The sequence below is a fragment of the Actinoplanes awajinensis subsp. mycoplanecinus genome, assembly GCF_001509495.1.
GTDB lineage: Bacteria > Actinomycetota > Actinomycetes > Mycobacteriales > Micromonosporaceae > Actinoplanes > Actinoplanes palleronii.
This window is the reverse complement of record NZ_LLZH01000332.1, coordinates 1-43288: the sequence shown is the minus strand read 5'-3', so window position 1 is coordinate 43288 and position 43288 is coordinate 1. Positions and strand designations below refer to the sequence as shown.

Annotated in this window: 40 protein-coding genes; 25 read left to right on the top strand and 15 right to left on the bottom strand. The window is 71.8% G+C overall.

Going from position 1 to position 43288, the window contains the following annotated elements:
- Positions 1-802 precede the first annotated feature (802 nt).
- A complete protein-coding gene (locus ADL15_RS46650; RefSeq protein WP_232344993.1) occupies positions 803-1624 on the top strand; it encodes a class I SAM-dependent methyltransferase in 822 nt (273 codons plus the stop codon).
- Here ADL15_RS46650 and ADL15_RS46645 read toward each other — a convergent pair.
- Entirely contained in the window at positions 1615-1842 is a 228-nt protein-coding gene (locus tag ADL15_RS46645) for a hypothetical protein (RefSeq protein WP_067706517.1), read from the bottom strand. The two genes, ADL15_RS46650 and ADL15_RS46645, sit on opposite strands and share 10 nt — an antisense overlap.
- Before the next feature lie 130 nt (positions 1843-1972).
- On the opposite strand from ADL15_RS46645, the gene ADL15_RS46640 reads away from it, so the two are divergent.
- Both ADL15_RS46640 and ADL15_RS46635 read left to right on the top strand, forming a co-directional pair.
- The gene (locus tag ADL15_RS46640; RefSeq protein ID WP_232344991.1) at positions 1973-2482 is read left to right on the top strand and encodes a hypothetical protein; all 510 of its coding nucleotides are present in this window, start codon (positions 1973-1975) and stop codon (positions 2480-2482) included.
- A 113-nt stretch (positions 2483-2595) separates the two neighbouring features.
- A complete protein-coding gene (locus ADL15_RS46635; protein WP_067706511.1) occupies positions 2596-3030 on the top strand; it encodes an SRPBCC family protein in 435 nt (144 codons plus the stop codon).
- Here ADL15_RS46635 and ADL15_RS46630 read toward each other — a convergent pair.
- Entirely contained in the window at positions 3003-3548 is a 546-nt protein-coding gene (locus tag ADL15_RS46630; protein WP_157442033.1) for a GNAT family N-acetyltransferase, read from the bottom strand. The genes ADL15_RS46635 and ADL15_RS46630 overlap by 28 nt on opposite strands.
- 25 nt (positions 3549-3573) lie before the next feature.
- A complete protein-coding gene (locus ADL15_RS46625) occupies positions 3574-4485 on the bottom strand; it encodes a hypothetical protein (RefSeq protein WP_067706508.1) in 912 nt (303 codons plus the stop codon).
- A 254-nt stretch (positions 4486-4739) separates the two neighbouring features.
- On the opposite strand from ADL15_RS46625, the gene ADL15_RS46615 reads away from it, so the two are divergent.
- The 8 genes from ADL15_RS46615 (at position 4740) to ADL15_RS46580 (ending at position 11707) form a co-directional block, all read left to right on the top strand.
- Positions 4740-5855 carry an ABC transporter substrate-binding protein gene (locus ADL15_RS46615; RefSeq protein WP_067706502.1) on the top strand — a complete coding sequence of 372 codons (1116 nt, stop codon included), beginning with the start codon at positions 4740-4742 and terminating at the stop codon, positions 5853-5855.
- Between the two features lie 25 nt (positions 5856-5880).
- Entirely contained in the window at positions 5881-6747 is an 867-nt protein-coding gene (locus ADL15_RS46610; protein ID WP_067706499.1) for an ABC transporter permease, read from the top strand.
- Positions 6735-7526: an ABC transporter permease gene (locus tag ADL15_RS46605; protein WP_067706496.1), complete on the top strand. Its 792-nt coding sequence runs from the start codon at positions 6735-6737 to the stop codon at positions 7524-7526. Before ADL15_RS46610 ends, ADL15_RS46605 begins: the two co-directional genes overlap by 13 nt.
- Positions 7523-8542: an ABC transporter ATP-binding protein gene (locus ADL15_RS46600; protein WP_067706493.1), complete on the top strand. Its 1020-nt coding sequence runs from the start codon at positions 7523-7525 to the stop codon at positions 8540-8542. Before ADL15_RS46605 ends, ADL15_RS46600 begins: the two co-directional genes overlap by 4 nt.
- Before the next feature lie 47 nt (positions 8543-8589).
- Entirely contained in the window at positions 8590-9036 is a 447-nt protein-coding gene (locus ADL15_RS46595; protein ID WP_067706491.1) for a hypothetical protein, read from the top strand.
- 97 nt (positions 9037-9133) lie between these two features.
- On the top strand, positions 9134-10615 hold the full coding sequence (locus ADL15_RS46590) for a cellulase family glycosylhydrolase (RefSeq protein WP_067706488.1): 1482 nt from the start codon (positions 9134-9136) through the stop codon (positions 10613-10615).
- Positions 10616-10718: 103 nt separating this feature from the next.
- The gene (locus ADL15_RS46585; RefSeq protein WP_067706485.1) at positions 10719-11075 is read left to right on the top strand and encodes an ArsR/SmtB family transcription factor; all 357 of its coding nucleotides are present in this window, start codon (positions 10719-10721) and stop codon (positions 11073-11075) included.
- Complete coding sequence (locus ADL15_RS46580; protein WP_067706481.1) at positions 11075-11707, top strand: SRPBCC family protein; 633 nt, start codon at positions 11075-11077, stop codon at positions 11705-11707. The genes ADL15_RS46585 and ADL15_RS46580 overlap by 1 nt, the downstream gene beginning before the upstream one ends.
- A 314-nt stretch (positions 11708-12021) precedes the next feature.
- Here the strand turns inward: ADL15_RS46580 and ADL15_RS46575 are convergent, their stop codons facing one another.
- A complete protein-coding gene (locus tag ADL15_RS46575; RefSeq protein ID WP_067706536.1) occupies positions 12022-12918 on the bottom strand; it encodes an aminoglycoside phosphotransferase family protein in 897 nt (298 codons plus the stop codon).
- 165 nt (positions 12919-13083) lie between these two features.
- Positions 13084-14094 (bottom strand): sulfotransferase, encoded by a 1011-nt coding sequence (locus tag ADL15_RS46570; protein ID WP_067706478.1) that lies wholly within the window; start codon positions 14092-14094, stop codon positions 13084-13086.
- A gap of 93 nt (positions 14095-14187) precedes the next feature.
- Between ADL15_RS46570 and ADL15_RS46565 the strand changes: the two genes are divergently transcribed.
- From ADL15_RS46565 to ADL15_RS46555, 3 genes are all read left to right on the top strand, one after another.
- Positions 14188-14535 carry an MmcQ/YjbR family DNA-binding protein gene (locus tag ADL15_RS46565; protein WP_067706475.1) on the top strand — a complete coding sequence of 116 codons (348 nt, stop codon included), beginning with the start codon at positions 14188-14190 and terminating at the stop codon, positions 14533-14535.
- Between the two features lie 125 nt (positions 14536-14660).
- Positions 14661-15554 carry an alpha/beta hydrolase gene (locus ADL15_RS54780; RefSeq protein WP_198171306.1) on the top strand — a complete coding sequence of 298 codons (894 nt, stop codon included), beginning with the start codon at positions 14661-14663 and terminating at the stop codon, positions 15552-15554.
- A gap of 1556 nt (positions 15555-17110) precedes the next feature.
- On the top strand, positions 17111-18130 hold the full coding sequence (locus ADL15_RS46555; RefSeq protein ID WP_083972580.1) for an MBL fold metallo-hydrolase: 1020 nt from the start codon (positions 17111-17113) through the stop codon (positions 18128-18130).
- Positions 18131-18226: 96 nt separating this feature from the next.
- Here the strand turns inward: ADL15_RS46555 and ADL15_RS46550 are convergent, their stop codons facing one another.
- Positions 18227-19264, bottom strand: a complete 1038-nt coding sequence (locus ADL15_RS46550; RefSeq protein ID WP_067706469.1) for an ABC transporter substrate-binding protein — start codon at positions 19262-19264, stop codon at positions 18227-18229.
- Positions 19265-19476: 212 nt separating this feature from the next.
- On the opposite strand from ADL15_RS46550, the gene ADL15_RS46545 reads away from it, so the two are divergent.
- Genes ADL15_RS46545 through ADL15_RS46535 form a run of 3 tightly spaced genes read left to right on the top strand, consistent with a single transcriptional unit; the run spans position 19477 to position 22239 of the window.
- Complete coding sequence (locus tag ADL15_RS46545; protein ID WP_269748440.1) at positions 19477-20409, top strand: FecCD family ABC transporter permease; 933 nt, start codon at positions 19477-19479, stop codon at positions 20407-20409.
- Positions 20406-21401: a FecCD family ABC transporter permease gene (locus ADL15_RS46540; protein WP_067706463.1), complete on the top strand. Its 996-nt coding sequence runs from the start codon at positions 20406-20408 to the stop codon at positions 21399-21401. The genes ADL15_RS46545 and ADL15_RS46540 overlap by 4 nt, the downstream gene beginning before the upstream one ends.
- A 28-nt stretch (positions 21402-21429) precedes the next feature.
- Positions 21430-22239: an ABC transporter ATP-binding protein gene (locus tag ADL15_RS46535; RefSeq protein ID WP_067706459.1), complete on the top strand. Its 810-nt coding sequence runs from the start codon at positions 21430-21432 to the stop codon at positions 22237-22239.
- A 154-nt stretch (positions 22240-22393) separates the two neighbouring features.
- Here ADL15_RS46535 and lhgO read toward each other — a convergent pair whose 3' ends face one another.
- The 3 genes from lhgO to ADL15_RS46520 form a co-directional block, all read right to left on the bottom strand.
- Entirely contained in the window at positions 22394-23590 is a 1197-nt protein-coding gene (lhgO, locus tag ADL15_RS46530) for an L-2-hydroxyglutarate oxidase (RefSeq protein ID WP_232344989.1), read from the bottom strand.
- Between the two features lie 65 nt (positions 23591-23655).
- Positions 23656-25293, bottom strand: coding sequence for a GGDEF domain-containing protein (locus ADL15_RS56735; RefSeq protein ID WP_067706456.1), 1638 nt, complete (start codon positions 25291-25293; stop codon positions 23656-23658).
- Positions 25294-25471: 178 nt separating this feature from the next.
- Positions 25472-26545 carry a PrpF domain-containing protein gene (locus ADL15_RS46520; protein ID WP_067706453.1) on the bottom strand — a complete coding sequence of 358 codons (1074 nt, stop codon included), beginning with the start codon at positions 26543-26545 and terminating at the stop codon, positions 25472-25474.
- 311 nt (positions 26546-26856) lie between these two features.
- Here ADL15_RS46520 and ADL15_RS46515 point away from each other — a divergent pair, with 311 nt between their 5' ends.
- Positions 26857-27546, top strand: coding sequence for a GntR family transcriptional regulator (locus ADL15_RS46515; RefSeq protein ID WP_083972579.1), 690 nt, complete (start codon positions 26857-26859; stop codon positions 27544-27546).
- A 1364-nt stretch (positions 27547-28910) separates the two neighbouring features.
- On the opposite strand, the gene ADL15_RS46510 is transcribed toward ADL15_RS46515, so the two are convergent.
- From ADL15_RS46510 to ADL15_RS46495, 4 genes are read right to left on the bottom strand one after another with little or no spacing between them, the layout of a single operon-like run.
- Complete coding sequence (locus tag ADL15_RS46510; protein ID WP_083972578.1) at positions 28911-30338, bottom strand: sensor histidine kinase; 1428 nt, start codon at positions 30336-30338, stop codon at positions 28911-28913.
- Between the two features lie 34 nt (positions 30339-30372).
- The gene (locus ADL15_RS46505) at positions 30373-31083 is read right to left on the bottom strand and encodes a response regulator transcription factor (protein ID WP_067706450.1); all 711 of its coding nucleotides are present in this window, start codon (positions 31081-31083) and stop codon (positions 30373-30375) included.
- A gap of 29 nt (positions 31084-31112) precedes the next feature.
- Positions 31113-31589 carry an FMN-binding protein gene (locus ADL15_RS46500; RefSeq protein ID WP_067706447.1) on the bottom strand — a complete coding sequence of 159 codons (477 nt, stop codon included), beginning with the start codon at positions 31587-31589 and terminating at the stop codon, positions 31113-31115.
- Between the two features lie 20 nt (positions 31590-31609).
- The gene (locus ADL15_RS46495; protein ID WP_067706444.1) at positions 31610-33001 is read right to left on the bottom strand and encodes a ferredoxin reductase family protein; all 1392 of its coding nucleotides are present in this window, start codon (positions 32999-33001) and stop codon (positions 31610-31612) included.
- 162 nt (positions 33002-33163) lie between these two features.
- Here ADL15_RS46495 and ADL15_RS46490 point away from each other — a divergent pair, with 162 nt between their 5' ends.
- The 4 genes from ADL15_RS46490 (at position 33164) to ADL15_RS46475 (ending at position 37450) form a co-directional block, all read left to right on the top strand.
- The gene (locus ADL15_RS46490) at positions 33164-33733 is read left to right on the top strand and encodes a DUF4956 domain-containing protein (protein ID WP_067706441.1); all 570 of its coding nucleotides are present in this window, start codon (positions 33164-33166) and stop codon (positions 33731-33733) included.
- A complete protein-coding gene (locus tag ADL15_RS46485; RefSeq protein WP_067706438.1) occupies positions 33730-34482 on the top strand; it encodes a polyphosphate polymerase domain-containing protein in 753 nt (250 codons plus the stop codon). Before ADL15_RS46490 ends, ADL15_RS46485 begins: the two co-directional genes overlap by 4 nt.
- A complete protein-coding gene (locus ADL15_RS46480) occupies positions 34479-36284 on the top strand; it encodes a carbohydrate-binding domain-containing protein (RefSeq protein WP_067706435.1) in 1806 nt (601 codons plus the stop codon). The genes ADL15_RS46485 and ADL15_RS46480 overlap by 4 nt, the downstream gene beginning before the upstream one ends.
- A 128-nt stretch (positions 36285-36412) precedes the next feature.
- On the top strand, positions 36413-37450 hold the full coding sequence (locus ADL15_RS46475; protein ID WP_067706432.1) for an LCP family protein: 1038 nt from the start codon (positions 36413-36415) through the stop codon (positions 37448-37450).
- Between the two features lie 167 nt (positions 37451-37617).
- Here ADL15_RS46475 and ADL15_RS46470 read toward each other — a convergent pair whose 3' ends face one another.
- Positions 37618-38220: an MBL fold metallo-hydrolase gene (locus ADL15_RS46470; RefSeq protein ID WP_198171307.1), complete on the bottom strand. Its 603-nt coding sequence runs from the start codon at positions 38218-38220 to the stop codon at positions 37618-37620.
- 166 nt (positions 38221-38386) lie between these two features.
- Between ADL15_RS46470 and ADL15_RS46465 the strand changes: the two genes are divergently transcribed.
- Genes ADL15_RS46465 through ADL15_RS46455 form a run of 3 tightly spaced genes read left to right on the top strand, consistent with a single transcriptional unit; the run spans position 38387 to position 41942 of the window.
- Positions 38387-39334 (top strand): phosphodiester glycosidase family protein, encoded by a 948-nt coding sequence (locus tag ADL15_RS46465; protein ID WP_067706429.1) that lies wholly within the window; start codon positions 38387-38389, stop codon positions 39332-39334.
- 9 nt (positions 39335-39343) lie between these two features.
- Positions 39344-40399 (top strand): GtrA family protein, encoded by a 1056-nt coding sequence (locus ADL15_RS46460; RefSeq protein ID WP_232344980.1) that lies wholly within the window; start codon positions 39344-39346, stop codon positions 40397-40399.
- Positions 40400-40451: 52 nt separating this feature from the next.
- Positions 40452-41942 carry a GGDEF domain-containing protein gene (locus tag ADL15_RS46455; RefSeq protein WP_083972577.1) on the top strand — a complete coding sequence of 497 codons (1491 nt, stop codon included), beginning with the start codon at positions 40452-40454 and terminating at the stop codon, positions 41940-41942.
- A gap of 17 nt (positions 41943-41959) precedes the next feature.
- Here ADL15_RS46455 and ADL15_RS46450 read toward each other — a convergent pair whose 3' ends face one another.
- On the bottom strand, positions 41960-43057 hold the full coding sequence (locus ADL15_RS46450) for a 5-methyltetrahydropteroyltriglutamate--homocysteine S-methyltransferase (protein WP_157442031.1): 1098 nt from the start codon (positions 43055-43057) through the stop codon (positions 41960-41962).
- Positions 43058-43288: the final 231 nt, after the last annotated feature.

Genomic DNA, 43288 nt, shown 5'->3' with positions numbered 1-43288 from the left:
GCAACCACCAGCCAACGCCGCAACCACTCCCGACCCCAGCTGGCTCTCAGGGGTCCCTCCCCGCACCCGACACACCCCTCAGCACCAGCCAAAACCATGACCCCCGAACCCCACCGCCCACCCGAGCCCCAGCTGGCTCTGACGGTCCCCTCCCAACCCCGGAAACAACCGTCACCACCAGCCGACCGACCCGAGCTGGCACTGACGGCTGCCTCCCAACCCCGGAAACAGCCACCACCACCAGCCCACCGACCCGAGCTGGCACTGACGGCTGCCTCCCAACCCCCGAAACAGCCACCACCACCAGCCGTGCCCTGCAGCCGGGACAGCACGCACGCTCCTGTTTGCCGGGCTGGTCGCCAGGGGTGTCTCCGGGTAGGTCAGGCACCCACCACGACCAGCCGGGACACGCGAGCTGGTCGTCAGGGGTGTGTCCAGGGCCGCGAGACACCCCCCACGACCAGCCGGGACACGCGAGCTGGTTGTCAGGGGTGCGTCCGGGAGCGCGAGACACACCCCACGACCAGCTGGGGCGCGCGGGCTGGTTGTCAGGGGTGTCCGGGGGTGTGCGACCGACCGGGGTGTGCGGGGTGGTTGTCAGGGGTGGGGTGGGGTGGCCGGGACCGAAAGCGGACGTCGCCCTGGAGGGGTTTGCGGTTTGGGCGCGCCAGCGACCAGCAAAGACCGGAAGGGTCCCGGCGGGAGCGGCGGTCTGTACACCAGCGGACGCACGACATCATGATCTTGATCTTCGGGGTGAAAATCGGTCGCCGGGTGGGGCGGGGCGCACGAGGATTCCGGTATGGACCAGGTGACCGGTGAGATCGTGACCTTCTATGAGCAGCGCTACGACGAGGCGGCCCGGCTGGATCGGCGGCCGCAGTGCCGGCTCGAGCGGATCCGGACCCTCGAACTGCTCCGCGAGCTGCTGCCCGCGGCGCCGGCGCGGGTGCTCGACGTCGGCGGCGGGCCCGGGGCCTATGCCCGCGAGCTGCTCACGGACGGTTATCAGGTGCGGCTTGTCGATCTGGTGCCGTTGCACGTGAAGCAGGCCCGGGAGGGCCAGCCGCCGATCGACGCGGTGGTCGGGGACGCGCGGGAACTGCCCGAGGCGGACGGTTCGCAGGATGCCACGTTGCTGCTCGGGCCCCTCTATCACCTGCAGGAACGCGGTGATCGGGTGCGGGCGCTCCGGGAGGCGATCCGGGTCACCCGGCCTGGTGGGCCGATCGCGGCCGCGGTGATCAGCAGGTTCGCGGGGCCGATCGACTTCGTGGCCAGCGCGCGGTTCGACGAGCGGATGGTCGCGGAGTCACGGCGGCTCCTCACTGACGGTGTCAACGACGGCTCGACCGGGTTCACGCAGGCCTATTTCCATCGGGTCGCCGAGCTGACCGCGGAGTGCCGGGAGGCCGGGCTGGTGGACGTCGTGATCCACGGTGTCGAGGGCCGGGGTGGCCGGCGGCCGAGGCGGCGCAGCACGGGCCGCACGCCGAGAAGATCTTCGAGGCGGCGTTGCAGGTGGCGCGGGTCTACAGTGCCGAGCCCGATCTCGTCGCGGCCAGCGGGCATCTGCTGGCGGTCGGCACCGCGCCGCTCCGGTGAGGGGGAGCCTCAGCGGTAGGGGGTGATCGCCTCGTCGACCGCCGCGCTCCACGCCGTCATGTCCTCGTCGCGCCACTCGTGATCGGACGGGCAGCGCCAGTTCGGCTGGCCGGGTGCCACCCGGCAGCCGCCGAGTGACAGCCGGCCGTCCTCACTCGCGGCCAGCGCCGCCGGCGACGGCTTCCCGCGCGTCAGCGGCACACCCGGGAGTCCGCACTGCGGACACTGCTTCACCATGCCCGCCAATCTAGGCCACCCGGCGGATGTCGATCACCATTGGTCGCTGTCCTCCGGGCGGTATCGGTGTGAGGATGACCTTATGCAGGTCGTGTTCGTTCACGGACCCACCGGATCGACAGTCGTCACCGTGCATCGCGCCGACGGCGTGTCGTTGGTGCTGCCCGGGTACGACCGCAAGCACCGCGTCCCCCACGACCTGGCGCACTTCGCCACCGAGCGGGCCCTGGAGATGTCCGGTGGCGTGTTCGGCGCGATCGCGGCCGGCGGGGTGTTCGGCAATATGCGGGTGGTCGGCGGCAAGCCCCGGCACGACGCCGCGGCGCGCAGCAAGCTCCTGCTCGACGCCCACCGCGAGACCCTGACCAGGGCCGAGGTGCTGGCCGGTGTCGTGCATCGCGCGGTCGAGGAGGACGCCGCCGAGCAGGCCCACCTCCTGGTCCGCACCGCCTGGCGCGATCTGGCCACCGAGCCGTTCCCGTGGAGCGACGATCACGTGCACGAGGCGGTCCGGACGCTCGACGAGCTGAGCGTCGAGTGGGAGGCCACCGGCACGGTACGGGTGATCTGGCCGGACCACCTGGTCGCCACCCTGCCGGAGGCCCGTGGGGTCCGGCGCGGCCGCCGCGGCCGCACCTGATCACGTATCTCTTCGCGGAGGCGTCCGGGATCGCGCCGGGCGGGTTCTGCGCGCCGGTGATGCCGTAGTGATCGGCCCCGAAGCGCCGCCTCGTCAAGTGGCACCATGGCGGGATGGCTATCGACTCACGACACGTGACCGAGCACATCGACCGCCCCGCCCGGGTGGTGTACGAGTACGCCGCCGACCCCGCCAACCTCGCGCACTGGGCCGCCGGTCTGGGCGCCTCGATCCGCCGTGCGGAGGGTCGCTGGCTCGTCGACGTCCCGGACGGCGGTGGCACCGCCGAGGTGGTCTTCGTCGCGCGCAACGACCTCGGGGTGCTCGACCACGAGGTGCACCTGCCGACCGGCCAGATCGTCTACATGCCGGTCCGGGTGATCGCCGACGGCGACCGCGCGGAGATCGTGTTCACGGTGCGCCGGGCACCGGGCATGACCGACGACGAGTACGACCGGGACGCCGCCGCGGTCGCCAGGGACCTGTCCGTACTCAAGAAGATCCTGGAGGGTGGAGAGCCTCAGCCGAGCTGTTGCTCCAACACCTGACCCGGCCACGAGTCGCCGCCGGCCTGCGGCACGGTGAACTCCTGGGTGGCCGTGAAGCCCTGGCTCTCGTAGTACCGGACCAGCGCCCGGTCGTCCCCGGCGTAACAGTCGACCCGCATGACACCCGCCCCGGACGCGACCGCGAGCCGCCGGGCGTAGGCCAGCAGCCGCCGCCCGAGCCCCTGACCGGCGGCCTCCCGATCCGTCACGAGCAGCACGATGTACAGCTCGGGCTCGGCTGCCGGCGCCACGTACGCCGGCGGCTGACCGACCCCGAGCGCACCGACCACCCGTTCGCCGCGCACCGCGAGGTGCAGCCCGCCGTCGGCGGCGATCCCGGCGATGAGCGTGGTCAGCCGGCCGCTCGCGGAGAGCGGCTCGGTGCCCCACTGGCCGGGCCGCCCGTTGGCGTCGAGCCACCGGACCGCACCGTCGAGCAGCGCCATCACGGACGGGACGTCACCGGAGTCGCCCCGCCGGACGTCCGTCCACTCTGTACTGTCACTCACCTTTACCATTCTGCCGCAGCGCGGACGAAAACGGTCAGGTGCAGTTGTCACGGATGTCCAGCGGGTGTTCCGGCTTCGCCAGCGACTCCTGGTCCTCGGCGTTCGGCAGCCCCGCGCCCGCATCCTTCGGTGTCGGCGCCAGCAGGCCCTTCTTCGCCGCGGCACAGTCGATCCAGGCGTGGTACGACGTGTTCGCCCCGACCCACATCCCCCGGTCACCCGGCCGCACCTTGTCCTCGTCGGGGAACTCCCAGTCGACCTGCTCGTGCTCGACGGCGAGCGGCCGGAACGCGAACTCGCCCCGGAACGCGTAGACCCAGACGAAGTTGGTGGTCACCCGGATCGTGCGGATGCCGTCGTCGACCACCGACTTGTACGTCACCCGGCCGCTCACCCGGGGCCGGTTCGCCGGGTCCAGCGTGACGGCGGGATCGATCCAGGTCACCACGTTGCCGAACGAGGCGCTGTCGAACCACTTGGCGACGGCGGTCCGGTCGTTCGGGGCGAGCAGGCCGAGGAACTCGTCCTTGCGGTGCCGGACCAGGGTGTCCTCGTCGAGCCGCCCGGCCACCAGCGCGGCCCGCACGGTGTTGAGCGCCGTGCGCACCTCGGTGGCGCTGAACCCGGTGACCGCCTTGACCTCGGGGAGCACGATCCCGGCCTCGCCGATCGGATAGTTCGCGGCCGCGGTGCCGATGAAAGGACTAGTGTCCGAAGACGCGGCCGCGGCCGGGGTGTCATCGGCGGAGGCGGAGACGGCGGGCCACAGCGCCCGCACCACCGGGACCGTCGCGGCGATCATCACGCCGGCCACACCGGCCATCACGACGTACCGAAGGCTCTTGCCCGCACCGCGGACCTGGCGCTCACGGCGGACCTTGCGTTCGGTCTTCTTTCCCCAGTCGCGCAACTCGGCAAAGGGGTCGACCTCGTCGTGCTCGTTCATCTCTATGTTTCCCCGTGTCATCCGCGGCGAAGGCGATCGATCCCGGGAATCGTAATCAAAAGACCGCTTTCGATCACCCCATCAACGTGCGAGGGTGCAGAGACCACCATCGAGAGTGTGAGGTCCGTCAAGGAGACCCTCGGAGCAGCGAAGATGTCGCCGCCGGTCCTCCTGTCGTACGCCTGGCCTCCACCCAGCACTTCCATGATCCACCAGCGCGCGCCGGTCACGGCGCCGCAGAAGGAGGAACTACAGTGCGCACGCTCAACCGTTCGGTCGCCGTCACGCTGGCGGCCGTCACGATAACCGCGGTCACGGCCTGCTCTCCCCCCGAGAAGGCTGACGAGACCAAGGCCGGCGCGGGCACCGCGACCAGCGCGGCCGACCTGGGCGGCATGGATGCCCTGGTCACCGCGGCCAAGAAGGAAGGCGCGCTGAACGTGATCGCGCTGCCGCCGAACTGGGCGAACTACGGCGAGATCATCAAGGCGTTCGGCACCAAGTACGGCATCAAGGTCAACTCGGCGCAGCCGGACGGCAACAGCCAGGACGAGATCAACGCGGCCGACCAGCTCAAGGGCCAGGACACCGCACCCGACGTGTTCGACCTCGGCGGCGCGGTGGCCGGCGCGAACACCGGCAAGTTCGCCCCGTACAAGGTGAGCACGTTCGCCGACGTCGCGGACTCGCAGAAGGAGGCGAACGGCCTCTGGGTGAACGACTACGGCGGGTACATGTCGATCGGTTACGACAGCGCCAAGGTCCCCGCGCCGACCAGCGTCGCCGACCTGCTCAAGGCCGAGTACAAGGGCAAGGTCGCGCTGAACGGCGACCCGACCCAGGCCGGCGCCGCGTTCGGTGGCGTGCAGATGGTCTCGATCGCGCAGGGCGGCACCGCCGAGGACATCAAGCCCGGCGTGGACTTCTTCGGCCAGCTCAAGAAGGCCGGCAACTTCCTGCCGGTCGACCCGACCTCGGCGACGATCGAATCCGGTCAGACCCCCGTGGTCTTCGACTGGGACTACCTGAACGCCGCGGAGACCCCGAAGCTGGCCACCTGGAAGGTGTTCGTCCCGGACAACGCGGTGCTCGGCTCGTACTACGTGCAGGCGATCAGCAAGGACGCCCCGCACCCGGCCGCCGCGCGGCTGTGGGAGGAGTTCCTCTACTCCGACGAGGGCCAGAACCTGTGGCTCAAGGGCGGCGCCCGCCCGGTGCGCGCCGATGCCATGGTGAAGGCCGGCACCGTCGACAAGACCGCGTACGCCGCGCTGCCGCAGGTCACCGGCACCCCGGTCTTCCCGACCGAGACGCAGACCGCCAAGGCGAAGGAATACCTCTCCGCGAACTGGGCCAAGGCCATTGGCTGAGGTAGCCGGAGCCGTTCCGCAGCGCGTGGCCGTCCGGCCACGCCTGCGGGGCGCCGCCCTGCTGGGCGCCGCCCCGTTCCTCGTCTACGTGGCGATCTTCCTGATCATCCCCACCCTGGTGGTGACGATCGGGGCGTTCACCGGCGACGGGGGCCACGGATTCACCCTGGACAACGTCCGCGCGCTCGGTGACGAGTACATTCTCGCGGCCTTCGGCCGCAGCGCGCTGCTGTCCGCGCTCAGCGCACTGTTCGGCGCGGTGTTCGGCGCCCTTCTCGCGTACGCCCTGAGCACGGCGAAGCCCGGTGGCCTGCTGCGCCGGACGGTGACCGCGGCGTCCGGGGTGCTCGCCCAGTTCGGCGGCGTGACCCTGGCGTTCGCGTTCCTGGCGACGATCGGCATCTCCGGTTTCGTCACCGTGTGGCTGCAGGAGCACGCCGGCGTGGACATCTACGCGAACGGGGTGTGGCTGTTCGAGCTCCCCGGCCTGACCCTGGTCTACACGTACTTCCAGATCCCGCTCATGGTGATCGTGTTCCTGCCCGCGCTGGACGGCATCCGCCCGCAGTGGCGCGAGGCGACCGAGAACCTCGGCGGCACCACCTGGCAGTACTGGACCCGGGTGGCCGGCCCGCTGCTCGCACCGGCCTTCCTCGGTTCGGCGCTGCTGCTGTTCGCGAACGCCTTCTCCGCGTACGCGACCGCCGCCGCCCTGGTCAGCCAGGGCAACCCGATCATCCCGTTGCAGATTCGCGGCGCGCTGACCAGCGAAGTGGTGCTGGGCCAGGCGAACCTCGGCAAGGCCATGGCGCTCGGCATGGTGGTCGTGGTGGCCGTGGTGATGACGCTCTACTCCCTGCTGCAGAGAAGGACGGCCCGATGGCTGGGGTGATCGCCCGCCGCACCCGCAAGCAGCGGGCCTTCCGCTGGACCGTGCTGATCCTGCTCGGCGTGTTCTTCCTCCTGCCGATGGCCGCGATGCTGGAGTTCAGCACCCGCAGGGCGGGCACCTGGTCGCTGCTGGTGGACTGGCCGAAGCTGAACGAGACGTACCCCGACCTGGCGGCCGGCATCGTCGCGTCGCTGGAGCAGGCCGGGCTGACCGCGCTGCTGATGCTGGTGCTGCTGGTGCCGACCGCGATCTGGGTCCGGCTGCGGCTGCCCCGGCTGCGCCCGCTCGTCGAGTTCCTCTGCCTGCTGCCGCTGACCATCCCGGCCATCGTGCTGGTCGTCGGGCTGGCCCCGGTCTACGCGTGGGTCACCTACTTCCTCGGTGGCTCGTCGCTGACCCTGGTCTTCGCGTACACCGTGCTGGTGCTGCCGTACGCGTACCGCGCGATCGACGCCGGCCTGTCCGCGATCGACGTGAAGACCCTGGCCGAGGCCGCGCGCGGGCTGGGCGCGGGCTGGTTCACCGTGATGTGGCGGGTGGTGCTGCCGAACATCCGCTCGGCGGTGCTCTCCGCGGCGTTCCTGACCGTGGCGCTGGTGCTCGGCGAGTTCACCATCGCCTCGCTGCTGCACCGCACCAACCTGCAGGTGGCGATCGAGTTCCTGGGCAAGAGCAGCGCCACCATGTCGGTCGCGGTCTCGCTGACCGCGCTGCTGCTGGCGTTCGTGCTGCTCCTGCTGCTCTCCCTGTTCGGCGATTCCCGGAAGAGGACCAAATGAGCGGCGTAGCCGTACATCTCAAGGGGCTGCGGCGCACGTTCGGCGCGATCCACGCCCTCGACGACCTGGACCTGGAGATCGCGCCGGGCGAGTTCATCGCCCTGCTCGGCCCGTCCGGGTGCGGCAAGACCACCGCGCTGCGGGTGCTGGCCGGCCTCGAGGACGCCGACGCCGGTCAGGTCCTGGTCGACGGCAAGGACGTCACCCGGCTGCCGGCCAGCCGGCGCGACATGGGCATGGTGTTCCAGGCGTACAGCCTGTTCCCGCACCTGGACGCGCTGCAGAACGTCGAGTTCGGGCTGCGCCTGCGCGGCCGGAAGAAGGCCGCCGGGCGGGCCGCCGAGATGCTCGACCTGGTCGGTCTCGGCTCGTTCGCGACCCGGTTCCCGAACCAGCTCTCCGGCGGCCAGCAGCAGCGGGTCGCGCTGGCCCGGGCCCTGGCCATCGAGCCGACGGTGCTGCTGCTCGACGAGCCGCTCTCCGCGCTGGACGCCAAGGTGCGGGTGCAGCTGCGCGACGAGATCCGCCGGATCCAGACCGAGGTCGGCACCACCACGCTGTTCGTCACCCACGACCAGGAGGAGGCCCTCGCGGTCGCCGACCGGGTCGGCGTGATGAAGGCCGGCCGGTTGGAGCAGTTGGCGCCACCCGCCGAGGTCTATCTGCGCCCGGCCACGGCGTTCGTGGCCGATTTCGTCGGGCTCAGCAACCGGCTGCCCGGTGTGGTCGAGGGTGACGTGATCGAGGTGCTCGGCGACCGGCTCCCGCTCGTCGCGCCGCGGGCCGCCGGGGCCGCGACGGCGCTGGTCCGGCCCGAGTCGATCGGTGTCACCCCAGATCCGGACGGGTCCGGGCGGGTGCTGACGACCAGCTTCCTCGGCCCGACCAGCCGGGCCACGGTCACCGTCGGTGATCTGCTGGTGGTGGCCCAGGTGTCCGGCGCGGAATTGCCCGCGCTGGCGCCCGGCACCGCGGTACGTCTCACCCTGAGACCGGTTCCGGTTGCCACCGAATGAATCTACATAGGGCTTGACCCGGGCGTATCCACGTCTACCGTTTGGCTATGGGCGACGAGGAGTTCATTCACACGGCCCTCGTCGTGGCGTACACGGCGGACGCGGGTCACCCCCGCGGCCTCCAGCACGCCATTGACGAGATCTACCGGCTGCTGTTCGGGGCCCCGGCGGGCCATCCCGACCTCGTCATCGGGTGGGGAGTGCTGTTCGACCTGCTCCAGGAGCGGGCCGAGGGCTCCGGAGACCTGGATGACTGGGACGCACTGGTGGACGCGGCCGGCTGCATGGTGCTCGTCGCCGAGCCCGGCACCGAGTTGGCCGTACGCGCCTGGCGGCGGCAGTGGCAGGCGTTGCTGCTGCGCCATCAGGCGAGCCGGGACCCGGCGGATCTGAAGGACGCCACGGTGGCCGCGGCGGCGCTCGCCGACGCGGCCGCGGCCGTGCCCGCGGCACCGCGTCAGCCACGGCCGCGCAGGCCATGGCGTTGTGATTGATCCTGACCCGGTGTTTACACGGACCTAGGGGCGGGTTACAGTCGTCACCCCCATGGGAGCGCTCCCAAACTCCCCTCCCCCCGAAGGTGACACCGCGTTGAAACGCAAACTCAAGCTCGTCCTGGCCTCGGCTCTCGCCGTGGCCACCGTGTCGACGGTGGCGTTCTTCGCGCTGCCGGCCAGCGCGGAGGCCGCCTCGTTCACGGTGACGAACTCGTGGAACTCGGGGTACCAGGGTGAGATCTCGGTCAGCAACCCGGCGTCGGCGAAGATCTCCACCTGGAAGGTCGAGCTCACGCTCCCGGCCGGGTCGACGGTCGGCCAGTCCTGGAACGCGACTCTAGCCGCTGCCGGCCAGAAGTTCACGTTCACTCCGGCCGGCTGGAACGCCACGATCGCCGGCGGCGCCTCCACCAGCTTCGGCTTCATCGTCAACGGCACCGGCCGCCCGACCTCCTGCACGGTCAACGGCCAGGCCTGCACCGGCCTGACCGGCACCCCGACGGCGACCACCAGCACGCCCACCGCAGCCCCGACCACCACCTCAGCCTCGCCCAAGCCGACGGCCACCACCGTGGCCCCCACCACGACGTCGGCGTCCCCCAAGCCGACGACCGCGTCGCCGACGCCGACGAAGACCGCAACCGGCAGCACCCCGCTCGCTCTCAACGGCCAGGTCAAGGTCTGCGGCACGAACCTCTGCAACGAGTCCGGCAAGAAGATCCAGCTGCGCGGCGTGAGCAGCCACGGCATCCACTGGTTCCCGAGCTGCTACACCGGCTCGGCCCTGGACGCGCTGGCCACCGACTGGAACGCCGACCTGTTCCGGATCGCCATGTACGTCCAGGAGGGCGGCTACGAGTCCGACCCGACCGGCCTCACCACCAAGGTGAACAGCCTGGTCGACCAGGCCGAGGCCCGCGGCATGTACGCCCTGATCGACTTCCACATCCTCAACCCCGGCGACCCGAGCTTCAACCTCACCCGGGCCAAGGAGTTCTTCGCCAAGGTCGCCGCCCGCAACGCCGGCAAGAAGAACGTGATCTACGAGATCGCCAACGAGCCGAACGGCGTCAGCTGGGCCACCATCAAGAACTACGCCGAGCAGGTCATCCCGGTGATCCGGGCGAACGACCCGGACGGCGTCGTGGTGGTCGGCACCCGCGGCTGGTCCTCGCTGGGCGTCTCGGACGGCGCCTCGTCCGCCGAGATCGTCAGCAACCCGGTGAACGCCTCGAACATCATGTACGCGTTCCACTTCTACGCCGCCTCCCACCAGGACAACTACCGCGCCGAGGTGACCAAGGCGGCCGCGTCGCTGCCGCTGTTCGTCACCGAGTTCGGCACGGTCAGCGCGAGCGGTGACGGCGCCGTCGACACGGCCGGCACCAACACCTGGATCGACCTGCTGGACAAACTGAAGATCAGCTACGCCAACTGGAACTTCGCCGACAAGAGCGAGGGCAGCTCGATCCTCAAGCCGGGCGCCTGCTCGGCCGGGACGTTCTCCGGCACCAGCGTGCTGACCGAGTCGGGCCAGCTGATCCGGTCGAGGATCCGCACCGCCGACGACTTCTGACCCGCGCTCCCCTGCGTGTGGGTCATCTGAAGCGGGCCGGGGCCCTACCCCCGGCCCGCTTTAACCTTTCCCTTATATAAGCCGCTCCTGATAAGGTGGCCTCGTGCACGCGTTCGATGTCCTCGGTGATCCGGTCCGGCGCCGGATCCTGGAGCTGCTCGCCGACGGTGAGCAGTCCTCCGGCGCCATCACCACGGTGATCCACGCCGAGTTCGGCATCTCCCAGCCGGCCGTCTCGCAACACCTGAAGGTGCTGCGCGACAACGGCTTCGCCACCGTCCGGCCCTCCGGGTCCCGCCGGCTCTACGCCGTCGACGACACCGCGCTGCGCGAGGCCGACGAGTGGTTGAGCCGGTTCCGCCGCTTCTGGGCGCCGCACCTGGCCGCGATGGCCACCGAGGTGGCCCGCGGCAAGCGAGAGCGGCGCCTGGCCGCATCCGACGATTTCAGGAGCACTTGATGATCAACGTGACCGAGCAGATCAGCAGCGTCCGGCGCACCCTCGGCGACCGGTCCCTCGAGGCCGGCGACGCCCGCGTGCTGACCATCAGCCAGGCCTACGACACCGACGTCGACGACCTGTGGGACGTGGTCACCCGGGCCGACCGGATCGCGCGCTGGTTCCTGCCGATCTCCGGCGAGCTGCACGAGGGCGGCAAGTTCCAGTTCGAGGGCAACGCCGGTGGCACCATCACCCGCTGCGAGCAGCCGCACTCGTTCGCCGCGACCTGGGAGTTCGGCGGCCAGGTCAGCTGGATCGAGGTCCGGCTGACCGCGGAGGGCGACGGCCGCAGCCGCTTCGAGCTCGAGCACACCGCACACGTCGACGACCACTGGGACCAGTTCGGCCCGGGCGCGGTCGGCGTCGGCTGGGACTCCGGCCTGCTCGGCCTGGCCCTGCACCTCGCCGCCCCGGACGCGCCGCGCGACACCGAGGCGATCATGGCCTGGATGGCCTCCGACGACGGCAAGCGGTTCATGAAGGAGAGCAGCGACGCGTGGGCGGCCGCCGACGTCGCCGCCGGCACCGATCCCGTCACGGCCGAAAAGCGGGCCGCTGCCACGTTCGCCGCCTACACGGGTGCCGCTTAACCCTTTTCCGGTACGAATACTCCAGCGCCCGTCCGTAGGCTACGAGCCGAGTCCCGCCCGTGAGGCGACCGCGACACCGCAGCACCCGGGGCTTCCGCCGCGCGCGCGGATCCGCGCGGCTCACCGCGCACGACCGCAGCCACCCCGGACCGCAGCGCGCCCCCGACCTCGGCTGGCTCTCAGGGGTGCCTCGAACCCCCGGAGACACCCCTGACAACCAGCCAGGACCGCAAGCGACCAACGGCCGCCGGCTGGCTCTCGGGGGTGCCTCCTAGCCCTGGAGACACCCCTGGGAGCCAGCCGCGAGCGGACCTCTAGCGGCTCTCGGCGTGGAGCTGGGTGAGGACCTGGCGGGCCGCCGGCGCGTCCGGGCCGCCGTCGGCACACAGGATTGCTGCTTTCCACAGGGCCCAGCCGCGGCCCCGGGACCACGTGGCGTCGTCGACGGCCAGGCGGGCGCGGAACGCCCGGCGGGCGGGCGGGGTGAGCAGCGTCCACGCCACGGCGAGGTCGCACGCCGGGTCGCCGACGCCGCACGTACCGAAATCGATCACCGCCGCGAGTGCTCCGCCGCGTACCAGAAGGTTTCCGGAGGCGACATCGCCGTGGAACCAGACCGGCTTGCCGGACCACGCCGCAGCCCGGGCTTCGGCCCAGATCGCCAGGAGCGCGTCGCGGTCCGGCAGCTCGGCGGCGGCCGCGCGCATCTGGCCGTCGTAGGTCGACAGTGGACCGCCGCGGTACCAGTTGTGCAGGCCCGGCGGCGGGCCACCGGCCGGGTCGACGGCGGCCAGCGCCAGCAGGAAGTCGGCGAGCGCGACGGCGAACGCGACCGGATCCGCGATCGGCGCGGTGGTGGCCGGCTCACCGTCGAGCCAGCGGTAGACCGACCACGGGTGCGCGAAGATCTCACCCGGCGTGCCCTCGGCGAGGGGGACCGGGATCGGCAGCGGCAGATGTCCGGCGAGCACCGGCAGCCAGCGCTGCTCCTTGGCGACCGCGCCGGCGTATTCGGCGGCGCTCGGCAGCCGCACCAGCATGTCGTCGCCGAGCCGGAACGTCCGGTTGTCCCAGCCCGGCGTCGCGATCGGGCGGACCGGCAGCGCGGCCCAGCGCGGGAACTGCTCGGCGATCAGCCGTTCCACCAGCTCGGCCGGGATCAGCGGGCGGATCGGCAACGATGATCGGGACACTTCCGGCGCGTCGGTCACCCGGTGACCCTCCACGACCCGGCCCCGCCCGGCAACCGGATTTCGGCGGGCACCTCGGCGATCAGGATCGGACGCGGGCGCGCCCGGCGGTGGGTGAGCCGGGCGGCCGGCGGTCAGGATCGGTCGTAGGCGCGTTCGGTGGCGGGTGAGCCGGACGGCCGGCGGTCAGGATCGGTCGTAGGCGCGTTCGGTGGTGGTGAGGCGGGCGGCCAGGGCCGGGCCGCGGCTGCCGGACCGCAGCGCGCCCCAGCAGTCCTCGGCGACCATACGGGCCGGGGTCAGCCGGTGCCGCAGCCCGAGCCAGGCCCGGGTGGCGCGGACCGCCGGGGTGGATCGCGGGACCGCACTCGCCTGGTAACCGAACCGGGCCAGCCGATCGCCGAAGACCGCCTCGCAGCGGCGCACCTCGGCCTCGTCGAGCCGGGTCTGCCAGCTGCTCACCCGGGCCGCGGTGACCTGCTCGCGGGTCAGGCTGTGCCAGGTCTTGTACTCCGGGACCACCTCGCGGGCCTGCTCGCACGGGTGGGTCATGGCCGGGTCGTACTCCTCGCCGAGGAACCGGCAGATCGCGCGCAGGTGGTGCTCCGGGTCGGCGACCAGGTCCTCGTACCGGATCTGGTGGTGCACGTCGGCCGGGTACCGGCGGGCGGCGGTCAGCGCGGCGTCGGCCGACCGGGCCCAGTGGTCGATCATCGTGGCCAGGTCGTGCGGCGGCCACGGGGTGTCCTTCAGCGAGGCCACACAGTCCCGGCCGTCGCGCATGATCGTGATGATCTGGGCGTCCGGGAAGAGCCGCCGGATCACCGGCAGGTGCCGCAGGTAGGCGGGACGTTTGTCGCCCCAGCGCGGTTTGCCGAACCGCTCCGCGTACCGCTGAAAAACCGTGCCCACCGCGGACCCGAGCGTCGGCGGCGCCGCGGTGATCGCCGCGATCGTCTCCGCCCGGTCCAGGCCGAGGTCCTCGAACTGCGGCGAGTTCACGATCGACCGCGCCAGGGCGGCGTGCCGGCCCGGATCGCGCAGGTCGCCGAACTCGTGCCGCCGCCGGTACGCGGTGAGCAGGAACCGGCTCTCCGGCGGCAACGCGATCCGCGGGTGCGCGTGCAGCATGAGCTGCAGCATTGTGGTGCCGGAGCGCGGGCAACCGACGACGAAGATCGGGCGGTCACTGCTCATGAAACCAACGGTAAAGTATTTCTTGTTAGGTTTTCGACCTTTTGCGAGGTTGGTCGGGTTGCCTCGGCCGCCCGGATGGCGTAAGCCGGAACCATGGACGGGGATGAACTGCTGAAGCACTGTCTCGCCAAGCCCGGCGCCTGGCCGGACCAGCCGTGGGAGAACGACACCGTGGTCAAGGTCGGCCCGAAGATCTTCGCGTTCCTCGGCAGCACCGGCACGACCGTCGGGGTGAAGTGCGGCAAGGGGCGCGACCAGGCCGACGAGTGGCTGACCCGGTTCCCGGAGGACGCCACGGCGAGCGCCTACATCGGCCGGCACGGGTGGAACACGCTGCGGCTGACCGGCGCCATCCCGGACGACGAGCTCCTGGAAGCCGTCGACGCCTCCTACGACACGATCGTCGCCGCGCTCCCGAGGAAGGACCGCCCGGTGGTGTGATAACTTCGGCGCGCTGTGCACCACTGCGGAACGAGGAGGTGAGACCGATCAACGTTGTGACTGCTCGGGCCTCCCTCTCCCGCACGGCCTAGGGAGCGCCCGCAAGGCACCCGAAAGGCTCAGCCATGCGTTTCACTTCCCCGATGTCCGCCGACGGGGCATCGTTCACTCTCGACGACATCCCCGGTGTGCTGTGGACTCCGGAGCACGTACCCGGGCCCTGGCCGCTGATCGTCCTCGGACACGGCGGTGGCCAGCACAAGCTGGCTCCGGGCGTGACCGGTCCCGCGCGGCGGTTCGTGGCCGCCGGGTTCGCGGTGGTCGCGGTCGACGCCCCGCATCACGGCGACCGTCCGAAGAGCGCCGGCTTCGTCCGGGTCACCGCGGAGAACCGGGCCGCGATGCAGGCGGGTGAGGACGTCGCGGCGCGCTTCACGGCCCTGCACGCCGAGCTGGCACGGCAGGCGGTGCCGGAATGGCAGGCGGTGGTCACCGAGCTTTTCCGGTACGTCGGGGAGGGCCCGGTCGGGTACCGCGGGGTGTCGATGGGCTGTGGTCTGGGCCTGCCGTTCGTGGCCGCCGACGGTCGGGTGCGGGCAGCGGTCCTCGGCCTGGCCGGGGTCCCGATCCCAGGCGGCGCAGCCGGCGCGCCTGGCGTGCCCGGAACGGCCGGCCTGCCTGGAGCGGCAGGCGTGCCCGGAGCGGGTGGCGTGCCCGGTGTGCCGGGCGCGGGTGGCGTTCCTGGGGTGGCTGGTTTGGGTGGGCTGGCCGAGGTGGCGGGGCGGGTCGCTGTGCCGGTGCAGTTCCTGGTGCAGTGGGATGACCGGTTGGTGCCTCGGGAGGAGGCGCTGGCGTTGTTCGACGCGCTGGGCTCGGCGGAGAAGACCCTGCACGCGAACCCGGGTGATCACGGGGAGGTTCCGCGCGCGGAGACCGAGGACGCCACCCACTTCTTCACCCGCCACCTGACCCAGCCCGGCCTGGCCGGGCTCGAGATGGCCCGGTCCGGCGCGGCATAGCGCGGCGCGACAGCGGCACGGCACGACCGGGGTCCGCAGCTCGCGCGGCGCGCCGCCCGGGCGGCGCGCGGCTCGGGCGGCGCGCGGCTCGGGCGGCGCGCGGTTCAGGCGGCGCGCGGTTCAGGCGGCGCGCGGTTCAGGCGGCGCGCGGTTCAGGCGGCGCGCGGTTCAGGCGGCGCGCGGTTCAGGCGGCGCGCGGTTCGGGCGGCTGGTTTCCAGGGGTGCCTCCGCGGCCCGGTCACACCCCTGGGAGCCAGCCGGTGGGGTTGCGCCGGTCGGGTTCCGGTGTTCGGTGGTCGGGGCTGGCTTGCCAGGCGGCACTCGCGTCGGGTCACGGTTCGTCTCGCCAGCCGGGGCCGGCGGTGGGCGCGATTGTCCCGGGAATTGGCCGAGACTGTCCCAGGAGGTGGCCGACAGCCCCAATACCTGACCACCGCTACCAGCCAATCGGCCATCTGGACCAGCCCGGCATGACCCAAATGCCACTTAACTTAAGTTGATCTTGATTGGCCGGGTGGCGGCCGGAACCGCCCGGCCCGCGAGGTCATCCCGGTCTGGGCGGTGGCACGGGTGACCGGCTGCCGGCGAGTACGCGGCCGTGCGCTCGCGGCCGGGGTGTAACCGGCCCCGGCCGGGGGTGAACACGGTGACTGTCCGGGGAGCGTCGTGCACGATGATCGTCGGCTGGTCGCCCCTCGATCACCCTGTGGGCGGCGGGGGTGCACGTGCCCGCTCGGATGTACCTGCCACTGCTGGGCAGGGCGGTGAGAGTCCGCAATGCCAGATCGCGTGCGGCTACCGCCCACCTGGGGGCGGTAACCGCACGCACAACCCGACCGCGGACCGCCACCGCCCCGAACCCGACCCACCGCGGACCCCTGCCGCCCCTCCAACGCCAAGCGCGGACCCCCGCCGCCCCACCGGTACCGAGCGCGGACTCCAGCCGCCCCACCAACGCCAAGCGCGAACCCGGCCGCCCCACCAACGCCGAACGCGGACCCCTGCCGCCCCACCGACGCCGAACGCGGACTGCCACCGCCCCACCGGCATCGATCACCCACGCCGACCGTTACAACAACACCGAGCGACTGGACAACCCGGCCCGCGACAACACCCCTACCACCTGCACCCGAACACATCGGGGACCACCCCAAAACCGCAGAGCCCCACCGAGATCAAATAGAGCTGAGCGGCATTGCGGCATGCCCAGCTGGCTACTGCGGCCGTTATCAATCCGCCATAACGGCTGCCAGAACCAGCCCGGCACACCCAGCTGGTTACCACGGCCCAAATGAGCCCCCCATAACGGCTGCCAGGACCAGCTCGGCACGGCGGGCTGGTTCTGGCGGCCGTTATGGGTTCGGGCAGCAACCGCGGCGGGTAGGCGGAGGCTCGGGCAGCGCGCCACGGCCCGGTCGGGCCACGGCTACGCGGCTCCACGGCTCCACGGCTCCACGGGAGATCACCATGGGCGTGGGGTGCGGGTGGGTGCTCGGGGCGGGGTGTCAGGATGGGGCTGGTTCCTGGACGGGGATCGTCTGGGAAATGGGGTTCGGATGGCCGCCGACGAGATTGTCGTGACCGGGATCGGTCAGCAGGCGGCCTGGGCCGCCGGTGTGCTGCCGCCGACCGAGCGGCTGGCCGGGGGGATCTGGTCGGTGCCGGTGCCGATTCCGCGGAGTCCGCTGCGTTACACCCTGTCCTACCTGATCCCCGGCGACGACGGCCTGGTCGTGGTCGACCCGGGCTGGGACAGTGACGAAGGCTGGGCCGCGCTGCAAGCAGGCCTGGTCGCCGCGGGTGCAAAGCAGGAAGACGTGCTCGGCGTCGTGGTCACTCACGTCCACTCCGACCACCATGGACTCTCGGCGAGGCTGCAGAGCGCCGGCACCTGGGTGGCCATGCACCCGGCCGAGCGGGACGCGCTGCAACCGCACGGTCCCGCCGACGGCTGGCTGCGGGCGCACCACGTGCCGGAGGACGAGATCGCCGGGTTGGCCGGCACGATCGGGCAGCATCGACTGTCCGATCCGGCCCAGCCGGACGTGTTGCTCGAGGACGGTGATCCGGTGCCGGTGAAGGGGCGAGATCTGCGCACGGTGTGGACGCCCGGGCACACGCCGGGCCACATCTGCCTCCTCGACGCGGACGCCGGGGTGCTGCTCACCGGCGATCATCTGCTCCCGCGGATCAGCCCGAACATCGGTCTGCAACGGCCCGGTTCGTCGCCGCTCGCCGCGTTCCTGGAATCCCTGGCGAAGGTGGCCGCGTACGACGAGCTGGAGGCGCTGCCCGCGCACGAGTACCGGTTCCGGGGCATCGCGGCCCGGTCCCGCCGGTTGCGCGCGCATCACGAGTTGCGCTGCGAGGAGATCGTGGCGGCCGTGGAGAGGCTGGGCAGCCCGACGATCTGGCAGCTGGCCGCGAACCTGACCTGGTCACGGCCGTGGGCGGAGATCGGGCCGATGCGGGTCGGCGCGATCGCCGAAACCATGGCGCACGTCCGCTACCTGGCCGACCGGGGGGCGGTGCGCTGGTCCGGAGACGTGGTGGAACGAGCAACCGCCGCCGGCTGACAGCACCGGCGGCGGTCGATCAAAAGCGGTCGATCAAAAGCGGTCGATCAAAAGGTCGATCAAAAAAGCGGTCGATCAAAAGGCCACAACGGAAGGTCAGACGACCTTCTTGGACTTCGTGATCGCGGCGGTGATCGCCTCGAGCAGCGGGGCAGCGCCGTTCCAGGAGAAGATCGGGACGGCCTGCCACGGGAAGATCTGGTTGGCCTTGACCGCGGGCAGCGCGTTCCAGGACGGCTTCGAGGTCAGGTCCTTCGGCTGCAGGGTGCCGGTGCGGGCGTCCAGGAAGATCACGTCGGCCTGGTACTTGTCGGCGTTCTCCCAGCTCAGCGACTCGTAGTAGTCGGCACCCTTGACCTCGGGCATGATCAGGTCGACGCCGAGCTCCTTGAAGTACATCAGGTCGGTGCTGACCGCGGCGCTGGACACGTAGAAGATGTCCGCGGCGCCGGAGCCGAACAGCACCTTGAGGCCACCGGACGCCTTGGCGGCGGCGGACAGGTCGGTGGCGGCCTTCTCGAAGCGGGCCTTGGCCGCGGTGTTCGTCGCCGAGTTCAGGTCGGCGCCCAGCGACTCGGCCAGCTCGGCGTAGCGCTCGATCGGCTTGTTCAGCGGCACCCGGCCGACGGTGATCAGGGCCGACGGGGCGACCGCGAGGATCTTGTCCTTCGACTCGTCCGGGACGTACCAGTACGCGCCCGGGTCGAACTGGTGGGTGACCAGCAGGTCCGGGGTGAGCGCGGCGTACTTCTCGACGGAGAACTCGCCCCACGCGTTGCCGACGATCTCGACCTTGCTGATGTCCAGCGAGCCGGCCTGCGCCTCGGCGGTGCCGTCGGCCTTCTTGGTCTCGCCGAAGACGCCGACGATCTTGTCCTGGAGGCCCAGGTCGACCAGCGCGGCGGCGGTGCCGGTGAACGCGACGATCTTCGACGGGGACTTGTCCGCCTTCAGCTCCTTGGGCTGGTCGTCGGTGAAGGTCCACGGGCCGGCGGCGGTGGCCGAGGCGGCCGGCGTGGACGTGTCGTCGTCCTTACCGCCACACGCGCTCAGGACTGCGCCGGCGGCGACGGCGCCACCGGCCGCGAGCAGGCCACGACGGGACAGGGGCAGGGAGGAAAATGACATGCTCACATCTTTCGCAGGACAGCAGACCGGTCACTCGACCGCGTGGATGGTTAGGCTAACCTAACGAGCCGAACGCGCGTCAACAGGATCCGCCGAATTCTGCCGGGAGCCCACCACTGTCCACCATCGACACCCTTACTGAGCAGCGGGTCAGCCCCGCGCCGCCGGCGGCGTCCCGGCGCTCGGCCCGGCTGGCCGGGCTGCTGATCGCCCTCGTGGTGCTCGCCGCCGTCCTGGTGCTCGGCATCGGGTTCGGCGCGCGTTTCCTGTCCCCCGGCGAGGTGTGGGCCGGGCTCGTCGACTCCGGCTCGCCGTACTACCGGATCGTGCACGAGATGCGGCTGCCGCGGACGCTGCAGGGCCTGATCGTCGGGGTCGCCCTCGGCCTGGCCGGCGCGATCATGCAGGCGCTGACCCGTAACCCGCTCGCCGACCCCGGCCTGCTCGGCATCAACGCGGGCGCCTCGGCCGCGGTGGCCAGCGCCGCGGTGTTCCTGGGCATCGGCACGTTCTCCGGGTACGTCTGGTTCGCCCTGCTCGGCGCCGCGATCGTCACGGCGCTGGTCTACGCGGTCGGTGGCGGCCGGGCGGCCACCCCGGCACGGCTGGCGCTGGCCGGGGCGGCGCTGAACGCGACGCTGTACTCGTACGTGAGCGCGATCATGCTGGCGGACACCGCCTCGATCGAGAAGATGCGGTTCTGGACGGTCGGCTCACTGGCCAGCGCGGACTTCGGCACGATCCGGCGGGTGCTGCCGTTCATCGCGGCCGGCGTGCTGGTCGCGCTGGCCTGCGCCCGCCCGCTCAACGCGCTGTCGCTCGGTGACGACGCGGCCAGCGCGCTCGGCGCCCGGCCCGGCCTGATCCGGGTCATGGTGATCGTGGCGGTCACCCTGCTCTGCGGCGCGGCCACTGCGGCGTGCGGCCCGATCGTCTTCGTCGGCCTGCTGATCCCGCACCTGGTCCGCCCGTTCACCGGGCCGGACCTGCGCTGGATGCTGCCCTACACGGCGGTGCTCTCGCCGGTGCTGCTGGTCGGCGCGGACGTGCTCGGCCGGGTGCTGGGCAGCCCCGGTGAGCTGCAGGTCGGCGTGGTCACCGCGGTGCTCGGCGGCCCCCTGTTCCTCTACCTGGTGCGAGTGGCCAAATGAACGCCGTCACGCGCCCCCGCGCCGCGGTCGTCGGTGTCGTCGCCCTGGTCGGGATGGCCGCGGTGGCCGTGCTCACGCTGGGCACCGGCGACTATCCGATCGCCGCCGGTGACGTGGTGCGGACCCTGTTCGGCCGGGGCACCGTCGCCCAGGCGTTCATCGTCAACGAGCTGCGCCTGCCCCGGGTAATCACCGCGATCCTGGTCGGGATGGCCCTGGCGGCCGGCGGCGCGGTCTTCCAGTCGCTGGTGCGCAACCCGCTGGGCAGCCCGGACGTGCTCGGTATCACCAGCGGCGCGGGCACCGCCGCGCTGGCCGTGGTGATCCTCGGCGGCACCAGCACCCAGCTCTCCCTGGCCGCGGTGGCCGGTGGCATCGGCGTGGCGCTGCTGATCCAGCTGATCGGCGGCCGGCGCGGGTTGCACGGGTACCGGTTCATCCTGATCGGCGTCGGGATGACCGCGATCCTCAACGGGATCAGCGGGTATCTGCTGACCAAGGGCGTGCAGATGGAGAACGCCCGGGCCATGCTCTGGCTCACCGGCAGCTTCGACGGCCGGGGCTGGGAGGAGGCGCTCCCGCTGCTCGGGGTGCTGCTCATCGCCGTACCCCTGCTGGTTGTGATCTGTGGTCCTGGCCTGCGGATGCTGGAGATGGGCGACGACATCGCGGCCGGGCTGGGCGTGCCGGTGAAGCGGCTGCGCACCGTCGCGCTGCTGGTCGCCGCGATCGTGGTGGCGTGTGCCGCGGCGGCCGCCGGTCCGGTGCAGTTCGTCGCGCTGATCGCACCGAACATCGCCAGGCGGGTCACCCGCGCGCCCGGCCCGAACCTGCTGCCGTCGATGGCGATCGGCGGGTTGCTCACCGTCGGCGCGGACTGGCTGGCCATGCACTCCGGCTATCCGATCCCGGTGGGTGTGGTCACCGGTGTGCTGGGCGGCGGTTACCTCGTCTGGCTGCTGGTCACGGAGCGCAAGGCGGGACGGATCTGATGAACGACCTCGACGAGCAGGAGCAGAGATGACCCGACTCAGCGGTACCGGGATGACGCTGGCCTACGACAAGCGGGTCATCGCCGAGGACCTCAGCGTCGAGATCCCGGACGGCTCGTTCACCGTGATCATCGGGCCGAACGCGTGCGGCAAGTCGACCCTGCTCCGGGCGCTGTCCCGGCTGCTCAAGCCGACCGTCGGCACGGTTCTGCTGGACGGCAGCGACGTGCACACCCTGCCCACCCGGACGGTCGCCAGGACGCTCGGCCTGCTGCCGCAGTCGTCGACCGCGCCGGACGGGATCACCGTGGCCGAGCTGGTGGCCCGCGGCCGCTACCCGCACCAGGGCCTGCTGCGCCGCTGGTCCGCGCAGGACGAGCAGGTGGTCACCGAGTCGATGGCCGCGACCGGCGTCGGCGACCTGGCCGGCCGCAACGTCGACGAGCTCTCCGGCGGCCAGCGGCAGCGGGTCTGGATCGCCATGGCGCTGGCACAGCAGACCCCGCTGCTGCTCCTCGACGAGCCGACCACGTACCTCGACATCGCGCACCAGATCGAGGTGCTCGACCTCTGTGCCGAGCTGCACGAACGCCAGGGCCGCACGCTCGTCGCGGTGCTGCACGACCTGAACCACGCGGCCCGCTACGCCACCCACCTGATCGCCATGCGCGGCGGGAAGGTCGCCAAGTCCGGCGTGCCCGGCGAGGTGCTGACCGCGGAACTCGTCGAGGACGTCTTCGGCCTGCCCTGCCGGGTCATCGACGATCCGGAGACCGGCACGCCGCTGGTGGTCCCGGCCGCCCGCAAACGCACCCCGGACGTATCGGTCACCGCCTGACCTTTTTCAAGGACAAGATCCTTTTTTTCGTGCGTCCGCCGGGGTACAGATCGTCGCTCCCGCCGGGACCCCTGCGGGCTCCGCAGGCCGCTGGCGCGGCCAGAACGCGGAGCCCTCCGGGGCGACGTCCGTGGGTGGGCACGGAAAAACCCCGTCACCCGAAGTGCGCGGCCACCACGTGCTCCGCGATCGCCAGCGACGACGTCGCCGCCGGTGAGGGCGCGTTGCGGACCGCCGTGATCGGGCCGAGCCGGTGGATCCGGAAGTCGTCGACGAGGCTGCCGTCGCGGTCCAGCGCCTGGGCGCGCACCCCGGCGCCGGACCGGTACACATCGGACGCGTGGATCTCCGGGACGTACTGCATCGCCTCGGCCATGTAGCTGCTCTTGGAGAGCGAGCCGCGGACCTCCTTGATCCCGGTGCGCCAGTGCTGGCGGGCCATCTTCCAGCTGCCCGGCCAGGCGGCGATCCCGGCCAGGTCACGCAGCGACAGGTCGGAACGCCGGTAGCCCTCCCGGGCGGTGGCCAGCACCGCGTTCGGGCCGACCTCGACCACGCCGGTGACCCGCCGGGTGAAGTGCACACCGAGGAACGGGTACCGCGGGTCCGGTACCGGGTAGATCATGCCGCGCACCAGGCCGGCCTTCTCCGGCTTGACCCGCATGTACTCGCCGCGGAACGGGACGATGATCGGTTCCGGACGGTCACCGGCGAGCTTAGCGACCTGGTCGCTGTGGATGCCGGCGCAGACGATCAGCTGGTCGACCACCACGCGGCGGTCACCCGAGGTGATCTCGGTCTTCCCGGCGTGCGTCGTGATGCCGTCGACCGGCCAGCTCAGCCGGACCTCACCACCGGCGGCGACGATGTCGTCGGCGAACGAGCGCGCGATCCGCGGGAAGTCGGTGATCGCGGTCTCCGGCGAGTGCAGCGCGGCCAGGCCGGCGGCGTGCGGCTCGATCTCGCGGATCTCGGTGTGGTCGACCCGGCGCAGCCCGGGCACCTCGTTCTCCCGGGCCCGCTTCTCCAGGGCGTCGAGCCGGGCCATCTCGTCGACCCGGACCGCGACCACCAGCTTGCCGCACTCGTCGTACGCAATCGTGCGGTCCTGGCAGTATTCCTTGAGCAGCGACCGCCCGCGCGTGCACAACTGCGCCTTCAGGCTGCCCGGCGGGTAGTAGATGCCGGCGTGCACCACCCCGGAGTTGTGCCCGGTCTGGTGCTGGGCGACGGCGTCCTCCTTCTCCAGCACCACGACCCGGGTGCCCGGCCGCCGCAGGGTGATCTCCCGGCCGATCGCCAGCCCGACGATGCCGGCGCCCACGATCCCGATGGTCTCGTCAGCCATCATTCCTCGCCTCTCTGCAGCGGTCGCCTCGACCTTGGTATACAACCGCATCCCCCCGGCGCCTCGGATCACCGGGGCGCGGACCGGCTGCCGTTCTTCACCGCGTACATCGCCGCGTCGGCGCTGCGCAGCAGCAGGTCAGGATCGCTGTCGCCGGCCCGGGCCAGCGCGGTGCCCACGCTCGCGCCGACCGCCAGCTCGACGCCGTCGACGAGGCACGGCTGCCGGACGGCGACCACCACCCGCTCGGCCAGCGCGGCCAGGTCCTCGGCGAGCGGGTCGGCCAGCAGCACCGCGAACTCGTCCCCGCCGAGCCGGGCGATGGTGTCGGTCTCCCGCAGGCAGGACCGCAGCCGCCCGGCGACGTGCCGGAGCAGCGCGTCGCCGGCCGCGTGCCCGTAGTCGTCGTTGATCGGCTTGAACTTGTCCAGATCGAGCAGCATCACCGCAACCGGCCGGTCCCCGGCGGCGCTGTCCCGGTCCGCAGCGGCCCTGTCCCGATCCGCGGCGGCGCTGTCCCGGAAAGCGGTGGCGCTGTCCCGGTCCGCGGCGGCGCTGTTCCGGAACGCCTCGGCCAGCCGCTCGTGGAACAGCGCCCGGTTCGCCAGCCCGGTCAGACTGTCCTGATAGGCAAGATCGTGGAGCCGCTCGGCGAGCGCGTCCCGTTCGGCGAGCGCGCCGCGCAGCACCGACCCGGTCTCCCGCAGCTCGGCCACCGTGACGTCCAGCTCGCGGAGCAGCCGGGCGTTGTCGGCGAACGACGCCACCTGCCGCATCACCACCACGGCCGTGCTCAGGCTCGCACCGGCCAGCACCGCGATCGACTGCGCGTCCATCCCGCGGTCCACCGACACCCGGACCAGCAGCACGAACGTGCACGCCACCGCCAGGTACGGCAGCACGCTGTACGGCCGGCGGGGCCGGTGCGGGTCCACGGCGTCCCGTTCCGGTTGCAACCACTGCAGCCAGATCGCCGCCGTCATCAGGGAGTCGCCGACCGCGCTCACCGCCAGCATCGCGTGGCCGGTCCCGCCGGCCACCGCGGACGGGGCCCAGACCCCGATGACACCGCCGATCACCGCCGCCGCAGCGCCCAGCAACCCGGTGTACGGCCCGAACGGCGGCCGCCCGGCGATCAGCAGTTTCGCCACCGCGAACACCGCCACCAGCATGGCGACCGGGCCGGTCAGCACGTTCAGCAGTCCCGGCGGCGAGTCGTCGACGGTGGTGAAGTACCAGGCGAACGCGGTCGAACAGATCATCACGGTGGCCATGTCGAGCCAGAAGCAGAACCGCTCCTGCCCGGAGCGGATCCGCAGCGGATAGGTGGACAGCACACCCACCACGACGACGGTGCCCACCCCGACGACCGTGACCGAGACCGGCCCGAGCACGAGCTGCTGCGGGCCGTGGGCCGTCACGAACTGCACCAGGTAGGCGACGCCGCTGGTCACCGCGCTGAAGCAGATCGCCCACCAGAACCGGCGGGCCGGGTCGCCCCGGCGCAGCCGCCGGACCAGGCGCCGCGCCGCGACCAGCGTCCCGGCGCTGAACGCGATCGAGGCGAGCCAGCTCAGCCGGGCGGCGGCGATCAGCGACAGCGGGGCGAACGCCACCACCAGGACGACGACGGTGATAACCGCGGCCAGGCCGGCCAGCAGCATCGTCCCGTCACGCTCGAGGTGAATGCGCGGAGCCTTCGACATCCCGCCTCCTGGCTGGGGGTTGCCCTCCAGAATTCCGGATGCCGGCGGCGCGGCACCCCGGAACGGCCAGATCAAGCCCGGGGCGCAGGCGGTCAGGGCCGGGCAGGGCAGCCGACCGTCCAGCAACGGGCGGTCAGAGCCGGGGCGGCATGGCAGTCGGCCGTCCAGCAACGGGCGATCAGAGACGAGGCAGCCGACCGTCCAGCAACGGGCGGGCGGTGGTCACGACCGCGTTGGCGCCGGGCCGGCCGGGCACTCCGGTCTGCACGTCGAGGAAGCCGGTCGGGTGCTCGATGCGCAGCACCGCCCCCGCGCCCGTGCGCAACCCCGTCGCCGCCGTGCGCAGCCCCGCCACCCTGGCCGGCCGGCTCATCTGGGCCGCCACGCTGCCGGGCAGAGCGGCCGCCGCGGCCACGCTCAGCGCGGACCGGAACCCGATCGCGGGCTGCACCTGGCCACGCACGACCATCCGGACACACAGCCCTCCCCCGGCGACCGGCGGTGCCACCAGGCACAGTTCCGGCACCTCCCGATCCGTCACGGCGCCGAGCCCGAGCAGCCGGCCGGCTCGCAGCCGCAACGCTTCGAGGGCGGCGCGGAGCCGGTCGTCGTACTCGAGGCGGGCCGGCGTCTCGTATCCGGTCACCCCGAGCACGGCGGCCGCGACCAGCACCACCGGCACACCGCCGCCGATCAGCGTGGCCGGCACGCCGCCGCCGATCAGGCTGGCCGGCGCGACGGCACCGATCAGCGTGGCCGGCACGCCGCCCAGGTCGTCGACCACCCGGCCGGTCGGCAGCAGCGCGGCATCCGCGCCATCCGCGAACTCGATCAGCACCCGGGCCGCGGTGCCCGGCACGCCACTGATCGCGGTGTCGCCCGCATAACCCCCGCCCGGCACGTCCGGCACGTGGACGGTCACCACCACACCGGTCTCCGCCACCCGAACCCGCACCGGAACCGACCCGGCTCCATCACCCGCCCCGGCTCCCACCCCAGATCCGGCGCCCGCTGCCACCAGCCCGCGTTCCAGCGCGAACACTCCGGCCCCGGCCAGCAGCCCGGCCCGGTCGGCCGCGCCACCCGGGAACTCGCAGTGGACATCCACCCCCGGCTCCGCGGACCGGCCCACCACCACCGCCGTCACGTCCCCCGCGTCGAAGGCTGCGGGCAGCTCCCCGGCGCGGAAATACGCCCCCTGAACCGTGCCACTGCGGATCACCAGCACCGAGACTCCGGACCGAACCAGCATGCCGTCTCCCCCTCCACCGCGAGTGTCACCCGCGCCGATGATTGTTGACAATCCTGTGAGCGCTGGGAAGACTTCCGGGCATCGATCGGCTCATCGATCCCACATCAACCCGCCCACGGCCCACCCATCGGCCCACCCATCGGCCCACCCACCGATCCGTCCAACGGCCCGCCCATCGATCCGCACATCGGCCCGCACATCGGCCCGCAGATCGATCCACCCATCGATCCACCCGGAGCTGCGCGGTCCGGGATCGCTCCGGCATGATGAGGGGCCCGGCACAAGCAACGACAGGAAGTCGACGAGTACAGATGGCGTCTGATCACGACACCGACCGGCGAGCGGCGCGCGTCACCGCCCCGAGCACGGCGACCCAGGCCAGGGACACCCTGCGCGACGCCATCCTCCGCGGTGAATATCTGCCCGGCGAGCGCCTGGTCGAGGCGCAGCTCTGCGAGCGTCTCGAGGCGAGCCGGTTCAACGTCCGGGCGGCCCTGCAGGACCTCGCCGCCGAAGGTCTGGTCGAGGTGCAACGCAACCGGGGTGCGCACGTCCGCAAGGTGTCGATGGCCGAGGCCGTCGAGATCACCGAGGTGCGGATGGTGGTCGAGGGCCTGATCGCGGCGCGCGCGGCCGAGCGGGTCGAGCCCGACCAGGCCACCGAGCTGGACGAGATCGGCGTGCTGATGCGGCGCGCGGTCGAGGCCGGCGAGTACCGCCGCTACAGCGACCTCAACGTCCGCCTCCACGCGCTGATCCGCCAGATCGCGGAGCACCGCACGGCCGACCGGATCGTCGAGACCCTGCGCGGCCAGCTGGTCCGCCACCAGTACATGCTGTCGCTGCTGCCCGGCCGCCCGCAGACCTCACTGCCGCAGCACGAGCGGATCATCGCGGCGATCCGCGACCACGACCCCAAGGCCGCCGAGGGCGCGATGCGCGAACACATAGCCAGCGTGATCGAGGCATTGCGCGGCATGGACCACTTCGGCCCCGCCTGAAGGGCGAACGCAGAACGCCCGTTGCACCCCCGAGAACCAGCCCGGGCCGCACCCTCCTCCCCGGCCGACTTCTCCCTCGCACGCTGCGTGCCGCGTCCACTCACGGTCGATGGCCAGCTGAGGCCGACAGCCCCGCGGGCCTGCCGAGCGCGTCCGGGTTGCCGGCAGCGGCGAACAGCCCGGCACACCACCAGCCACGCAGCATCCGCGCCCGTGGGGCGACCGGCCCAGCTGGTGCTCACGGTGGTATCAAGGCCGCCGATACGACCACCAGCACCAGCCCGACACGTCCAGCTGGTGTCCACGGTGGTATCAAGGCCGCTGATGCAACCACCAGCACCAGCCCGACACGACGAGCTGGCCCTGACGGCCCCCATCCACCCGCCATAAGGACCACCAGCACCAGCCGAGCGCGCCGCAACGCCACTCAGCCTAAGTTGATCATGGAATGCCGCAGCCGTTCGTCAGGTAACGCAGCCTGGATAGCCCCGGTGAGACGGGTGGCACCGACGGCCAGCCGTAGGCGGTGTGGGCAGCAGAACACTCACTGAATGCCGGCGAGACGGCAGGAGCACTCGTCGCATGCCAGCGGGGCGGCAGAACACTCGCCGCACGCCGGCGGGGCAGTAGGAGACCTCGCGTGGTGCGGGCAGGGCGGTGGCGGCACGCGATCGGTCGGGGGCGGGGGCGGCGGTCCGGTCGCGGGTGCTCCTGCCGCCCATCCTGGGGCGGTAGCAGGACGCGTTCCGCCAGTGCGGACGCCTGCCGCCCACCGGTGGGCGGCACATACACGCGATCAGTCAGCGCGGACCGATACCGCCCCGGCTGACGGCCGGGACGAGCGAGCCGGGGTCTCGGCGAGCTCAGGGTCACCGTCTCGATCACCCTGAGCTGGGCGTCATCGGGGCTCACCCGGCTGGTCGCGACGGCCGTCATGAAGGACGTATAACGGCGGTGCGTCCAGCCGGGGTCGCTCCGAAGCCGCTCAGCTCGGAAGCCAGGATTAGCCGAACTCCACCGTCACCCAACCACCCCGTCCCGGGTGTTGCGTGGGGAATTCAGGTGTCCAGCGCACCGAAAGTCCCCACACAAACCGTCCCCAGACACAACGTGGGGAATTAGGGCACCCAGCGCACCGAAAGTCCCCACACAAGCCGCGCCCAGACACCACGTGGGGAATTTGGGTGCGCAGCGCGCCGAAAGTCCCCACACAAGCCGTCCCCAGACACAACGTGGGGAATTTGGGTGCGCAGCGCGCCGAAAGTCCCCACGCAAGCTGTGCGCGCGCGGCGTGCCGAAAGTTCTCGCGCGAGTTGGGCGTGGATGCAGCGCGGCGGAAGTACCCGCGCAGGTCGCGGCGGGGGTCAGGTGGGTAGGCGCAGGGTGACTGTGGTGCCGCTGGTGGGGGCGGGGGCGGCGGTGACCGTGCCGCCGTGTTGGTGGGCGGTCTGGGCGACGATGGCCAGGCCCAGGCCGGAGCCGGGCATGGAGCGGGCCGCGGCCGCGCGGTAGAAGCGGTCGAAGACGTGGGGCAGGTCCTCCGGGGCGATGCCGGGGCCGGTGTCCGTGACCGTGAGCGCGGTCCAGCCTGGTTCGGCAGCGGACAGCCGGACCGTGACGGCGGCGCCGGGTGGGCTCCACTTGGCCGCGTTGTCCAGGACGTTCACCACCATGCGTTCCAGTTCGCCGGGGCGGCCGAGGACCGGGGCCGGGGACAGGACCACGTCGTAGGTGATGCCGGGCGCGCGGATCCGGACGCGGTCCAGGGCGGCCGAGACCACGTCGGCGAAGTCGAGGGGTTCGACCGCTTCGCGGGCTGCTTCCTCCCGGGACAGCTCGACCAGCTCGGTGGTGAGCGTGGCCAGTTCGCGGACCTGGGCGTCCAGGTCGGCCAGGAGTTTGGCGCGGTCTTCCGGGGGGAGCCGGTGGGCCAGCTCGGGACGGCGTTCCAGTTCGAGCAGCAGCTCGACGTTGGTGCGGATGCTGGTCAGCGGGGTGCGCAGCTCGTGGCCGGCGTCCTCGACCAGGGTGCGCTGGGCTCGGCGGGAGGCGTCGATGGCCGCCAGCATGGCGTTGACCGAGCGGCCCAGCCGGGCGATCTCGTCGGCGCCGCGCACGTCGATCGGGTGGTCCAGGTCCTGGGTGACCGCGACGTCCTCGACGGCCGAGGTGAGCCGTTCGACCGGGGCCAGGCCGGCGCGCGCGACGGTTCGGCCGAGGAAGGCCGCGCCGGCGATCCCGGCGGCGGAGCCGAGGGCGAGCAGGGCGGCGAACGCGGCGAGCACCTTGTCGCTGGGGTCCTCGTCCATGCCGACCTGGACCGCTCCCCCGCCGGGCAGCGGCAGGGTGAGCATCAGGTAGTCGTCCGGGCCGAGCGTGATCTTCTCCTGCACGGCCGCGCCGCTGGCGCCGGTGGCGATCGACCGGGCAGTGTCGGTGACCGGCAGCGTGGTCCGGCTGCCGCCGGAGGCCGCGCCGGTGGCGTCCAGGATCTGCCAGCACGGGCCGATCTCCCGCTCGTGGCGGCCACCGCCACGGCCGCCGCCGGGGCGATCGCCGGGCGACCGGGTCCGCGACGACTCGGTGGCCAGCCACTGCGCCGGGTTGGCCGCGATGGAGGCGGCGTCGCTGCTCAACTCGAGCGCGACCTGGTGCTGCTGAATCTCCCGGACGGCGATCCAGGCGCCGGTCGCGACGACCAGCACGGCGGCCCCGACCGCACCGGTGACCAGCAGGGACAACCGGGCGTGCAGGGTACGGGCGCGCCACCAGCGGCCGGGTGCGACCTTCACAGCGGCTCCTCCCACCACCGGCCGCGTGCGAGCTTCACAGCGGCTCCTCCCGGACCACGAACCCGACGCCCCGCACGGTGTGCAGCAGCCGGGGCTCGCCCTCGGACTCCAGTTTGCGGCGCAGGTAGCCGAGGTACACGTGCAGGCTGTTCGACCCCTCACCGAAGTCGTAGCCCCAGACCTGCTCGAACAACGCGGCCCGGGTGAGCACCTGACGCGGGTGGCGCAGGAACACCTCGAGGATGTCGAACTCCGTACGCGTCAATCGCAGTGACCGCCCGCCGCGCTGGACCTCGCGCGTGCGGGGGTTGAGCCGTACATCGGAGAAAACCAGGCACTCACCCGCCTCCGCCTCCCCCGGCGGCCCGCCGATCGGCGCGGTCAGCGCCGAGCGGCGCAGCAGTGCCCGGATCCGCGCGAGCAGCTCCTGCAGGGCGAACGGTTTGACCAGATAGTCGTCGGCGCCGGCGTCCAGCCCGGCGACCCGGTCGCCGACGCTGTCCCGGGCGGTGAGCATCAGCACCGGCAGCAGCACCCCCTCGGCGCGCAGCCGCCGGCACGCCTCGAGCCCGTCCATCCGCGGCATGCTGACGTCGAGGATCAGCGCGTCCGGCTCGCCGGCACGCACCGCGTCGAGGGCCTGCAGCCCGTCGCCGACCGTCTCCACCTGGTATCCCTCGAAGCGCAGCGTGCGCGCGAGCGAGTCGCGCACCGCCGCGTCGTCCTCCACCACCAGGATCCGCATGCCGTCCACCCTGCCAGCCCCGGCGACGGTCAGGACAGGTGGGCGGCGTCGAGCGCGGACTGCAGCGACTGGAGGTATCCGTCGCTGGTCACGGTCGCGCCGGAGACGGTGTCGATCTTCGCGCTCTGCGCGTCGAGGGTCTCCTGGACCAGCGTCGGAACGGCCCGTGCGTTGATCTCCTGGTCCCGGTGGTTCTCGGTGGGGTAGACCGGCACGGTGACCGCGGTGATCTTGCCGTCGGTGACCGTGATGGCCACCTGGACGTCGCCCCACCGGGTGGAGGCCGTCGACCCGGTGTAAGTGGTCCCGCCGGCGCCGTCCGACGAGGCGCCACCCGACGAAGTGCCGCTCGACGAACTGCCGTCCGACGAGGTGCCACCCGATGAGCTGCCGGTGGCGACCGCCGCGGCGGCGACCGGCGCGGGGCTGTTGGTGCTGGTCCGGTAGCTGAACATCAGCACCAGAGCGGCGACCGTGGAGAGCATCCACAGGGTGATGCGGCGCATGGAGGCGTCCTTTCTCAAACTCACCAGGCGAACAGTTCGGTGTGCAGCCGGTCGGCGGGCACCCCGGCGGCCAGGGCCGCGGCGCGGACCGGTGCGGTCCAGGCCTCCGGTCCGCAGACGTACACGTGTGCGGCGGCCACCTCGGGCGCGATCTCCCGCAGCACCTCCGAGTCGGCACGTCCGGCCAGGTCGGCGGGCAGCCAGGACGGCCGGTCGGCGCGCGGCCCGAGCAGGGTCACCACCCGTACCCCGCGATGCCGGGCGAACCACTCCAGCTCGCCCCGGAAGGCCAGTTCCGCTTCGGTACGCGCGCGGTAGATCAGGGTCGCCTCCCCCACCCGGTAGGGCAGCTCGCCGAGCAGCGACAGCAGCGGGGTGACACCGATCCCGCAGGCGATCAGCACCACCGGGCCACCGGAGTAGAACTCGCCGGTCAGCTTCCCGTACGGGCCTTCGACCAGCACCTTCGTGCCGGGGCGCAGGCCCGCGACCCGGGAGCTGCCGTCACCGAGGTCCTTCACGGTGATCCGCAGCTGCTCGCCGTGCGGCGTGGCGGAGAGCGAGTACGGGTTGGCCCGGCTCCAGCCCGGCCCGGCCAGGAAGCGCCACTGGAAGAACTGCCCGGCCCGGGCCGGCAGCTCGGCGAGCCGTCGCCCGCTCAGGTAGACCGAGGTCAGTCCGGGGCCCTCCGGCACCACCCGGTCGACGACCAGCCGGTGCCGCCAGTTGCGCCAGGCCGGCAGCCCGATCCGGTAGACCAGGACGGCGCCGGCCGAGACCCCGTACAGCGTCCACCAGTACGTGCGGGACGCCGCCGAGGCGACGAAGTCGGCGCCGGTCCAGAGCTGGTGCGGCAGCGCGAGGCCGACGCCGAGGTACGCGTACAGGTGCAGCAGGTGCCACGACTCGTAGCGCAGTTTGCGGCGGGCCGCCCGGATCGACGTGGCCACCACCATGACCAGCGCGAGGGTGCCGGCCGTGGCGAGCAGCATGCCGGGGTACGTCCAGATCATGTCCCACAGCTCGGCGAACGCGTTGGTGTCCGCCGCCGCCGCGTAGCCCAGCGTGATCGTCACGATGTGCACGACCATCAGCCAGAACGAGGTGAACCCGGCCCACCGGTGCCAGCGGGCCAGCCGGTCCTGACCGAACGCGCGCTCGACCAGCGGGATCCGGGCCATCAGCAGCACCTGGAGCAGCAGCAGGTCGGAGGCGAGCAGCCCGGTCAGCCGACCGGCCGCGGACACCGCTTCCGCGCCGCCGCCGGTGAGCTGCTGGACGCCGCCGTTGCCCACCCACAGCGCGACGACGATCAGCAGGCTGAAGGCGGCCGCGGTGCCACCCACGTCGGGATACCAACGCGGAGTGGTCCGGGGGTCGGCGCGAAGGACGGGCGCGGCGGTGGCGGTCATGGGATCAAATCTCGGCGCCCTGGCTAAGGACCGGCTTGGCGAACCGTAAAGGTTTTCTAAGAGCACCGTCTCTCAGACCAGGAACAGACGACGCACAGGTCCAGCCCAGGCGAGGGGCCCCCAATGGGGAACATCAAATGAACTTCGCCTGAAGGAAGCCTTGTGAACGCATTGCTCGCCGCCGTTGCGGACCTCGTCGCGATCGCCGTCCTGACCTTCGGCGTCTACTTCCCCCGGCACCATCGGCGCGACCTGGTCGCCGCGTTCCTCGGGGTGAACATCGGCGTGCTGGCCGTCTCCACCGTGCTCGGCTCGGAGAACGTCGGCGCGGGCCTCGGGCTCGGCCTGTTCGGCGTCCTGTCGATCATCCGGCTGCGGTCCGACGAGATCAGCCAGACCGAGGTGGCGTACTACTTCGCGGCGCTCGCGCTGGGCCTGCTCCCCGGCCTCGGCGGCCTGGACGCGATCACCGGCGGGCTGATGGCGCTGATCCTCGCGGCGCTCTGGCTCGGCGACCACCCGGGACTGTTCAAGCGGCACCGTTTCCAGATCGTCCGGCTGGACGCCGCTCACACCGACGAGACCACGCTGCGGGCGCACCTGGAACGGGTGCTCGGCGGCACCGTGGTCAACCTGTCGATCAAGCAGGTGGACCTGGTCAACGACAGCACGCTGGTCGAGGTCCGGTACCTGGCGCCGGCCACCGCCCGGGAGCGGGTGAGCGTCGGATGATCACCGCCTTCGCCCCGATCTCGCTGGACCACCTGGTCGCCTCGGCCGAGCTGCTGACCCGCGTCGACCGCAAGTACCTGCTGCCCGCGTCGGTGCTGCCCGGGCTGCTCGCCGGGCTGCCGCCGGACGTCCGGGCACTGGAGATCGACGGGCAGCGCGACTTCGGCTACCGGTCGATCTACTTCGACACCGCCGGACTCGACAGTTACCTGGGCGCCGCTCATTCCCGCCGCCGCCGCTTCAAGGTCCGGATCCGTACCTACGCGGAGACCGGGACGCACTTCGTCGAGGTCAAGACCCGGGGCTCGCGGGGGACCACGATCAAAGAGCGGATTTCGTACGAAGGAAATGGTCTTGATCTGGGCCCGGACGGTCGCGCCCACCTCGAGCGGGTGCTGGCCGACGCGGGCATCCCGGTCGACGGCAGCGCTTTCCGGCCGGTTCTGATCACCCGCTACCGGCGGCACACGCTCTACCTGCCGGGCACCGGCAGCCGGGTCACCGTCGACACCGACCTGGGCTGGTCGCTGCCGGACGGCACACGGATCCGGATGCCGGACCGGGCCGTGCTGGAGACCAAGTCCGGTGGCGCCGCGTCCGAAGCTGATCGGCTGCTCTGGCGGCTGCACCACCGGCCCTGCTCGATCTCCAAGTACGCCACCGGGCTCGCCGCGCTGCGCCCCGACCTCCCCGCCAACCGCTGGCAGCCCGTGCTGCGCCGCCACTTCTCCCTTGAGGAATCATCGTGAACCTGCGCAAGAAGTTCGTCGCCGCCGTCAGCTCGGCCGCCCTGGCCGCCGCCCTGCTCGCCGGCTGCTCCAGCAGCACCGGCTCCACCACCGACGCCGCCACCGGCACCACCGCCGCCGCCGTCGTCTCGGTCGACGGCACCCAGAAGGCGGCCGCCGTGCTCGCCGCGAACAAGACCGCGACGGCCGTCGCCGCCGTGAGCACCGACGGGGCCGCCACCATCACGCTCTCCGGCACCTCGGCCGGCTCCGACGCGGACGGGGTCACGGTGGACGGGTCGACCGTGACGATCACGGCGGCCGGGACGTACCGGATCAGCGGGACGCTCACCGACGGGCAGATCGTGGTGACCGCGCCGGACGCCGCGGTCACCCTGATCCTGGACGGCGCGTCGATCACCAGCTCGACCACGGCGGCGATCGCGGCCACCGACGTCGACGCGCTGACCGTGGTGCTGGCCGACGGGACCACCAGCACCCTCGCCGACGCCGCGTCCTACGCCGACGACGCGGACGTGAACGCGGCCCTGTTCAGCGCCGGCGACCTGAACGTCACCGGCACCGGCACACTCACCGTGACCGGCAACGGCAACGACGGCATCACCAGCAAGGACGGCCTGGTCATCCAGTCCGGGACGGTCACCGTGACGGCCAAGGACGACGGGATCCGCGGCAAGGACTACGTCGTCGTCAACGGCGGGACGATCACGGTCACCGCGGGCGGCGACGGGATCAAGGCGGACAACGCCGACGACGCCGACTCCGGGTACGTGGCGATCGCGGCCGGGACCGTGGCGCTGACCGCGACCGGCGACGGCGTGGACGCGGCCACCGACATCGTGGTCACCGGCGGCGACCTGGTGGTGAAGGCGGGCGGCGGCCACAGCGTCAAGGCCGCCGACGACACCTCGTCGAAGGGCCTGAAGTCCGGCGTGATCACCGTCCTCGAGGGTGGCACCACCACGGTGGACGCCGCCGACGATGCGATCCACAGCGACGGGGCGGTGCACTTCACCGGCGCGGCGGTCAGCGTGGCCAGCGGCGACGACGGGGTGCACGCCGAGGGCCAGGAGATCGTCGACGGCGGGTCGGTCGAGGTGACCGCGTCGAACGAGGGCCTGGAGGCGGCCGACTTCGTGCTCAACTCCGGGACCGTGCACGTGGTCTCCAGCGACGACGGCATCAACGGCGCCGGCGGGACCGGGACCACCGAGGACACCCAGGGCGGTGGCGGCTTCGGCGGCGGGGGTGGCGGTGGCGACGAGGTCGGGCCGTACAAGGTGACCGTCAACGGCGGCACCCTGGTGATCGACGCCGGCGGTGACGGGCTGGACTCGAACGGGACCGCGGAGATCACCGGCGGGACGGTCGTGGTGAACGGGCCGGAGGGCAACGGGAACGGCGCCCTCGACGTCAACGGGACGTTCACCATCAGCGGCGGGACGCTGCTGGCGGCCGGCAGCTCCGGCATGGTGGTCGCGCCGAGCACCGACTCGGAGCAGGGCTGGCTGTCGGCGACGCTGGACAGCACGGTCGCGGCCGGCACCACGATCCAGATCGCGGACAGCGACGGGAACCTGATCGCGACGTACGTGACCAGCAAGTCCATCCAGAACGTCGTGTACTCCTCCTCGAAGATCAAGAGTGGCTCGTCGTACACCGTCCACACCGGCGGGACGGCCAGCGGGACCAGCACCGGCGGGCTCGCGGCCGGCGGGAAGCTGGGCGCGACCGAGGTCGCCACGGTCACCGCGGACGTGGCCCCGGCCGGCCGTGGCGGCGGTGGCGGGCGCGGCCACTGATCAGCTCCCGGGGGCGGGCCGGTTCTTCGGACCCGGCCCGCCCTTTTTGCGGGATAACCCGGGTTTCCAGCCATAAAAAGTGCAATATTCGCTTGCAGCCATGAACCGGACGCAAGGGAGAAGAGCACGTGGCCACCGTCGCGAAATGGGCCCGGTTCGGGCTGGCCCTCGGCAGTCTCCTGCTGGCCCCGGCCGTCGTCGCCGAGCGGGCCGTGCACGCCGCCGCACCGATCCGCGGCCCGCTGAACGTCCTGCTGGTCGGCATCGACCCGCGCAACGACCACACCGCGCCGCTGGCCGACTCGATCATCGTGGCGCACGTGACCGCCGACCGCACCGGCGCGTACCTGTTCTCGCTGCCCCGCGACCTGATCGTGGCGATCCCGGCGTTCCCGACGTCCGGCTCCGCGGCCCGCCGCGACAAGATCAACGCCGCGATGGCGCTGGGCAGCCGGGTCGGTCCCGGCCGGTACAGCGCGGCGCAAGGCTACGAGCTGCTCGCCCGGACGGTCGGCGCGGTCACCGGGATCACCCGGTTCGACGCGGGCGCGGTGCTCAACTTCCGCGGCTTCACCCGGCTGGTCGACGCGGTCGGCGGGCTGAGCATGCCGGTCGATCAGAACGTCGTCTCCGAGCACCGCAAACCGGATGGCCGGCCCCGGGACCGGATCCGGCAGTGCCCGGGACACGACGACTGCCACCGCCCCTACACCGGGCCGCAGAAGGTCTATCCGAAGAGCGCCAAGCCGGTGCATTTCCGCGGGTGGGAGGCGCTGGACTACGCGCGGCAGCGCTACGGCCTGCCGCGCTCCGACTACGACCGCCAGCGCCACCAGCGGCAGATGCTCAAAGCCCTCGCCAAGAAGCTGAAGCGCACCGTCCTGACCAGCCCGGCCACCCTGCTGAAGGTCACCGCCACGGTCGGCACCTCACTGACCTTCCTCGGCGGCGGCCACAGCCTCGCCGACTGGGCCACCGAGCTGAAGACCCTGCACCTCACGGAGATGACCACCATCGGTCTGCCCGGCGGCCCGCTCTTCGAGAACAAGGCCTACCGCGGCGAACAGCTCCCCGCCACCACCCGCGACTTCTTCACCGCCGTCACCACCGACCGCGTCGCCGGCTTCCTGAAAACCCACCCCACCACGGTCACCGTCGACGGCTGACCGGCGTGCTTCCGGGTGGCTGGCTGGGCCTCAGGGGTGTCTCCGCGTCGCGGAGACACCCCTGAGGCCCAGCCAGGACCGGGAGGCGCGCGGCGGCCGGGGCGGCTGCGGTGCCGCGTGGTGAGTGGGGCGGACCTGGGGCGCGGCTGGGCGCCGGGCCGGGGCGGTCAGGAGGTCTCGGCGGCGATGGTGGTGTCGGGGCCGTGGCCGGTGTGGACCACCGTGGCGGCCGGGAGGGTGAGCAGGCGGGCGCGGATCGAGGCGACGATCAGGTCGGCGTCGGAGTAGGAGCGGCCGGTGGCGCCCGGGCCGCCCTGGAACAGGGTGTCGCCGGTGAAGACGCAGCCCAGGTCGGGGGCGTGCAGGCAGACCGCGCCGGGAGCGTGGCCCGGGGTGTGCAGGACCGTGAGCGTGCTGCCGGCGATCTCGATGCGGTCGCCGTCGGCCAGGTCCTTGTCCCAGGTGACGTCGGTGCCGTGGGTGAGCTCCCAGAGCGGGCGCTCGGCCGGGTGCAGCAGGATCGGCGCGCCGGTCCGCTCGCGCAGGGCCGGCGCGACCCGGACGTGGTCGTCGTGGGCGTGGGTGCAGACGATCGCGGTGACCCGCCGGTCGCCGACGATCGCCAGGATCGCGTCCACGTCGTGCGGGGCGTCGATCACCACGCACTCGGTGTCGTCGCCGATCACCCACACGTTGTTGTCGACGTCGAACGTCTGCCCGTCGAGGCTGAACGTGCCGCTGACCACGCCGTGATCCACCCGGGCCCGCACCTGCTGCATGGTCTGTCCCACTTCCTTCCGCCCGGCCCTGTGCCGAGCGCTTCATTCTCCCCCGCCGACGGGTCCGGCGAGCGTCAGGGGCACCGGGCGGTGGTCGACAGAGGGTGGACGGGCGCAGCACAGATGACGCACAAGATGCGCGGCTTCACTGCTTGTTGTGACCACTGAGAACGCATCGAAACGCCGGCTCTCCCGGCGCGGATTCCTGGGCGGCGGACTGGGTGTGCTGGCCGCCGTGGCCGGTGGCGGCGCCTGGGCGCTGGACCGCTACGTCGTCGACCACGTCGAGGTGAGCAGCGCGTCGAGCCTCGCCTCCGACACCGTCGTGGCAGCTCAGGCCGCCAGTGACGGGACCGCCACGGCGACGTCGTACACCAGCGACACCGCGAAGATCTCGATCGAGACGGTGACCACCGGGTCGGGCAGCGACACCGTGACGTATGTCGTCGCGGACGTTCAGGTCACCGACGCCACCATCGTGCGGTCGGCGTTCGCGAACGACGAATTCGGCGAGAACATCGTCGCGAATCCGTCGGTGATCGCGAAGAGCGTCAATGCGGTGCTGGCGATCAACGGGGATTACTACGGGTTCCGGGACACCGGGATCGTCATTCGCAACGGGGTGAAGTTCCGGGACTCGGGCGCGCGGCAGGGGCTGGCGTTCTACGCCGACGGGACCGCGAAACTGTACGACGAGACCACTACGACCGCGGACGAGCTGCTCGCGGCGGGCGTGTGGAACACGCTGTCGTTCGGGCCGGGACTCGTCGAGGGCGGCACGGTGCTCAGCGGGATCGACGACGTCGAGGTGGACACGAACTTCGGCAACCACTCCATCCAGGGGAACCAGCCGCGCACCGGTGTCGGCCTGGTCGCCGCGAACCATCTGCTCTGGGTGGTGGTGGACGGGCGCAGCAGCGGGTACAGCCGGGGCGTCACGATGACCGAGTTCGCCCAGATCTTCGCGGATCGGGGGGCGGAGCTGGCGTACAACATCGACGGGGGCGGGTCGTCCGCGATGGTGTTCCAGGATCAGCTGGTCAACAACCCGCTCGGCAAGGGCCAGGAGCGCGGGACCAGCGACATCCTCTACGTGGCGGGCTGAGTCGTGCTGGTGCTGATCCCCGCGTACCAGCCGGACGGACGGCTGGCCGACCTCGTGCACGAGCTGGACCGGCATCACGTGCTGGTGGTGGACGACGGGAGCGGTCCGTCGTACGACATGGTCTTTGAAGAGGCGCGGATGGCCGGCGCCGAAGTGATCCACCTGGACCGGAATCGGGGTAAGGGTTTCGCCCTGCGCACCGGTTTCGCGCACGCCGCGGCCGCCTACCCCGGCCACGACGTGGTCTGCGCGGACAGCGATGGGCAGCACCGGCCGGCGGACATCGAGGCGGTGGCGGCCCGGGTCGGGGTGACCCCGGCCGCGATGGTGCTCGGGGTGCGCCGGTTCACCGGGCGGGTGCCGGCCCGCAGCCGGTTCGGGAACGCCGCGACACGGGTGCTGTTCCGGCTGGTCACCGGCCTGTCAGTAACGGACACGCAGACCGGTCTGCGGGGCTATCCGGCACGGATGCTGGGCTGGCTGGGGCGGGTGCCCGGCGACCGTTTCGAGTACGAGCTGCGGCTGCTGCTGCGCGCCGCCCGGGACCGGCTGGCGATCGAGGAGGTCGGCATCGCGACGGTCTACCTGGACGGGAACAGGTCGTCGCACTTCCGGCCGTTGCAGGACTCGGTGCGGATCTACCGGCCGCTGCTCGGGTTCGCGGCGTCGTCGCTGCTGGCGTTCGGGGTGGACGCGGCGCTGCTCGCGGTGCTGGTGTCGGCTACTGATCAGCTGGTGCTGTCGGCGGTGCTGGCCCGGGTGGTCAGCGCGACGCTGAACTACTCGGTGAACCGGCGGGCGGTGTTCGGGGAGGGGGTGGCGCATCGGCGGGCAGCGCCCCGGTATGCGGCGCTGGCGGTGGCGTCGCTGAGCGCGAACGTGGTCGTGCTGGAGTGGCTGAACACCGCGCTCGGGTCGCTGGCCGTCGCCAAGGTGCTGACCGAGGTGACGCTGTTCGCGGCGGGGTTCGCGATCCAGCGGGCGTTCGTCTTCGGTCGCGGCCGCCCATCGGGAGGCGAGCCGGTGGCCCACCTGGAGCCGGTCATGGAGGCCACCGGCACCTGAACCGCACCCGGCCTGCCCCCGCATCGCCACCCGGGCCGGTGAGGCTTGCGGGATGAGTCAGGTCGTGGATGGGGCGAGGATCAGGCGGGTAGCGGCGTGGCAGGTGTGCCTCGGTGTCGCACCCGTCGTCATCGGTGTGTATTACCTGCTCGTCCACCTCGGGCTGTGGCCCGGCGCGCAGGTCGCCCTCTACGTCAGCGCCAACGCCACGTTCGCGGTGTGTGCCCTGGCGGCCGCGCGCCGGCAGCCGACGCTGCGGCCGGTCATGCTGCTGCTGGCCGGATCCGGCCTGGCCGGGGTCGCCGGTGACGTCACTTTCTACTTCCTGGCCCTGGTGCAGAGCGAGGTCGCGTACCCGAGCGTCGCGGACGTCGGCTACCTCATGGCGTACCCGCTGATGGCGGCCGGACTGCTTCTGATCATCCGGCGGCGCACCCCCGGCTGGGACGGCGCCAGCGCCATCGACGCCGCGATCGTCGCTGTCGGCGCCGGTTACCTGGTGCTCGAGCACGTCATCGCGCCGACCGTCAGCGTCACCCCGGGGACGGTCACCAAGCTGGTCTCCGCCGCGTACCCGATCGGCGATCTGATGCTGATCATGGTGGGTGCCCGGCTGGTGCTCGGCGCCGGACCGCGCAGCTTCGCCCTCCGCCTGATCGGCGTCTACCTGGCCCTGGTGCTCGGCGCCGACACCCTGTACAGCATCCAGTCGCTGAACGGCACCTACCAGATCGCCAACTACCTGGACGCGGTCTGGATGGTCTCCGGCTACCTGTTCGCCGCCGCCGTGCTCCACCCCTCAGCGGTGAAACTCGTCATGCGGTCCAGCGCCGACATGCCGGACGCGACCACCGGCCGGCTGATCGTGCTGGCGGTGGCCGCGGTGACCGCGCCCGCCTCGCTGCTGATCCAGTACATCACCGGCCGGCATCCCCACGTGGCCGCCGCCGCCGCGGTGTGCATCGTGCTGTTCCTGCTCGTGCTGGCCCGGATGGCCGGGCTGGTCCGGGCCCAGCGCCAAGCCGCGATCACCGACGGCCTGACCGGGCTGCGCAGCCGCCGCTACCTGGAGGAGTCCCTCACCAACGAGGCGGCCCGCTCCCACCGCTCCGGTCAGCCGCTGAGCATGCTGCTGCTGGACATCGACCACTTCAAGCAGGTCAACGACACGTACGGGCACGGCGGCGGTGACCGGGTGCTGGTCGAGGTCACCCACCGGCTGCGGGAACTGGTCCGCCCCGGCGACACGGTAGCCCGTTACGGCGGCGAGGAGTTCGCCGTGCTACTGCCGGCCACCGACCCGGACGTGGCCCTGGCCGTCGCGGAACGGGTACGGCGCGGCGTGGCGAACGCACCGATCGCGGTCACGGAGGGCCAGCTGACCCAGGTCACCGTCTCGATCGGCATGGCCTGGATGCCCGGCGTGCCGACGGTGGACGAGCTGGTGCTCGCCGCCGACCGGGCGCTGTACGCCGCCAAGAACGCCGGGCGCAACCAGGTCGCCTCGGCCGGCACGCCCGCCTCCGTGCCACTGGCCGCCTGACCGGCCGGGCGGGCGGTTCAGCCCCAGACCTCGGCCGCCGTCTCCACGATCAGCGCGAGCTTGGCGACCTGCTGGTCGTACGAAAGAGTGTTGCCCTCGACGGTCGAGGAGAAACCGCACTGCGGCGAGAGGCAGAGCTGCTCGAGGGGGACATATTTGGCGGCCTCGTCGATGCGGCGCTTCAGGGTGTCCTTCGACTCCAGGGCGCCGCGTTTCGTGGTGACCAGGCCCAGCACCACCCGCTTGCCGGGCGGGACGAACCGGAGCGGGGCGAACCCGCCGGAGCGGTCGTCGTCGTACTCCAGGAAGAAACCGTCCACGGCCAGCTCGCTGAACAGGGCCTCGGCGACGAAGTCGTAGCCGCCCTCGGCCGCCCACGAGGACCGGAAGTTGCCCCGGCACATGTGCGTGGTGACGGCCAGCTCGGCGGGCCGGTCCGCGATCGCCGCGTTGATCTGCCGGATGTAACGCAGATGCTGGTGCTCGGCGTCGTCCCCGCGCTCGGTGAGCTGACGCCGCTGCTCCGGGTCGTTCAGATAGGCCAGGCTGGTGTCGTCGAGCTGCAGGTAACGGCAGCCCAGCGCGGCGATCCGGCGGACCTGGTCGGCGTAGGCGGCGCTCAGGTCGGCCCAGAACGACTCCTCGTCCGGGTAGACCAGCGGATCGATCGCGGCCCGCCCGCCCCGGTAGTGCACCATGCTCGGCGACGGGATGGTCAGCTTGGCGGTGACGTCCGGCCCGGCCACGCCGGCCAGGAACGCGAAGTCGTCACCGAAGATGGTCTCGGTCAGCCGCACCGGCTCGTCGATCGCCAGGGCCGCGGCCTCGAAGTCCAGCTCACCCCCGGCGTTCCGGAAATGCACCTGGATCTTCTCGTCGGTCGGCCGGATGCCCCCGAGCCGGTAGATGAAGTCCATGTGCCAGGCGGTTCGGCGGAACTCGCCGTCGGTGGCCGAGCGCAGGCCGACGTCGCGCTGCATGCGGACCACGTCGCGGATCGCGTCGTCCTCGATCGCGCGCAGGTCCGCGGCGGGCAGGTTCTTGGCACGGGCTTCGAGCAGGCGGGGCGGGCGGAGCAGGCTGCCGACGTGATCCGCCCGGAACGGAGGAGTCATCCATCCACTCAACACCATCTATGGATGTGACGGAACCGCCGCGGCGTGATGATCAGCAAGATCAAATTCTTTTTGTCGTGCGTCCGCCGGGGTGCGGACCGCCGCTCCCGCCGGGACCCCTGCGGGCTCCGCAGGCCGCTGGCGCGTCCCGAACGCGAAGCCCTCCGGGGCGACGTCCGTGGGTGGGCACGGAAAAGCGCTGGTGGTCACCTCGAGGGGGGCGGAGGCGCT

Coding starts and splice junctions, on each gene's coding strand:
- ADL15_RS46650 (WP_232344993.1), top strand. CDS start 803: ATGGACCAGGTGACCGGTGAGATCGTGACCTTCTATGAGCAGCGCTAC.
- ADL15_RS46645 (WP_067706517.1), bottom strand. CDS start 1,842: ATGGTGAAGCAGTGTCCGCAGTGCGGACTCCCGGGTGTGCCGCTGACG.
- ADL15_RS46635 (WP_067706511.1), top strand. CDS start 2,596: ATGGCTATCGACTCACGACACGTGACCGAGCACATCGACCGCCCCGCC.
- ADL15_RS46630 (WP_157442033.1), bottom strand. CDS start 3,548: ATGGTAAAGGTGAGTGACAGTACAGAGTGGACGGACGTCCGGCGGGGC.
- ADL15_RS46625 (WP_067706508.1), bottom strand. CDS start 4,485: ATGAACGAGCACGACGAGGTCGACCCCTTTGCCGAGTTGCGCGACTGG.
- ADL15_RS46605 (WP_067706496.1), top strand. CDS start 6,735: ATGGCTGGGGTGATCGCCCGCCGCACCCGCAAGCAGCGGGCCTTCCGC.
- ADL15_RS46600 (WP_067706493.1), top strand. CDS start 7,523: ATGAGCGGCGTAGCCGTACATCTCAAGGGGCTGCGGCGCACGTTCGGC.
- ADL15_RS46595 (WP_067706491.1), top strand. CDS start 8,590: ATGGGCGACGAGGAGTTCATTCACACGGCCCTCGTCGTGGCGTACACG.
- ADL15_RS46580 (WP_067706481.1), top strand. CDS start 11,075: ATGATCAACGTGACCGAGCAGATCAGCAGCGTCCGGCGCACCCTCGGC.
- ADL15_RS46570 (WP_067706478.1), bottom strand. CDS start 14,094: ATGAGCAGTGACCGCCCGATCTTCGTCGTCGGTTGCCCGCGCTCCGGC.
- ADL15_RS46565 (WP_067706475.1), top strand. CDS start 14,188: ATGGACGGGGATGAACTGCTGAAGCACTGTCTCGCCAAGCCCGGCGCC.
- ADL15_RS54780 (WP_198171306.1), top strand. CDS start 14,661: ATGCGTTTCACTTCCCCGATGTCCGCCGACGGGGCATCGTTCACTCTC.
- ADL15_RS46555 (WP_083972580.1), top strand. CDS start 17,111: ATGGCCGCCGACGAGATTGTCGTGACCGGGATCGGTCAGCAGGCGGCC.
- ADL15_RS46540 (WP_067706463.1), top strand. CDS start 20,406: ATGAACGCCGTCACGCGCCCCCGCGCCGCGGTCGTCGGTGTCGTCGCC.
- ADL15_RS46535 (WP_067706459.1), top strand. CDS start 21,430: ATGACCCGACTCAGCGGTACCGGGATGACGCTGGCCTACGACAAGCGG.
- lhgO (WP_232344989.1), bottom strand. CDS start 23,590: ATGATGGCTGACGAGACCATCGGGATCGTGGGCGCCGGCATCGTCGGG.
- ADL15_RS56735 (WP_067706456.1), bottom strand. CDS start 25,293: ATGTCGAAGGCTCCGCGCATTCACCTCGAGCGTGACGGGACGATGCTG.
- ADL15_RS46520 (WP_067706453.1), bottom strand. CDS start 26,545: ATGCTGGTTCGGTCCGGAGTCTCGGTGCTGGTGATCCGCAGTGGCACG.
- ADL15_RS46515 (WP_083972579.1), top strand. CDS start 26,857: ATGGCGTCTGATCACGACACCGACCGGCGAGCGGCGCGCGTCACCGCC.
- ADL15_RS46505 (WP_067706450.1), bottom strand. CDS start 31,083: ATGCGGATCCTGGTGGTGGAGGACGACGCGGCGGTGCGCGACTCGCTC.
- ADL15_RS46500 (WP_067706447.1), bottom strand. CDS start 31,589: ATGCGCCGCATCACCCTGTGGATGCTCTCCACGGTCGCCGCTCTGGTG.
- ADL15_RS46495 (WP_067706444.1), bottom strand. CDS start 33,001: ATGACCGCCACCGCCGCGCCCGTCCTTCGCGCCGACCCCCGGACCACT.
- ADL15_RS46485 (WP_067706438.1), top strand. CDS start 33,730: ATGATCACCGCCTTCGCCCCGATCTCGCTGGACCACCTGGTCGCCTCG.
- ADL15_RS46455 (WP_083972577.1), top strand. CDS start 40,452: ATGAGTCAGGTCGTGGATGGGGCGAGGATCAGGCGGGTAGCGGCGTGG.
- ADL15_RS46450 (WP_157442031.1), bottom strand. CDS start 43,057: ATGACTCCTCCGTTCCGGGCGGATCACGTCGGCAGCCTGCTCCGCCCG.